Consider the following 57671-nt stretch of genomic DNA (forward strand, 5'->3'; position numbering starts at 1 on the left):
TTTCCTCATCATCGCGGGCGCCTTCCTGGCCCTGTTCATGCTGATGCTGGCCGTGCTGGTCACGCTGATGCTGCTGCATATGCACCGCAGTTCCTTACCCACAGAGCTGGCCTGTGTGCCGAAGTATTATGAAGACGGGCATATCTGGGAGGGCACCGCATAGTTCGCCGGCAGGTAAAACATACCGGGTTACATCAAAGCCGCCACAGCATTACTTTCACAGCTTCTTCTTAACAAACAGATTACACACCCTGTACTTCACTTACTGTTGTTTCTGCATTTCACACCAAACAGAACCAACCATTAATACTTATTATTTAGTAACCATGTTTGTTTTGCTGTCTTTGCACACAATATGCCATTCACAATCATTTAACAAAATCAGGTGCGGATTTAATTAACTTAGATTTCACAACGAACATATCCACTGTTTTCCGATTACACCCAAACAAACTCCGTGCATATGGAGCCCCTGCAACGCTTGAAAAACTGGTTTGCATTATTTGTGCAAGCCGTCAGATCTGTCATTCTCGCCGGCACTTTCAACCTGGAAGAAGAAGCCAGGAAAAAGGTACAACTGGTCAACACGCTCTGCTTCATCACCGCCGTACTGGCTATATCCATCGGGTATGTATTTTACCGGGCCACCGGGCTGCGGGAGATATTTATACCGGCCGTGACGGAAGGAGTATTGTTTGCAGGCATCATTGTACTGAACAGGCAAAGGCACTACGGCGCGGCCAGCGTAGGCGTACTGCTGGTGCATTGCGCGGGGGCATTATATTTTTCCATGCTGCTGGGGCAACTGATGAATTTCTCGCTCATCGTCGTGTTCCTTTTCGGGCTGTGTTTCCTGGTATACTCCAAAAAAAGACAACGGGTCCTTGGCCTTGCAGCCACCGCGCTGACGCTTCTTTTCCTGGAGATCAATTTTTATTACCGCTTCGTCCCTCCCATCGAAATATCCTTACAGAATCAATACCTTTTCCGCTGGATCGCCATGCCGTCTTTCCTGCTTTTTGACGCGATGGTGCTGTATTATTACATCCAGGAAAACAAACGTCTGTTTCAGCAGGTGAAAATGGTTGTATTCAAAACTACCCACGAGCTGCGCAACAACCTCACCTCCAATTCCATCCTGCTGGAGCTGCTGAAAAACGATGCAAAGGAAAACCCGGACCTGGAGCGGATCAGGCCGTATATAGATCAGCTGAGCATCATCAATGCCGGTATGAGCAACGTTGTAAGCAATGTGCTGAGCATGGGAGAAATTGAAAGCGGCAAAATGGATACGCTCGAAAACCATACGTTCCACATACGCCCCTTCCTGAACAATATCGTCGGCATACACCGCATTAAAGCACGGCTGAAAGGTGTTACCATCAAACTCTACATAGACAAGGGCATACCGCCCATCATCGTCAGCGACAGCAACCAGCTGAACATCGTGATCACCAACCTGCTGTCCAATGCGGTGAAATACGCCAATGAAAACAGCGAGATCACGCTAAAGATATTAGTGGCCGATGCATTTTTCCGCATCTCCGTGAGCAACCATTGCCCTGAGATTGCGGGGGATAAACTAAAATATCTTTTCGAAAAATTCTTCACCGCCAAAAAGAACAACCAGGTGGAAGGTTCGGGCCTGGGGCTTTACATCGTCAAAAACATCGTGGATAGTTTCAAAGGCACTTACGCTGTAAAAAGCAGCCAGCGCGAAACAACCTTCACCATCAAACTGCCGCTTAAGTCCGGCCACCCGGGCAACCTGCCCGAAGAGCACGACGACTACATCTACCGGATGGACAATGCGCTGGTGCTGTTCGCAGAGGACGATCTCATGAATCACCGCCTGCTGAGCAACCTGCTGCAATCCTTTGGCTGCACGGCTTCCGGCAGCATCAACGGCCGGCAGCTGATAGAAACGCTGGGACAGTGCAACATCCTGCCGGACTGCATCCTGCTGGACGGGCAGATGCCCGAAATGAGCGGGCTGCAAACCCTCCGTTACATCAGGAGCCACACGGTGTATCACGAAATACCCGTCATCATCATCACCGGCAGGACCGAAAACAAAGAAGAACTGCTGGAAGCAGGCGCCTCTGCGATCATTACCAAACCCTTCGACAAAAAGACGCTCTTCAGCGTTATCAGCCGTCATTTGCTGGCCATCAGCGCAGACCAGTATTAACGAATATACCTACGCCGTTTTAGCAGGCTGAAGGTCCAGGCTGGGATGCCCGCCTTTTTTGTAGCGGTCTGTGAGCTGCAGCGTCCAGTGCAGGTATCCGGCTATCATCAGTTCCAGGTTGTCCACATACTCCTCCACCGCTTTATTGTATTCCCCGAAGTTGGGCAGGGAAGCGCTGATACAGACAAACTCCGCCACATCCTTATCGTGCACTTTCAGCATTTCCACATACGCTTCGCTGAGCGAGCTCCCGTTGTGATGTTCCAGCATCAGCACAAGGTTCAGCACATCATGGCCTTTTTCCAGGTGCGCGGAAAAATAATCGTTGCTCCATGACAGGATCCGGCAGGTGAGATAAGCGAGCCTTTCCAGGTAAGGGTGCCTGATCACAGGCCCTGGCAGTACGGTGCCGGTAATGGCTTCCGCGAGGTTCACCATCGGCAGCACGTTCACCGCTTTGGTGCGCACGGCTATGAAAGTATCCATATCCGGGAAGATCATGGGCACGCGGTATTTCGTTTCTTCCTTCAGGCCCTGGAAGTACAATTCGATGCTTTCGCAGAACCGTTCCAGCCATTCCGGCGATGAGATGGCCAGCAGTTCTTCGCGCATGACGGGCAGGGTGGCATAGAGCGGATCATTGCTGGTGAAGCGGCCATGCCGCAGCGCCTGCAATGAAATGTCTTCGATGATCTGCACCTGTTCGGGTGAGGAAAATTCATAACTGTCATCTACCGTGAACGCCCAGATAAAAAAACGGCAGATGGCCTGCAGCTGCTGCATGGAGGCCTTCGGGAAGATACATCCGCCGCAATGGCCCATGCCGGTGTGGAGGTATTTCTTTTTTACTTTTTCCGGCAGGAAATCAAAGTGAACGGATACCCAGGAATGAATGATGTTCTCCATGTCTTCAGCGTGCGGATTGGTGCTGTGAGTAAAGGGGTAGTGTAATGTGTTTGCATTTAACATGTCTCCCATGATTCAAAGTTTAATGGTTAATAATCATAATATATCGAATGGTTATTTCCTTTCAACTTCGCGGTACGCGGGTTGATCATGTCTTAGCTGCATATACAATAGAGGAAGAGGTAAAAGATGGCAGTAGCGAACTGAACCTGTGTCTTTTATAAACCTGTGCTTTGGAATAATGCGGGTGAATAGAACACCGGTTATAAGTTACACCAATCAATTGGTGTAACGTAGGGTCGCTTCGTTAATGTGTACGAAGTACAGGGTGAGAATTGGTAATGGGAATGTCTTTTTTTGTTAATGCTGTTTTTTACCGATGTAGACTGCGATGGTATCCGTGTCTACCCCGGCATGTACGATGGTTTTCTTTTCGGCCAGCACTTTGCCGTCCTGCTCGATCCATATGATCTTACGGCCGGGCATCAGGCGTTTGAGGGGCGTTGCGCCTGTGCTCAGCTCTTCGGTATAACGTGGCGCCAGTACCATTTCCGGCTTGATGAACACCTTGATGCCGGGGATCTGCACGCCCGGGGCGCCTTCTTCTTCCACGCTTACCTTCACGTTCACCAGGGCCGGCGTTACAGGGCTTGCGGCTCCTGCTCCGGTCATTTTCCCGCTGATGTCATCTTCTATATAACCGAGCACGGCGATGATGGAATCGGGCTGTTTGAAGGCAAAAGATGCATTCATAAGGGCGGCGTAATTGTCCAGCTCCTGGTAGAGTTTTTGTTTGTACCGGAGGGAGTTCACGACATTAAATTTCGCATCGGAATAGTTCCAGTCGGAGATCTTTGTGATGAGCTGGTCTATCCGGTCCACCTGTTTGATAACAGGCGCGTAAGCAGCTTCTTTGTCCGCAAGGTCCGCCCAGGTGCGGTGGGCAGCCAGCAATGCGGTGTTCATTTCCTGTAAGGAGTTGCTGAGGGAATCATTGACCTTCCTGGGGTCCTGGGCACGGGGGGCGCTCACGATCAGCATAACGGGAAGGGCAGCCATTACTGCCCGGTGTAGAAAGGGCCTGTGGTTCATGGTATAGAAGGGGTTTTACCTGATAAGTTTACTATTGAATATATGGAATTTAATCCTAATAATCACATTAATAAATGCCCCATACATAAGTATTGATCTGACAAACAAAAAAGCGTGCAACCACAGATGTGGCTGCACGCTCAGTTATGAAAAAGTAATCAATCCGTATTAGTAACCCTGGTTTTGTACCAGGTAGCCGGGGATCACCGATGCGCCGTCAATAGTGGTTTGCGGTATCGGGAAGATCCTTTTGTTTTTGTCTGTGTTTGTTTTTTCCGTCCAGGTGCCTTCGTATTTACCGAAGCGGATCATATCCGTACGGCGCTGGCATTCCCAGTAGAACTCGAAGCCTCTTTCACGCAGCAGCAGGTCCAGGTCGATGGTGGTGAGCGCAGGAGCGGGTGTGGAAGCCGTCCTGGAAGCTCTTACGGTGTTCACATCCGTCAGTGCGGATGCCATCGCATCTCCCCTTCTGAGTTTGGCCTCAGCACGCATCAGGTATACATCCGCCAGGCGCAGGATCACGATGTCGTGTTCGCCGAAGTTACGGCCGCTTACAGAGGTTTTGCTGAATTCGTATTTCGATACCCTGAAGCCGGTGTTGTAATTGCTGCCGGCAACGGTGAAGTCGCACTGCTCGGTGAAATTCACCGCCATGGTGGGCCTGTTGCGGGTGTCGTAAAACAGCGGGCCTACTTTCATTTTACCGTCGTCGCATTTGAGGAATACGCCGCCTTTGCGGATGAGGCCGTATTGCTGGCCGCGAAGGATGCCGCGGTTGATGTTAAAGGCGGCGGCGGCAACGCAGGTATCGTTGGGATTGGTATAAACGCCCAGGTTCTGTTTGTAAAAGCGGGGATCCGCGGCGGCGGGGTCTACCGGTGCATAGGCATTCACCCAGCTGCGGTAAAAATCCGGTGTGATACCGGGACCGTCCGTACCGTTCGCGCCGGTATAAGCCGGGATGGGGAACTGGTCCCCGGAAAGGGAAAAGTAAGCCATACGGTTGTGACCGTTCAGGTCGGCACGCTGGTCCACGGCAAAGATCAGCTCTTTGTTCGTATGGTTCGCATCGTCGAACAGGGCGAAGTAGCTGGGTGACAAAGTATAGGCATTGCTGCCAATGATCTTGTCGCAGTACTCCACCACTTTGTCCATATCCGCTTTCTGGAAAGTGAATGCGGTGGCGTAGCGGTCGCGGTACACGGCTGCATTGAGGTGCAGGCGGGCGAGCAAACCCCATACGCCGGCTTTGGTAAGCCTGCCGGGGCCGGTAGTGTTATCCAGCACAGGCTCCGCCGCTTCCAGTTCCGTCCGGATATAAGTCATAGCCTCTTCGCCTCTCAGCACTTCGGAGGTAGCGGTGGGGTCTTCTTTTTTGAATACCACGCCGAACATGTCCAGCGTAAGCATACAATAATACGCCCTCGTGGCCCTTGCTTCCGCGAGGAACACCCTTGCGTTGGGATCTGTATTGGTAGGCAGCGCCACCACGGCAGACAGCGCGCGGGAGATCCCCTGGAAGATATGATTCCAGGTGCTGCGGATATTCGGGTCTGTACTGGTGGTTTCGTGCCTGTGCAGGGACATATAGATACCGTTATCCCCCCAGTCTGTACCGCCGCGGTATGGCAGAATGGCTTCGTCGGTAGATATTTCCTGTAAAGCGAAATAGTTGGTATGCAGGAAGATGTCCGGCAGTTTTGCATATACCGGTGCAATCAGGCCCTCTGCTATCTGTTTATCCGTGGAGCCGGTGGAAGACGTTTCATCCAGCACATTTTCTTCCAGTTTCGTGCAACCTGCAAATACTGAGAAACCCAGCAGCAGTGCTATTATTTTCTTATTCATGATCCGGGATATTAGAATGAAACATTTAAGTTAAAGATGATGGACTTTGCTTTCGGGTAACTCAGCCAGTCTACGCCGTAAGAGTTAACCCCTTCCACCGTACGGTCTGTATTCACTTCCGGATCGTAACCATTGTATTTGGTGATCACAAAAAGGTTTTGACCGGTAACGGAAAGGCGCAGCATGGAAGCGTATTTGCTGATGCCGAGCGCCCTGGTGTTGAAGTTATATCCGAGGGTCACGTTGTTCAGGCGGAGATATGCACCGTCTTTCAGGTAACGGGTACTTACCGGCGCGGCATTATTCACCGATTCTTCCGCGTACTTGATCGCTTCCGGCGTAGTATTCACGCTTTTGGAAAGTCTCAGCTTATAGAAGTTAGCGTTCGCCGTATTGTCATATATCTTGTTGCCGCCCACGCCATTAAAATTTGCCAGGAGGTCGAAGCCCTTATAAGCTACGCTTGCGTGGAAACTGTACATCACCGTAGGTAATGCGGTGCCAGCCGCAATGCGGTCTTTATCGCTAATGGTGCCATCGCCGTCTGTATCGCGGTAAGTGCTCAGGCCGTCTTTGTCGAAACCTGTCCATTCTCTCAGGTAAAAGGTCCCCAGCGATTCACCGTTCACGTAGCCGTTGATGGTTGCGGAGGTGAGGCCGGAGCCGGAAGCAGAGCCTGTCGTGATCACCGAATACGGGGAGTTCTTCAGCTCATTCTTTAATAAAGTGATATTGCCGCCTACATTAAAATTCAGGTTGCGGCCTGATTTGTAGTTATACTCCAGGTCCGCCTCAAGGCCGCGGTTGATCACCTTCGCATCCTTCACGTTTGTCCATACTTCATTTGAAGGCTGTATGGGATCCGCAACATTCACTTTCACGAGCATATTGCCGGTCGTTTTGCTGAATGCGTCGATAGAGCCGGTGAGCGCGCCGCCCATGAAACCGAAGTCTATACCAACGTTGGTCTGGTTCGACGTTTCCCACTGGATATCAGGATTGGCGAGGCGGACGAAAGCCGTACCGCCGGGATAAGGCCCGGTCGGGTATAACGGGTAGCTGGACCCTGCCGATAAAGTAGTATTATACAATGCCTGGGTGATCTTGGAAGGGATCTCCTGGTTGCCGGTAATACCCCAGCCTGCGCGAAGCTTCAGGTTACTGAACGGCGAGCCCTTCATCCATTTTTCTTCACTCACTCTCCAGCCCGCGGAGAATGAAGGGAAATAACCGTATTTGTTATTCTCACCAAATTTGGTAGAGCCGTCCGCGCGGAAATTCACCGTCAGCAGGTAGCGGTCGTCGTACGCATAGTTGAGCCTGCCAAAGAAACTCTGCAACTCGTTCTCCAGGGCAAAACCGCCGGGCCTGTTGGCCGCCAGCGTCAGTTCCTGTCCCAGGCCGGGGTTGTAGATAGGATCTATTGGCGTGATGGGAAATTTGTTGATGCTGGTATTGCGTCCCTGCTGGAAAAATTTCTGGTAAGAATAACCCGCCAGCGCTGAAAAAGTATGGGCGCCTTTGTCAAAGTTATAGGTCAGGTAGTTTTCAATAAGGGTGTTGCGGTTATAGGTGTTCCATGTTTCCAGGCGGCCGTCGCGGAGAGGCACGGCATTGGGCCTGCTCACGATGTCGCGGGTGGAGGTGGAATTGTCTATGCCAAAATTCAGTTTGTACACCAGCCCTTTGATGATGCGCAGGGAAGGACTGATATTGCCCGTTACACGGTTGATGGTAGTGATATCGTCTTCCAGCTCCAGCGTTACCAGCGGGTTGCTGAGGTTCTGGTATTTGGCGGGATTCCCGTTTGCGTCGTATGCCGGATAAGTCGGGTTGTTGGCAATTGCATCGCCGATCATGCCGCCGATGGGCGGGCGTTCATTTTTCGTGTTGGCCACACCCAGGTTGGCTTCGATGATCAATGCATCGTCCCAGAACTTTTGCGTGGCGTTAAAACGGCCGGAATAACGGTTCATATCATTATTCTTGAGGATGCCCTGCTGCTTTTGCATACCGAAGGATGCATAATAGGTCAGTTTATCGGCGCCGCCGCTCAGGTTCAGGTTGTAGTTCTGTGTAACGGCCGTCCTGGTGATCTCTTTCTGCCAGTCGGTATCGCCGCCCTGGTCATCCAGGATGCCGCCTACATTCACCACCTGTTTGCGGAACTCCGAAGCGGAGTACACCGGCAATGCGCGGGCAATGGTAGAGAAACCTATACCAGCGGAAAACCCAAGAGTGGAAGCCCCGGCCTTGCCCTTACGGGTGGTGATGAGGATTACGCCATTCGCACCGCGGGCTCCGTAGATGGCCGTGGCGGAGGCATCTTTTAATACGTCAATGGATTCAATGTCCTGCGGGTTCAGGAAGTTCAGCGGGTCACCGCCGCCGGTGCTGGAGTTGTCCAGGGGCAGACCATCCACCACAAACAGGGGAGTGTTACTGGTACGCACGCCGCCCGGACCGCGCACGGTAATGCCGAGCATACCGCCCGGCTCGCCGCTGGCCGAGGTTACGTTCACACCGGCCATCTTGCCCTGCAGCAATTCCTGGGGAGCGTTTATAATACCCTTATTAAATTCGGCGCTTTTGAGGGTTTTCGTGGCGCCTGTCACATCTTTGCGGCTTTGGGTGCCATAACCTACTACCACCACCTGGTTCAGGTCCGTGGAAAGGGTCTGCATCATTACATCTACTGTGGTTTTGCCTGCGATAGGCACTTCCTGGGTTACATAACCCACATAACTTACCATCAGTGCCGTTGCATTGTCCGGCACGTTGATCGTAAAGGCCCCATTGTCGTCGGAGCTGGTGGTCTGCGAGGCGCCTTTCACACCGATAGTTGCGCCGGACAGCGGTTTGCCGCTGGCAGCGTCTTTAATGGTTCCTTTTACGGTTTGCCTGAAGGAAACTTCATTTCCGGGAGGCGTTATCCTTGCATGCGCGCTGGCTGGCAGGATACTGCATTGACCACACACCAGCAATGCGAAAAACGATTGCATCATGCGGTAAGGAAAGTAGACTTTGTTCATGGAAAGCGATTGAGATTTGATTACTAATACGGGGACGAAAGAAACACTCTTATATTAACGGAATGTTACGTGGAAAATATCATGGCCATAACGTTGAATCTAGCGCCCAGACTGACTTTGAACGGTTGATGGCGTAATATAAATGATTCCTGACAAATGACTGTTGAAATCTACGAAAACGATGTAGTTACAGTCCCGCGCGGATATTAAAATTATCCAGCGTAATTGTTGACGATAAAAAATAATAAAACGATATTTTTGTATAGACGATGCGGGGCTGTTATTTGTTAAATTAAATAAATGTTATGCTTTGGCTGGACAAATGGCCCTCTATCATTTGGGTGCTTGGCTTACGGTATTTCCTGATCGCGGGGATTGCGTTTATTATATGGTACCTGTTATTCCGCAAGCGCATTTTTTATAAAAAGATACAGCCAAAAATGCCCCGGAATAAAGATTACCGGCGGGAGATACTGTATTCCTGCCTTACGATCCTGATGTTTTCACTGGTGTTCGTGCTGATCCTCTTCTCCCCTTTGCGGCCCTATACACAATATTACAGGGCCACGGACCCGCACAGCACCTTCTGGTATTTTGCCGCGTTCCCTTTAATGTTCCTGGTCCATGATGCCTATTTTTACTGGGTACACCGGCTGATGCATCATCCCCGGTTATTCCCCTATGTGCATAAGGTCCATCACCTCTCCACGAACCCTTCTCCCTGGGCCGCGTTTTCGTTCAACCCGCTGGAAGGAATGCTCGAAGTAGGGATCTTTCCTATACTGGTATTTATCATGCCGCTTACGCTCATCCACCTGGTCGTGTTCTTTTTTGTTATGATGCTGTATAATGTATATGGGCACCTGGGCTGGGAGCTATACCCGCGCTGGTTCGCCCGGCACTGGTTCGGGAAGTGGATCAATACTTCTTTTAATCATAACCAGCACCATCAGTACTTCAAGGGGAATTACGGCCTGTACTTCCTTTGGTGGGACCGCTGGATGGGGACTATCCGGAAGGATTATGAGGAGAAATTTGAGGCGCAGCCGCTGAAATAACGGGCATCCTTATACGGAGATACCGCCATCATACACCCGCGCCTCAAAGGGGTCAATGTTTTACTGCACGGAAAAACTGATATCATTTACTTTCGTCAACCCGCTCATGCCGCCGGCCTGGTATACAGCTTTGTACTGCCCGGGTTTGGTGAGGTCGTATCCCTTCAGCAGGTCCAAGGTTACAGATACACTGTCTCCCGCCGGTACTTTGATATATGCCTCCGCGGGCGGCGGCATTACTCTTTTGGCCATGGCGCCGCGATACTGCACCTCCGTGCCGGCGGCATCCTTAATGTCCAGGAAGGTGCTGATAAACCCTTCGAAAGGCGTATGCCATTTGCAGAACTGCGTGTCGCGGGAAGAGCGGTTGTACACGGTAAAGTTCAGCATGACGGGGCCGCCGGCGGGTATGGTGGCGGGCACGGACATAACAGTCTCCAGGCCTTCGCCGCCGGAAGCGGATTTCTGCGTTTGTTTGCAGGCTGAAAAATAAAATACGGTAAGGCAGGCAACAAGGCCTGTAAGCAGGTTTCTCATGCTGAAATTCGGTTTAGGGCCGAAATTTACGGCAATTACTTTAAATGACCGTTGCCTCAAACATGGAAGCTGTGGGTAAAAAACACCCCAATTCCGGATCAGGAAGGTTTATCTTTTGTATTCCTGATCAGCCCCATCCCGGCAAAAAAGAATATCGCCCCCAGGATGGCGTAGATGACGATCATTTTTATGTTCCGCGTGCCTCCCGCGCCATTTACGAAGGTTACAGCCGCCATGATCAGCCCGATGGCCCCCATCAGGGAAAACACAATCCCTAAGATTCTCTTTTCCATAATGACATTTTAGCCATTGCGGTACAAATAATGTGCCTCGGTTGCAAACGCCCCCTGCCAGGGAGTCGCATTCACTCGCACTTTTGTCCGCCAGGCTTTTTCCAATATTCTCCAAAACAAAAAATTTCGCGCGTAGTGACCCACGGCGAAATTTTCTGATCGGAAGAACAAGTGTCGCTTATGCTTCCACGAGTTTCTTGAAGTTTTCCAGGATAGCCTGCCATCCTGCCTGTTGCATTTCGATCGGATTGGTGTCTTCCGCGTCGAAAACGGTCACGATCTTTGTTTCTTCGCCCTGCGGGGTGAACACTGTCTTCACCTGGCGGCCATCGCTCATGATGTATTCGATCACTTCGTGCTTTACCACCTGGGTATATTCACCGCCAAAGTCGAAACCAAAGCTGCCGTCTTTCGCTTCCATCCTGGTTTCAAATTTGCCGCCTACACGCAGATCGTTCTCGGCGCGGGGTGCATGCCAGTCGGGTGATGCGAACGCCCATTCAACGATATGCTCGGGCTCATTCCAGTATTTCCATACTTTGTCAATATGAGCTTTGATAGTGGCTTCTACTGTTACCTGTGTTTTGTTTGAGGCTTCCATATAAATGTGTGTTTTGTTTTTAAAGAATAATGTTTGATTTGATAATGCAAACATACAACCGCCAAACGTAACGTATGATGTGCGGATACGACATAAAGCAGGCGTTATGCGACAAAGGGTAAATTCCCCCCTTTTTTACAACGCAATGCCCTTCACCAGCATCATTCTCCGGACGCTTTTGTCCTTCAGGTGCAGGAATTGCGCCCGTGAGGGATCCGCCTTGAACCGCTCAAAATCCTCTTCTCCCTCAAAGCTCACCAGGTGTATCTCGTACGGCAGGTCCAGCTCCCCGCCTACCATGCTGCCGCCTTCCGGCCGCACCCGCAGCAGCAGTTTCCCGTTATATTTATCTATCAGCGGAAGGGCCACGGATTCAAACTCTTCGAAGGTTTTTTCCATGCCCGGATGAATATAGATCAGTTGTGTGATATAGATCATAAGCCAATATTTCTTTTCCCTTAAATTATACAATCCCCGCAAAAACACCGCTTTTTTGATCCTGGCAAACAGCCTTACATTTACAACATGATAAACTCCACGCCGCATATCACCCTTCGCCCCGCCACCCCGGCGGATCTGGCCCTGCTGCAACATTGGGACGAACAGCCTCATACCGTCGCATCGGACCCGAATGACGACTGGGGCTGGGAAACAGCGCTACACCACCAGCCTGAATGGCGGGAACAACTGATCGCCGAACTGGACGGGCGCCCCCTCGGTTTTATCCAGATACTGGACCCCGCCCTGGAAGACAGCCATTACTGGGGCGACGTGCCCGCAAACCTCCGTGCCATCGACATCTGGATCGGCGAAGCGGAAGACCTGGGCAGGGGTTACGGCACCATCATGATGCAGATGGCCATCACGCGGTGTTTCCTCCCGGAAGAGGTAACGGCCATTATGATAGACCCGCTGGAGTCCAATACAGCGGCTCGCCGGTTTTATGAAAGACTGGGCTTCCGGTTTGTGGAAAACAGGGTGTTTGGTGACGATCATTGCGCCGTGTACCGGCTGGACAGGGCAGACTGGGAAAACAGGCATTAACACCGCCTGAAAAAAAATTCCTGTTCACTGTCCAATTTCTGCCCGGCTGCGCATTATTGAAATGTAAATCATACATTCATTCACCAAATTTAAACTGACATTCATGAAAGAGTTTGCATTATTGTTCCGCCAGCCCAGCTACGACTACAGCAGCACATCACCCAAAGAAATGGAAACACTCTCCAGTAAATGGAAGGCATGGGCCGGCGGCCTGGCTGCACAGGGCAAGCTGGCCAGCAACGGCCCGCGTCTTGCGATGGAAGGCAAAGTATTAAAAGCAGGCGGCGTGGTGACGGACGGGCCCTTTGTGGAGATACGCGAGCGCCTTGGCAGTTTTATCGTGGTAAAAGCCGAGAACCTGGACGAGGCCACCACCCTGGCACACGGCTGCCCCGCACTGGATCAGGGCGGCAGCGTGGAGATACGCGAGATCATCGGCTAATCTGATATTATCTAAAAACAGGACTGGTTAAAACGGCAAACGCCCGTTTTGACCAGTCCTTTCAGCAGCATATGGAAAAAGGACAAGAATCGTTAAAACACCTCTTCCAGGAGGAGTTTTCAAAAATGGTGGCGGTGATCAGCAAACTGTTCGGGCTGGAGCATATCGAGACCGCCGAGGATATTGTAAGCGAAACCTTCCTGATGGCCGCCGAAAACTGGGGCGTGAAAGGCCTTCCCGCCAATCCCACGGCCTGGCTGTATGTGGTGGCCAAACAAAAAACACTGTACTACTTCAGGAGGAACAGGATATTCGACGAAAAAGTGGCGCCAGCCCTCTCGTCCAGGCAGGAAAAAGAACAGCAGATCGAAGACCTCGACTTTTCTATGCAACATATCAAAGACAGCCAGCTGCAAATGCTGTTTGCCGTATGCAACCCCGCCATTGCCAGCGAGGCCCAGATAGGCCTGGCACTGCGCATCCTCTGCGGTTTCGGCATCGATGAGATTGCGGAGGCTTTCCTGTCGAACAAAGAGACTATCAACAAGCGCCTGTTCAGGGCAAAGGAAAAACTACGCACGGAGAACATCAAAATGGAACTGCCGCCGGAGCATGAAATAGTCAGCCGGCTTGACAATGTATTGCATATCATTTATCTCCTTTTCAGCGAGGGTTATTATTCACAGACGCAGGACGAAATATTGCGGAAAGACCTTTGTTTTGAAGCCCTCCGCCTCGGCCTTACCCTTACGGAATACCCGCCCGCCAACCGCCCGAAAACCAATGCCCTCATTGCCCTGATGTGTTTCCACGCCTCCCGCTTCGACGCCCGCTCCGGCGAAGGGTTCCCGGTGCTTTACGAGCAGCAGGACGAGAAACGCTGGGACAAAACCCTGATCGCGCAGGGGCGGCATTTCCTGCAATTGTCCGCCGAAGGCGACGAAATCAGCTCCTATCACCTGGAAGCCCGCATCGCCTACTGGCACTGTATAAAAGAAGACAGCCGGGAAAAATGGGAAGACATTCTTTTCCTCTACGACCAGCTGCTGCTGGTGAACTACTCCCCCTCCGTGGCATTGAACCGGGTGTTCGCTTTTTATAAAGTACATGGCAACAAAAAAGCATTGGCTGAAGCTGAAGCCCTTCACATGGAAAATGATCATTTTTACTGGCTGCTGCTGGGCGAATTGTATACCGGGGCAGACAATACAACAGCCAGGCAGCATTTCCGCAAAGCGTACGACCTGGCCAAAACCCACACTGAAAAAGCGGTGATCCGGGAAAAAATAGAAAAGATTTCCTGAAAATAATTTCTCCTACCTGTCCAATTCCGGTTTTCCCGGTTCTTATTGTTTCAGATACACTGTTCATCAAAACAAAAAAGAACCACATGAAAACGCTCACTGAAAAAAGGACAAACCTCCTGCGAATCATCCGCCTGACCGCATTCTGGCTCGCGACCGGCATTATAGGCCTCGAAACAGCCGTTGGCGCCGGCTGGGACCTGCTACAGATCCCCTTTGTGATCCATGTGATGGATGTTATCCACCTCCCTTATTATGTGCTCACGATCATCGGCGCCTGGAAAGCAGTGGGCGTGATCGTACTGCTGGCGCCGGGCATGCCCAGGCTGAAAGAATGGGTGTACGCCGGCCTGATCTTTATCTATGTTACCGCTGGCGCATTGCACCTTGCGGCAGGTGACATCTCCGGAGCCCCCGGCCCGTTTGTCTTTGCAGATTTAACGCTTGTATCATACTATCTCCGCCCGGCAGGCCGTCGCAATTACGGGCCGCTGTTCAGCGCAAATGTTTTTTCCTTCCTTTCCATGCGCGGGCAGAAGGCCGCCTATTGGATATTTACCGCGCTGGTGATCTTCCAGCTGGGCTCCGGCGGCAGCGGCGACCTGATACAGGCTGCCCCGGTGGTGGACGGCATGGCTCTTCTTGGTTACCCGGCTTATTTCTGCGTGATACTCGGTATCTGGAAAATACTGGGCGCTATCGCCGTTGCCGTGCCCGGCCTCCCCCGCCTGAAAGAATGGGCTTACGCTGGCGCCATCTTTGACCTCACCGGCGCGGTGGCTTCCCATCTTTTTGTGGGTGATGGCGTGGAAAAAGTGATCTTCCCCCTCCTGTTCACCGGTTTTACTTTCGCTTCCTGGGCCCTGCGTCCCGAAGCCAGGCGGGAGCTGCATATCTCTCCCCTGCGTTTTGCGCATTAACCGGCGGCAAGCACCGCGGTAGCCTGGCGGCAGCTGTCCGCCAGGCTATTTTTTTTATACAGCCGTGCCCAAAATCAGTATCATTGCAGGTATGTTCAAGTCAACCATTTTTGTACTGCTTTTCCTGCCCGCCCCCCTCTGTGCGCAGGAAAAGAAAAGACCCAGGGAATACGGCATCATCACCGGCGTAATGCAGCCCGGCCGCCAGAACAGCATCACCGACGTGGCCGGTGTGAAAGTGGGCCACACCACTATTATCAAAGGGGATTCGGTACGAACGGGCGTTACTGCCATTGTACCGCATAGCGGCAGCATCTTTCAGCAGAAAGTGCCCGCGGCGGTGTATGTAGGCAATGGTTTTGGCAAACTGGCCGGCATCACGCAGGTGAACGAGCTGGGCAATATCGAAACGCCGGTCGTGCTCACCAATACCCTCAGCGTGCCCACCGCCATGAATGCCGTGATCGGTTATACACTCCGCGAAAAAGGCAATGAAAATGTGGGTTCCGTCAATGCGCTGGTGGGCGAGACGAACGATGGTTATCTCAATGATATCAGGGGCCGCCATGTGACGGAAGAAGACGTATTAAAAGCCATCCGCAACGCGGATACCAGCCGGCCAGCGGAAGGCAATGCCGGCGCGGGCACCGGCACAGTCTGTTTTGGTTTCAAAGGCGGTATCGGCACCGCTTCCCGCAAACTGCCGGCCAGCCTGGGCGGCTATACCGTAGGCGTGCTGGTGCAAAGTAACTTTGGCGGCGCATTACAGATAGACGGCGTCCCCGTTGGACAATCGCTTGGCAAATTCGATTTCAGCAATCACCTGCTGAATAACGTGGATGGCTCCTGTATGATGATAATAGCCACAGATGCACCGCTGGACCACCGCAACCTGCTCCGGCTCGCCAAACGCGCCATGCTGGGCCTGGGCAAAACAGGCGGCATCGCCTCCAATGGCAGTGGGGATTACGTGGTCGCATTTTCCACCGCGGAAACGCTGCGTATCCCCCACAACAGCAACAGCCCGGTGATGACCATCACCCTGCTGCAAAACGACGCCCTTTCGCCCCTTTTTATGGCTACCATCGAAGCCACGGAAGAAGCGATCATCAACTCGCTTTTTGCGGCGGAACCTATGAAAGGCAGGAACGGCCGCGAAGTGGAAGCCTTACCTTTGGACAAAGTATTACCCATCCTGAAAAAACACAACAGTATCCCATGAGCCAGCAATACGTCGTTATCAACGGAAATTATGTACCGGTACAGGATGCCAAGATCCACATCAACGATCTTTCCATCCAGCGCGGCTACGGCATATTCGATTACTTCAGGACAAAAGACGGACAGCCCGTTTTTCTCGAAGACCACCTGGACCGCTTCTATCAGTCCGCCTCCGTGATGAACCTGCCCGTTACACAATCCCGCGAAGCGCTCAAACAGCTGATCACAGGTCTGATAGAAAAAAACAACCTCCCCCATTCCGGCATCCGCATTACGCTTACCGGCGGGTATTCGGACAATGGTTATAATCTTTCCAGTCCAAACCTGCTGATCACACAATCCGCCTACAACTTCAGCACCGAAGCCTTTGAAAAAGGTATCAGCCTCGTCACCTACGATCACCAGCGGCAGCTGCCACAGGTCAAAACCATCGATTACCTGCAATCCATTTACCTGCAGCCATTCATCAACGAACATGCTGCGGACGACGTGCTGTACCACGATCGCGGCGAACTGCGCGAATGCCCGCGTTCCAATTTTTTTATCGTCACCAGGGACCGGGAGATCATTACCCCCGCTGAAAAAATACTGAAAGGCATCACCCGGAAAAAAATACTCGGGCTGGAAGGGCTGGGAGCAAAAGAAGGGAACATATCGCTGGACGATCTCCGGGATATCCGCGAAGCATTTATCGCCAGCACAACGAAGGTGGTGCTGCCGGTGCTGAAGATAGACGGAAAGGCCGTCGGGGATGGAAAGCCTGGGGAAATAACGAGAGATATCTATGAAAGATTAATCGGGCTCAGAGGTGGCGTTGAATAAAAAAACCTCTTCCGGTCTGCCTCCGGGGAGAAGACAGGAAGAGGATGTACAAACGGACGGCAAAGTAACAACGTCCATGTAATAAAGAGTTTACTGCACAAAACCAGCCTATACGTCCTGCCTGAGCACTGAGGTTTTCTGGTCAATCACATAAGTGTTGGTCCATTTGTCCTGCCAGGGATAACAGGGCGAGCCCAAAGCACTGAATGCACAGAAAGGGATCATGCGGATAAAGCCTCTTTTAAAGGCCGTGCTCATAGAAATAGTGCTACCATCTTCATTCACCGCGATAGTGCCTGTGATGTATTTGCCAGGTGTCTTCCCTTTCAGGACTCCTTCCAACAGGCCCATTAATGCCCCATAGATCAGTATCCATACAATCCTGTCCAGCAGTTCGCCTCCCGAGGAGGTTTCCACAAAATCAAAGTACTGAGGGAATACCAATCCGAGGATCATGCCCAAAATGAAAACCAGCACATAATAACAGATCGTGTCGATGATGTAGTTGGCAAAGCGTTTCCCGGTGGAAGCCTGCACTAAGTTAATTTCACTTCCAAGAAAGTGTTCCTGGTTGTAGTCCATAGGTAAAGGATTTAATGGATGAAAATAACAATTCCGGCGAAAATATGCAAATCAGTACTAATATTTAAAATAGCCAACCGGTTAAGGGTGTTATTATTCCGCCAGAATGCAATGGCTAAAAGGGGACAGTTGACAAAGTGATAAGCGTTTCCCCACAGGAAAGCTGCCTGAAACTCCCGGGGTTGCTGATGATTTTTCCGTAAAGACTGTACAAGTAAAATAAATTGAAGCGGTTATCAATAAGCATTTCAATATCCTGCCTGTTGATCGGGGGAATTATTCTTTTGGGGCTCGTTTATCAAATGCGAAGATAGGAAATATCCAATTCAGTGGCCAGTTTTGATAATTTCCCGGGATTTTTTACTTTGCATCCCAATTATTTATTTTGTCCCATGTACCGAGTTTCCCTTTGCCTTCTTCTACCGTTCCTGCTGATCTTTGCCACAGCCACGCATGCCCAGAAAACAACCGCACATGCCGATAACGATGTGGTCACCTACGAATCCACCGACGCGGGGAAACCGTATAAAAAATTGCTGATAGCCGGTTTTGGCACCATCCCCGTAAGACATTTCCTGGACAACCTTTCCGGGCTGCTGATCAATCACTACACCGGGAAGGCGGTGCCCGGTACCTATGAATATGTAGGCAACAAACTGGCCGTCTTTAATAACAACCTTCAGGCCGCCATCCATAAACACCAGCCGGATATTGCGCTGGTGATCTTCGAACTGCCGGAGGACCCGGATACGCTTACCATGAAAAAAAACCGCGACTACATGCGCTGGCTGCTGTATCCTGGTGTTAAATACCAAAGGGCCGTCAACTCAAGAAGGCAGGTCTTCTCGGAGAACCTGCAGGCTGTATTGTGGGAACCTGGCGGGGACAAAGTGATCTGGAGAGGGGAAATATTTGTTTCCGGGGACGCCGCCAAAAGCAAAACTTTCGAGACCATTTCTGCAAAACTGATAGACGAATGGCTAAGGCTCGGCATCCTCGCCGGACCGCCTGCAGTCAACTGATAAACTAAAAGGCCGTATCGCTGATACGGCCTTCTTTTATTTTCCACTACTCTCCGGGAGCAGTAATATTAAATCATCTAACTCAGCAGGTTTATTCCAATATCAGCAGCCAACCTTTCCCTTTGTTTATCGGTATCTCCCCGTTCACGTCAAACTGTGCCGCCGGCTGGAAGCCCCTGATCTCGTCTGCTGTTAGTTTTGCCTGTGAAGGATCGATGCCGAGGGCTTTCCAATCGATCTTCAATTTCACTTTTGTGTCTTCAGCCGCCCAACTGGCGATGGAGATCATGGCCTTGCCTGTTTTTTTGTAAATGGTGGCCAGTACTTTGCCATTGTCCGTTTTCACGGGATTGTTTTCCACCCAGTAACCGATCATTTCCGTGCCCTGCATCCCAAATGCATCCCAGGCTTTCCAGATATAACGGGGATCGGCGTCTTCTTTCCAGGGCATACGGCAGGTCATGCCGTATACGAGCCCACGCCAGGGGTTTCCGCCGCCTTCCAGCATTTCGCCCATCAGGCCGAAGGGTATGCCGGATACTTCCGTCAGGAAAAAGTCCGGTTCATTTTTTTCATAGTCAAAATATTCGCCGAACCAAAGCCTGTCCAGGTAAGGAAAATGTTCCATGTACAGGTTTGCACTGTTCATAAAACCATCGCTTTTGTTGTACTGGTTGGCGGAGTGCAGGTCGATAATCCCGGGATGGCCGTCTTTGGTGAGCACCCGTTTGATACGTTTCATCGTCACACGGTCAAAGGCCACATCATCCAGGTAAATACCGTCTATGCCTACATTTTGTACCAGCCAGTTCATGCCTTCCACGTAATAGTTGTGCCAGCGGCTCATGCCGCTGTTCACCACCGCTGCGTCTTTGATGCCGGGCACATACCAGGCCGCGATGTAATCGTCTCCCAGTTGCTCCTGCAGCCAGGAATAACCGCCGCCTTTGCCCGCTGAATATATTTCATGCCCGAGGCTGCGCAGCGGGAAGGTTTCGTACGCACTGTTCGAGAGTTCGCGGACGGTATTGTAGATCTTAACCTTTAAGCCGAGTCCGTGCGCGGAGTCGATATATTTTTTCATCTTTTCATGCTCGATGAAAGGATAGTTGATATAAGGGTTGATGGGCGTGGCATGGTGAATGTTCACCACCGTTGCGCCGAGTTTTTTGATAGTGTCCAGGGCGTTATATTTGTGATAAAAACGGGTAGCCCATTGAAAATCCGTGTTGATGGGATGGAACGGCGTAACCAGCAAGGTGAAGTTGTAATACAGCACCTCTCCTTTTTTCATGCTCCGGGGGCCGCTGTAATTGTCCGAAAGCACGGTATTGCCGTCCTCTTTCACCCTGATGCCGCCATTGCCCGCGTTGCCCCAGGAAGAAGGCAATACGAGCGGTTTCTGGAGATAAAAATTGGTATTGAGCGGGCGGGAATAATGTTCGTCGCGCAGGGTGTACTGCAAGCCAGCGTTCACATCGCCGATCCAGGCGCCATCCTGGTTTTTGGTGGCCACTTCCCATTTCCAATCCACGGCCACGGGGCGTTTGCCGCCTTTGAAGCCAAGGCCCATCAGGTAATTCGCCACGTTTTTTTCGAAGGGGAATTGCAGCCGTGTGTCTTCCAGCGATACGTCACGCAGGGCGGTGAGTTTTACAGTGTAGAAAAGATACCCGTCAAACTCGGCGGAAGCGCTCACGTCCATTGTCAGGGTTTCGGACCGGCTGCTGGTTTCCCATTTTACAATACCGGGTTGTTTTTGGGTAAAACGAAGCGCTGTGTTTTTGAAAGGGATTTCCTCGTGTGTGGCGGTGCTGATAACGCTGAAGCGCACCTTGTCTGTGAACAGGTTGCGCGGTGTGCTGGTCATGCCGGTCATTTCCGGTGTAAAAAACGTCTGGATCTGCTCCGGGAAGCCGCTGCCGGAGAGGATGATCTTCCGGCCGAGCAAACCGATGGTTTTATCATTCACCGTGATAGGCGTATAGGGTTTGATCACATCGTCGTGCTGCGCCAGGGTGGAGTTCAGCCAGGCAAGGCGGGTCTGAAGCTCCGGCTGATCAGTGCCCCCGTTTACCGCCACATCGTCCGTCACGCGGAGGGAGACTTTAACAGGCGTCGCGGGCAGCCCCGCGGCCTTTACGGTGACGGTGCCGGTGTAAATACCGGCAGCGGTGCTCACGGGGATATTCACGAGGCACCACAGGGCCTGCACATCACCCTTTTTCACGTCCACCACCTGTGTGAAAGGGCTGCCGTTGTATTTCGTGCCGTTTGTATTCAGGCAGCTCATAGCCGCGGCGGGTATCGCGTGCCCGGCGGCATCTTTGAGGCCCGCAAATGAAATAGTCACGTTCTTTAGGTCTGCCGCCACGGGGTAAACGCCCAATTGAAAACTATAATTCTCCCCTTTTGACGCAGTGCCGGAAAAACTGCCCGTAACACCCTGCTGAATCCAGCGCCGGGGAAGATCGTGGCGGAGTTTTACGGGGAATTTCCGGTCTTCGGTGAATACGAGGTACGCCTTGCCCGGATTTGTTTTTACCAGTTGCCCCACCTCGGCGGCGGTGGCGGTCACCTTCATAGGAAAGGGGCTGTTCATTTCATTGACGCTTTCCAGGTACAGGAGGTCCGCCCGGGTGTAATTACCCGTTTTCTGCAACCAGTCGGCGGAAGCTGTGTTTTCAGGCTTGTAATACACCGCGTTGGGATAATTGCTGCGGGCAGTTACTTTGTAGGGCATGTAATAAATAAAGTATTTCCCTTTCCCGGAAACAGGCTCAAAATAAATATCCGCCCGCTCGCGGGAAACGTTCTCCGTCTTTACGTTCATGATCCGTTTTGAGGTCTGCGCATCCACCACGTATATGGCTTTGGCGGCGGCGTCATCGCTCCGGCGCCATTCGATGGCCGCGCGGCTTACCGGGCCGTCCGCGGTGACCTGCACCACGGCGCGGTGATTTCCGAGGGAATCCGGGTTCCAGGAATTCTGGCCGGAAACGTACTTAATTTCCTGGGCTACAATAAAGTGACTGCAAAGGATGAGCAGCGCAAAAAGACAGCAAAGCCGCTTCGACAAATAATTCATACAAACATTTTTAATAAAGGTAGCAACGTATCAAAGGCATACAGAAAGGCTGGTCTGGCCGGTTCCACTTGGGAACATTCGTAACAGGCAAACTTATCAAACAATTTATTGAATACATAACCCCGCCCCGAAAACTTTCTCCAGTGGTTGCTGGAAGGTTTAAATGGCAAAACGGCCCGTTTCTCCCGAAAGGGTACTTTTCGTATATTCATTCCTATGATCTCCTCCATGAAACCTATGCTTGTGCTGGTTATCCTGCTGACGGCGGCCTGCCGCAACATCACCACCGGCATTTCATATCCCTCTCCGGCACCGGATACGGCGGCGCTCCGGTTCCTTCCGGGCATCGTGTGCTCCGATTCGCTGGATTTTAATTCGGCTTTTTCGCCGGACGGGCAAACGTATTATTTCTGCCGCTCGGGCAAAGGCAAGTGGAGTATCTGGCAAACGGAATATAAAGACGGGCAATGGACCGCCCCGGGACATGCGCCGTTTTCGGAAGAGGCGTATTCGCAGGCGGACCCGTTCTTCGGGCCGGACGGGGCTTTGTATTTTATTTCAAACCGGCCGCGGAACGCCGGGGACACAGCGGGAGACTTTAATATCTGGTACGTACGCCCGGAAAAGGACGGCTGGTCCTCCCCGCAAAATGTGGCAGGCATCAATTCAGACAGCACGGAATATTATGTTTCCCTTTCAGCCAATGGCAATATCTATTTTGCGTCTAACCGAAACGGGGACCTGGATATCTATTACAGCCGGCTGGAAAACGGCTCCTATACGGTTCCTGAAAACCTTGGCCCGGCCATCAATACGCCAGGCATCGAGCATGATCCCTGTATTTCGCCAGATGAAAAACTGCTGGTCTTTACAGCAGCGGACCGCCCGGACGGCCACGGTTCCGCAGACCTCTACATCTCCCGCAAAACCGCCGACGGGAAGTGGGGCAAAGCCGTCAATGCGGGCCTGAAAGTGAATACGCCCACTTACGAATACTGCTCCTATCTCACACCGGATGGGAAGTATCTCTTTTTCAGCAGCGAGTTGGATGTGAAGTGGATCAGCACGGAGCAGTTGGGGATTCAAAAAAAATAAGAGTATTAGCTGGGGGATTATTTATTTTGCACAGCTGAATAGTCCCGGACGAAACCTATGAAATACCCATACCATGAAAACGTCAAATTTTTCTTCCAGAACCGAAAACGTCATTTATCTAATATGCACCATAGTTGGTTTTCTCTTTATAGTCAACCTGCTGGCGCCACTGGCGCCGGTTGTCTTCAGTTTTGATCATTCGGGTACGTTCCAATGGATGTTCACCGGGGCATTGTATGTTTTCTTCTTTTACCTGCTATACTATTTCGGGAAAAGGATCATTCACCCGGTCGCTTATCGTGAAACAACTGCTGAAGCCCGGCCTATAAATACGGCACCGGCCGGACCACAGATCACCACGGCCTTTGAAGGCATCCAGAACTTTGAGGGTAAAAAAGCTCCGGTTGGGAACAGGTTTCGTAATACGATCATCGTGATCATCCTCATCCTGCTGGGAGGATTGTTATTTCTCAGCCGGGAAGAAGATGGTGCCATGCGATACAAACTGTTGCACGTCGGCATTTTTGTTTTTGTTTCCACGATCTTATTTCTGGCTTCTGTCCGGAGGAGACGATTTTACAAAACCGATCCATGGGGCAACCTCTATTATAAATCCTTCGGAGACATGGCGGGAGAAAGCGCTTTTTTCTTTTTTATGTTTGCCATCAGCGCAGTGCTGCTCTTCGCTTCGTTGATTGCCATGTATGTCGGGATCATCTGGACCGGCACCTATTTTGACGCGTCGGGATTTCACTGGGCCGATCTGCCACGTACCAGCTAAAACGAAGCCCCGCGATGCACCAGCTCGCGCCATTTGTCCCAGGATCTTTGCTCAGTGACGCGGTTCAGGGTGTAGCTGTATTTTTCATTCCCTACCAGGAAATTCTTTTTGTTATCCAGCACAAACAATACCTGTTCAAATCCTTTCATCAGGTACAGCTCCGCTTCCCCAAAGTCGAGCCGGTACACAATGGCTAACGAATCCGAAGGCATTCCTTTTTCTATCGACCATTTACCCGTTCCTGAGCGCACACCTACGCCCCCCATCCGGAAGAATGTTGGTTTACGGCTAGTGGAATCCACGTAAAAAATGAGAGAGAGTTTACGTTTGGCGCATTCTTCCCGGAAGCCCAGCTTTAGTTCGGCAGCCAGTTCCCTGCAGGGCGTTCTGCCTTCGTACCATGCCAGCATAACAGAACCTGGAGGAGGTGTATCTTTCGGTACCAGGGACTGCGCATTAGCCGCAGACATACCTGTTACAAAAATTATCAGCAAAAGAATATTTTTCATCAGCGTCACTATTTGATTCGGTTGAGGGTATAACTCTGGAAGGGATCGCCCGTCATGAACCTGCCTTTTTCATCCAGCAGGTGCAGGAGATTGTCGCTGAGTTTAATAAAACGAAGCCTGTACCCGGGCCTGCCGGTATCCAGCACATAGATCATCGAGCGGTTGTGTGCACCGGTGCCTTGTACGATGCTCCATTTGCCGGAGGCTTCATGTTTAATACCGGGCTGGGAGTAGTTGTTGTCTGGCAGTATGTGGCGGCTGTATGCAGTCAGCTGCCAGGTAGCGGGTTGCTGTGCTTCGTCGCGTTGAAGACTGAGTGTCCATTCCACCAGTGCGCAGTCTTTGTTCGCGGCAATATTTTGCAACGGCCTGATCAGCTGGCCACAAGGTGTGGTACCGGCGAATACTTCCGGGGAAGGCAGTGTGGCAGCCGGTTTGAAGACGTACAGGGAGAGGATAATAAAAACAGGTCTGAGCATTTCCATAACGATAGGATTGTACTCAAATCTACAGTTTCATATACCGTAATGCAGTTGAGATTACATGAAATGTCGCCTTTTCTTGACGTTATGCGGCAGTATGGCTTAAGGATGTATTATATTCATTTCTTTTTAACGACCGGTAGACGGCAATGGTGGCGGAGGCGGAGGAACCCCAACTTGTTTTGCTTTCTCCTTTTTTATCATCGCGGCCAGCTCTTCCTTCGGGATAGGTTTAATATCATTGCCACAAAGCACCACCACCTCTTCGATCTTCCTTTTACCGGAGGCGGGTGTAGTCCCGAAGCGGACTTTGATCTGCATATGATACACAGCATTCCCCCGTTCATCCGCGCTCAAAAACAACTCTTCGTTCCACAACCCCGGTTCTTCAAAGTGCGTGCCTTCGGCATACATGCCTGTCACGCCCTTATTCCGGTCTTTGGGCCAGAACGATTTAGGCAAACAGGTTTTGGCCTTTCCTGCCACCTGTTTCAGCCTGTTCAAGGACACCTTGCTGATCGATTTATAATACTCCGCGCTGGCTCTCAGTTCACCCGCGCGCATCTCGGAAAGGAAAAGCGACGAGGTTTCACTTACATAAGGATCGTCATCGTACGTGAAATTGGAACGATTGAGAATGATTTCCTCCTTTTTTTGCGCAAAACAAACGGCGGAACTTAAGAGGCATAATGAGAACAGAATGGATTTCATGACACAGGTTGAATAAACCAAATATAATAACTATACCGGCAAATCCATAACAAAAAAAGGGTGCCCCTTCCGGAACACCCTCCTTCTCAAGCTCTAAGCGTTACGAGCTATTTTAAGGAACTTTCATACCGTTGCAGTGCCTCGATAAAATAATAATCGGCGTACACCAGCGGCACATCTATCTCGGTATTGTGCGGAATGCTACCCACACTGTGCATCAGCACAAAGTTGCCGTTCCCGCCTTCAGGAGCGCGGTAAGCACTGCCGCCGAGCGTGTGCAGCATTTTAATCGCCGCATCGCGGTATTTGCCTGCTTTGTCTCCCGCATAATTGCTCAGCTCAAACAAAGCTGAAGCAGTGATTGAAGCAGCGGAAGCGTCCCGGTATCTGGTGTTTACTTTATTGGCGTTGGACAGCTTGCCGGGCGTATATCCCGCTTCCTGCAGGTTAAAATCCCAGTAAGGTACTTTATCCTCCGGCAGGTTTTTGTGGTCCAGGTAAAAGTCCGCCATGCCCATTGCCGTTTTCAGGAAACGGGGGTCTTTGGTTTCGCGGTACACCATGGTAAAACCATAGATGCCCCAGGCCTGGCCGCGCGCCCAGGTGGAATTGTCCGCATATCCCTGGGCCGTTTCCCGGCCTTCCACCTTGCCGGTGAGGGTATCGTAACATACGACGTGGTAAGAGCTGAAATCCGGGCGGATCTGGTTTTTCATCGCGGTTTCCGCATGTGTTACGGCTACGTGACGGAAAGATGTATCGCCGGTTTCGCGGGAAGCGAAGAAAAGCAGTTCCAGGTTCATCATGTTGTCGATGATCACGGGGTAATAATAATTCTTATTGCCATGCCATGATTTAAACACGTTCCACGACTTGATGCTGCCGGTGGTTTTGCTGAAGCGCGTGCTAAGGGAGCGCGCCGCCTGCACCAGGATGTCGCGGTAGGTTTTGTTGCCCGTGAGGCGGTAAGCGTTTCCGTAGCTGCAGTATACCATAAAACCAAGATCATGGTGTTTGGTAAAGTCTTTCAGCGGCTCCAGCTTTTCCGTCCATGTGGCGGCCTGCAGGCGGAGCTGCGGGTCTTTGGTCTGTTCCCAGGCATACCAGAGGCTGCCGGGGAAAAAACCGGGCGTCCAGTCGTACATATTGGTGGTGACCAGCTGCCCCGTTTTGCTGGTGGTGCGCGGGAAAGCCAGCGGATCGCGGGAATCCGTTTCTTTGAGCATGTATTTCAGCTGTGTTTTGGCAAAAGACAGGTTGTCTTTGATAAAGTCTTCCTCTCCCCTGTTGACAGTAAATGCAAGAAGGCTAACGGTTGCAATGAGATAAATAAATGGTTTCATGAGTTTGTTTATGGTATCACTTTAATGATTAATTCCCTTATTACGCTTTTTTCTTCATCCAAAGTGTGGTTAAACGCCACGAAAGTGGCTTTGTACACGCCTGGTGAATTGTACCTGTAATCATAACCGGTTTTGTCCGGCTCGTTGATGCTTTTGATACCTGTGCTCACATCCGGCGATACCCTGCCCACGTACAACGGCCGGCTGATGATCCAGCTGGTATTGGTAGGCGCGGTGCCGGTACCGCCTGTGATCTTCAGATCGCCCGCGGTGGCCGTCCATCTTGCAGTGGCGGGGCTCCACACGTTGCCGTAACGCGTCCAGAAGCTGGCATCTGTGGTGAGGCTGCTCACGTTGTAGGTCTGGTCGGGGAAAACGTTGTTCACCAAATAGTTCGTTATGGTCCAGGTGCGCTGGGTACTGCCGGTTACGCCGCTGTACCTGAAGGCGATGAACAGTGAATCTTCGGCGTTCGCCACCTGGTCTGTAAGGTCGATGGTGCCGGAATTCACCACCGTGGCGCTGGTGGCCAGGGCGGCCCTGGAAGTGATCTCCGTCCATGGGGCGTTTACCACGGTGGCGGAGTCGAGGCCGGTGAGTTTGTTCGTGACGAATACCTTCAGGGTATTGGTCTGTGTACCCCACTCCGCTTTGGAGGCGAAAGATAATGTGAGCTGGCCCAACCTGTGGGATACCACCCTGTTGTCATATCTTTTCCCGATCTCGCCAGAATAAAACGCGATGTTGCCCGCGCTGCCGGTGAATTGAAAACGTGTGGTATCGCCCATGCGGTAAGTGAATGTATCTGCCACGAGATTGGCGGCATTCAGGCTCACCTGAAAATCCGGCCTGTCCACTTCCATGTTTTTGGTGCAGGAAACCGCCGTAACAACCAGGCCTGCGAGTATGATAAAAAATGAACGTTTCATCTGTTAATAGTTGAATGTTTTAAGATCATGAATTACCAGCCCTGGTTCTGCACAAGCGCGCGGTTCAGGTTCAGTTCATAGGTAGGTTTGGGCAGCAGTACGTGCCGGGGTAAAATGTTCTGCACACCCTGCAGGCCGTTCGGGTTGCCGGTGGCGGTCACGCCAGCGCCATTGGAGGCGGCCCAGGCGGCGAATGTCTGCATGTCCTGGTAAAAATTCCCCCAGCGGATAAGGTCCGCTTTGCGCAACGCTTCAAAACACAATTCACGCATCCTTTCATCACGGATCACCAGCTGGAAATCTTCCCTGCTCAGGCCGGTGGGCAATTCTGCTTCCGTACCGTTTGTGATGGTGGCGGTGGCGGTAGCAGGGGTACCCGCAAAGGTGAACACTGCACCGGTCACTTCAGGGCTGGATGCGCCGGAAGTGTGCGTGGGTGCCGTATTCGTGGCGGTGCCCGCAGTGGTTACCGTGTAGAGGTTCCCGGCATTGGTAACCTGTGCGTTGGCCGCGTAGGTGGCGCCGGGCGTCCAGGCGGTGCCTATTACCACCACCGGGGCGGAAGTAAAATAAGAACCGGGCGCCAGCGTGCCGGGATTGCTCAGGTATATGCCCGTTACTTTACCGCCGGTGATCACCGCCGTGGCTGTAGCGCCGCTGCCGCCGCCACCCGAAATGGTAACCGCGGGCGCAACAGTGTAACCGGCGCCCTGGCTGGTCACAGTCAGGGATTTAACCACATTCCCGTTCATGATCCCGTAACCTCTCCTGCGCACCCTGTTCACGTCTTCGTATGCATTACCGGGGCCGTGCAGGTGATTTTCCGCTTCCGCGCGCATCAGCAGCACGTCCGCATAACGGATCACGGGCCAGTTGATATTGTAGGTGCCGCCAACGCCGTTTGTATTGCGGATCTCGGCGGGGCAGTATTCTCTCCTGATCTTACCGCAACTCATCTGCCAGACGTTGTTGCGGGCTGTTCTCCCACGCGGCGTGCCGCCGTAGATGAAGTTCGCGCAGTTCCAGTCGCGGCGGATGTCCAGCGAGGATTTTAACGGCGTAGCGGTGCTGTTCGGATCCACTTCATAAGCGTTGTACAGTTTCTGGGTCACGGACACCCAGCTGGCTGAGCCGTAAGAGGTAGGATCGGCGGCAGTTACGCCGGAGGTGATACCTACAAAATTGCCGATATCATTTCCGCCTTTGTTCACAACACCCGCGGCTGCGCCCAGTGAGCCCAGTTCCCAGATGTTCTCTTTTACATCGTATTTATCCTGGCAAAGGTTGATGAAGATCTGTTTGTAATCAGGGTTCAGCGCGTGCAGGCCCGATTGCTCCACTTTATTTGCATAAGCGATCACCTGCTCGTATTTGCTTTCGTCTTTCTGCGGGTAACCGGCCCAGTAGAGATACACTCTCGCCAGCATGGCCTGCACGGCGGTGAGCGTCACCACATCATTGTAACCGGTCTTTGTTAAGGTGAAATCTTTCAGCAGCACTTCCGCTTCTTTCATGTCTTTTTCAATCTGCTCGTACACCTGCTTCTGCGGAGTAGCGGCCAGGGTCACTTCGCTGATGCTCAGCGGCGTCAGCACCAGCGGTACATCGCCGTAATTGCTGGTGAGTATAAAATAAAGGAACCCACGCAGGAAAAGCGCCTGGCCTTTGATGATATCTCTTTTGGCTTCATCCATTTCGGGTTTACCGATATTCTCCAGCAGCGAATTGATGTTGTTGATGCCGAGATAAGAAAAACGCCAGATACCGCCCACGTACACCAGCGATGCATCATAGTTGTAGCGCAACCCTCTCGCATCGCCGTCCGCCGCGCGGTTGCTCATGGACTCATCTGTGGTGGACACAAAGTTGAAGTGCATCACCTGCCCGTACAGTTCGGACCGCATCAGGTCCCCGTAAATGCCGGTAAGCGCCTGGTTCAGCTGGGCTTCGGTGGTATAATAGTTGTCCGGTGAATAAAAATCACTCGGTTTTGTATCGAGGAAATTTTTGCAGGAAGTCAGCCCCGCTATCGCCATGCCTGCAATGATACACATGCGTTTTATCCGTCCAAAATATCGGATGGAACCTCGCTGTATATTTTCCTGTATGTTAAGTTTTATGATGCTCGGTTTCATGTGTCGGAATTTAGAAGGTTACGTTTAAGCCCAGTACATAAGAGAGGGAATGCGGATACACGGCGTAGTCAAAACCGGGTGTCAGGTTACCGTTCCTGCCGCTCACCTCCGGGTCTTTGCCGGAGTAGTTCGTCCAGGTGTAGAGGTTCTGCGCGGATGCGTACACCCTGAAGTTCCTGATCTTAGCACGGCGAAGCAGCTCTCCCGGAATGTTATATCCCAGGGATACGGTTCTCAGTTTCAGGTAAGAACCGTCTTCCACCACGCGGGAAGAATATGCCGCATTGCCCATACCGCCTGCGCGGAAGAGGGTGTTGCTGGGGTTCTCCGGCGTCCAGCGGTCTGCGTAGGTTGCAAACTGGTTCAGGTTCGGGTTGTTTACGATACCGCCTTCAAAAACGTAACGGTTGGCATTGATGATGTCGTTTCCGTAAGACCATTGCAGCAGCACGTTCAGCTCAAAGTTCCCATATTGGAAGTTGTTGCTGAAGCCGCCGGTATGTTTGGGCAGGCCGCTGCCGATGATGGTATAATCCTGGTTGTTCACCTGCAGGTCGCCGTTCAGGTCTTTGTATTTAATATCTCCCGGGCGGATGGCATTCCTGGCGGAACCATTCGTGGTGATCTCCGGCTTCAGCAGGTAAGTGCCGTTCGGCATCTGGTCGAAGTCGGAATACTGGTATATCCCGTCGAACACCAGGCCGTACATTTCACCCAGCGGGCGGCCAATTGCGGAAATGTAGGGGAACAGGCCGGAATACGTGGTGTTAAAGAAAGTGCCGGAGCCGGAAAGGATAGATGCCTGCCCTTCGGCCAGTGCGAGTATCTTGTTTTTATTAAAACTGATGTTGAAGTTGCTGCTCCAGTTGAATTTTTTGTTGGCAACGATAACGCCGTTCAAGGAAAACTCCAGCCCTTTGTTCTCCAGCTTGCCCACGTTCTTAAAACCGGTGGAGGTTTCGATACCGTGCATGTATGGCAGCGCGGCTTCCAATAGCAGATCCGTGGTAGTGCGTTTGTAAGCGTCTACTGTCAGCGAGAGGCGGTCTTTAAAAAAGGAAAGGTCCAGCCCGATATTGGTTTGTTCGTTTGTTTCCCAGCGAAGGTTTTCATTACCGGATGACGTGATCACCGAACCGATAGCCAGCGGCTTGCCGCCCTGTGAATACCAATACTGGTTGCTCGTAAGCTGCAATTGCGGGAGGTAGGCGAAATCGCGCACCCGGTTGTTTCCCGAAGCGCCGTAACCCAGGCGGATCTTGGCATCGGATACAAAGGCGAGCCCTTCCATGAAATTCTCACCGCTAAAGCGCCAGGCTACGGAAGCAGAAGGGAAATATCCCCATTTATTGCCGGCGGCGAATTTGGAAGAACCGTCCGCGCGGATTGACGCCGTCAGGTAGTATTTGGATTTATAGTCGTAATTCACACGCCCAAGGAATGAGGCCATCGTCCATTCGGAGGCGTAAGAGCTCAGGGAGACATTGGCTGGTGACGCAAGATCTATCGCATCCAGCCCCAGTTCTTCGTTCGGGATCTGCGTGGCGCTCTGGCGGCGGAAGGAAGTTTTGGCGCCCTGCGCTTCGAATACGCCCAGCAGGTTTAAATTATGATCTTTGTTAAATGTCTTGCGGTAATTCAGCGAATTAGAACTGCTCCAGATAGCGCTGGGCGCAAAGGAAATAAGCCCGTTCACCCCGCTGGCGCTCCATTTACTGCCGCTCTGCGTCCGCGAGTTGTTGAAAACATTCGTTTCGACATTATTATAATTGATACCGCCCGTCACCCGCAGGGTCAGCTCTTTGGAGAAAGCATACTCTGCATATGCGTTTGCGATGAGTGTATTGGTTTTGTTTTTGGTAACCTGGTTCTGGATATTCTGTAAAGGATTCACCCGGTAGTCCTGGTTGTTCGCCAGTTCATTCGTGGGATCATAAAATTCATCCAGCAGGTTCACGCCGCTGTCCCGGCCGGAAATACTGGTGGTGGGGCGCGCTCCCCATACGGAATACAAAGTGGTGGCGGACGCGTAGAAGTTCGTGGCGCTCACCGGGATGCCGAATGCTTCGTTGTAGGCATAGTTTGCATTGATGCCCACTTTCAGTTTGTCGTTCACCGTCTGGTCAAGGGTGAGCCGGGACTGGTAACGTTTAAAACCGCCGTTGATGATAATGCCTTTCTGGTCGATGTAGTTGCCGGAAAGGGAATAGCGGGTTTTATCATTACCACCTCTTACCGCCAGGTCGTGGTTCATCGTCTGGCCGGTCTGGTAAATATAATCCTGCATGTCCAGCCCTTCCACGTTGCGGTAATCGTTCAGGGTAACACCTTTGGCGAGGTACACGGAATCGCGGATGCCGGGGTTGATGTCGCCCACGTAACGTACAAATTCATAGGGGCTCATCAGTTCCACCTTTTCCGGTATTTTCTGCCAGCCGTAATAGGAATTGAGCGTTACCTGCGGCGGGCCGGTCTTGCCCTTTTTGGTGGTGATGAGGATAACGCCGTTGGAGCCCCTGGCGCCATAGATGGCGGTGGCGGAAGCGTCTTTCAGCACGTCGATGGACTCGATGTCCGCCGGGCTGATGGCATTCGCGTTGGAGCTTTCCGTGGGAAACCCGTCGATTACGAACAGCGGTGAGTTGTCCTGCGTGATGGAGCCCGCGCCCCGTATTACGATATTCGCCACAGAGCCTGGCTGCCCGTCGTTGCTGGCTACGGCCACACCGGCCACACGGCCGGCCAGGGCTTCGTCGAACGACTTTACAGGCGCCTTTTCAAAGTCCTTCATGTTCACGCTGCCCACAGCGCCGGTAATATCCTTTCTTTTCTGGGTAGCATACCCTACCACTACCACATCGTTCAGCGTACCGGCCTTTTCAGCCAGTTTGATGTTGTAGTCCGTGGCGGTGCCCACTACCTGCTCCACCCGCTCGAAGCCGATGTATGTAAATATAAGGACGCCCCCCTGCGGAACAGAGATGGTAAATTTGCCGGTTGGATCTGTGGCGGCGCCTGTTTTGTCCCCTTTGACGGTAACGGAAACCCCTGGCAACGGCTCGCCGTTGTTATCCCGAACGGTGCCGGTGATGGTCTTTTTCTGGGCAAAAAGAAGAACAGGAAAGAGTAGCATCAAGATAGTCCCCGGGAATATCTTTAAGGCATAACGGGAAAGTTCTACGTGTTTCAAAAAGCGCATAGCACGAATTTTGGTGGAATTTGGTTGAATTAAAACATCACATGATCGCAAATATGTGGTTCCGGGGTAAGAACGAGGGGGGAGAATCGTAAAGGAATGGGGTGAATATCCTAAACCCGTTTTAATTATTTGATTATCAAGTCAATGAAAAAAAGATAATCTGAAAATTCCTCCCCTGGTTGCGGGTTTAATTTATCCAAGTGCTTATATTTAGGTATGATTTTCAGGCGGGGGGTGTACTTATACCTGTTAATTTTACTGGCATTTACTTCAACCAAAGGACAGAACATCGCATTTAACCACCTGACGGTGGAAAACGGCCTGTCCCATAATTCCGTGCTCGCTATTGCGCAGGACGCGAGGGGTTTTATGTGGTATGGCACCCGTTACGGGCTCAACCGGTACGACGGGCAGCGGTTCAGGATCTACCAGTACCGTGCGGGAGACAGCACCAGTCTTTCGGAAAATCTTATCCTCGATATTTATTCAGATTCCAGGAAAACGCTTTGGGTAGGCACGGCCGTGGGTCTCTGCCGGTACGATCCCGAAAAGGACATCTTTCAAAGGATCGTGCTCACGCCCGGCCGCCAGGAAAACATCAATTCCATATTCGAAGACCGTAAAGGCCGGCTGTGGGTAGGCGCCAGCAGCGGGCTCTACCTGCAAACGGACTCCCTGTACCATTTCCGCAAATTCACAGCAGGCAAAGGGCAGCTGGCGGGATATAACGTGCGCAGCATCCGCCAGGATAAAAGAGGCGACATCTGGGCAGGTACGAACAACGGCCTGAATCGCCTCCGCGAAACCGGCGGGCAGTTCCGTATCGAAACCTTCCGGCACGAAGAAGGGAACGCGGGCAGCCTGGGCATGAACTACATCACCTCCCTGGCGGAGGACCAGGACGGCCATATCTGGATGGGCACGCAATACGCCGGGATAGACATCTACGACCCGGTAAAAAATACCTTCACCCATATCACGCAGCCCGTCGCGGCGCACAACTTCGTGCGCAGCATCATACGCGACAAAGCAGGCAAAATGTGGGCGGGCACGCAGGAGGGCCTCAATGTGATAGATCCCGTGACTATGAAAGTTGCCACCTACCGCTACGATCCCGGCAATAAAAACAGTCTCTCGCAAAATTCCATTCACTCGCTTTTCGAGGACAACAACGGCTCCGTATGGATGGGCACTTATTTTGGCGGCGTGAACATGGTCCATTCCTACAGCACCGCATTCAGCACCTGGCAAAACAGTACCCTGCAGCCCGGCATCAGCAACGATGTGGTAAGCTGCATCCTGGAAGACGCCCGGCAGAACCTCTGGATCAGCACGGAAGGCGGCGGCCTTAATTATTATAACCGGCAGACCGGCGCCTATACCTATTATAAACATTCCCCCGGCAACGCGGGCACTATCGGCTCCAATCTCGTCAAGATCGTGTACGAGGACAAAGACCTTAACATCTGGGCGGGCACGCACGGCGGCGGGCTGAACGTGATGGAAAAAGGAAAGGGGCCGTTTAAAAGATACTTTTACAACCAGCAGGACCCCAACCCTTTCCCCAGGGAGATCACGTTCCTGATGGAAGATAACGAAGACCGTTTCTGGATAGGTTCAAACACCGGGCTGCACATTATGCGCCGCAGGGGCACCGGGCTGATACCGTACGATGATTCTTCGCTTACCGGCACTACCGCGGGCGTTTCTGTCCGGTATCTATTCCAGGATTCGCGCGGCAGGTACTGGGTGGGCGCTACCAAAGGGCTTTTTATGAGCACGGGCGGGCCAATGAAAGAGATACGCTCCGATTATATCAATGCCATACAGGAAGACTCACGCGGCAATATCTGGGTGAGCCTTTATTACGGAGGGCTGGTTCAATACAGCCCCGACCTGCAGAAACAAACGCTTTATAGCGAAAAGGACGGGCTGCCGCACAACAACGTCATGGGCCTGCTGGAAGACGAACATCACCAGCTCTGGATCAGCACCGGCAACGGGCTCGTAAAGTTCGACCCGGAGAAAAAGACCTTCCAGACCTATACCACCAGCGATGGTATTGCGGGCAACAGTTTTAACTACAACGCTTTCCTGAAAGACAGCCGGGGCGAATTATACTTTGGCGGTTTCAACGGCATCACCAGTTTTTTCCCGGACAAGATCGCCGCCAATACCTACTCCGCTCCCATCCTTTTCACCGGCCTGCGGTTGTTCAACAACCCGGTGGGCATTCATGAAAAAAACGGTTTGCTGAAAGAAGAGATCGGGTATACGCGCAAACTTAGTTTCCGGCACGACCAGGAAGTATTCACCCTGGAATTCGCCCTGCTTAATTACATCAAAAGCAGCAAAAACCGCTACGCATACAAGCTGGAAGGCGCCGACCGCGACTGGGTGGAAACCGGCAACCCTTCCGTGACATATACCAACCTCTCTTCCGGCAGCTACACCCTTTGGGTGAAAGGCGCGAACAACGACGGCGTATGGAGCACTCCCGTGTGGATAGACATTACCATCCTGCCGCCTTTCTGGCGCACCTGGTGGGCTTATTGCCTGTATGCGGCGCTGTTGGCCTTCCTGTTTTTCCTCGTCACCCGTTATTTCTTTATGCGGGCTTTGCTCACCAAAGAAGAAGACCTGCACCAGGTGAAACTCAACTTTTTCACCCACGTATCCCACGAAATACGCACCCACCTTACCCTGCTGATGGCGCCGGTGGAAAAGATGATCCATACCCTGAAGCGGGACGATCCCATGCAGCAGCAACTTTATACCGTGCGCAACAATGCGGACAGGCTGCTGAAGCTCGTCAGCGAACTGATGGACTTCCGCAAGGCGGAGACCAATCACCTGAAGCTGCATGTGTCTGAACAAGACCTGATCCCTTTCCTGGAGAACATTTACGCGAGTTTCGGGGAACTTTCGCAGAGCAGGCATATCAAAACTTCGTTCAGTCACGACATGCAGCAGGCGCCCGTTTATTTTGACAGGGAACAACTGGATAAAGTATTTTTCAACCTGCTGAGCAACGCATTTAAATTCACGCCCGAAGGCGGCCGGATCAGCCTGCACGTGGCGCAGCATAAAAATACTTTCGTGATCACCGTCACGGACAATGGCCGCGGCATTGCACCGGAGTACCTGGATAAACTGTTTACCAATTTCTTCCAGGTGGCGGACCATGGATTTCAAAACACGGGGTATGGCATCGGGCTGGCCCTGTCCAGGAATATCGTGGAGCTGCACAAAGGCACGCTGACGGTGGAAAGCGAGCCGCCCGCGGCGGGGAAAGAAGGACGGACATGTTTTACCGTCACCTTGCAGCAGGGCAGCAAACACTTTGCGGGCACGCAGCATGTGATCGGGAAATATGATATACCGGATGCGGCGGCGGTTCCTGTTGTCGGGGAAGAAGAACTGCCAGCACTTTCACTGCCGGAAGAGAGCCGGCCGGTGACGATCCAGATAGTGGAAGATAACCCCGAGCTGCGCGAGCTGGTACGCCAGACCTTCAGCGGCCAATACCAGGTGCTGGAAAGCGAAAATGGCGCCGAAGGCCTGGAGCTGGCCACCGCACAGATCCCTGACCTCGTGATCAGCGACGTGATGATGCCGGAAATGGACGGCCTGCGTTTCTGTTATCTGCTCAAAACGGATGAGCGCACCAGCCATATCCCCGTCATACTGCTCACCGCCAAAAGTTCGCAGGAAGACCATGTGAGCGGGCTGGAAACCGGTGCGGACCTTTATCTCACCAAACCATTCAGCACCCGCGTGCTGGAGCTGAATGTACGCAACCTGCTGGCTTCCAGGGAAAAAATGCGGCAGAAATACAGCACGCAGCTGCAGGCAGAAGAAACAACGGACGTTACCGCCCATCTGCCTAATCCGCTGGACAATACCTTCCTGGAAAAACTGTCCCAGCTGGTGGACGAACATATGGACGACCCGGAATTCGGGGTGGACATGCTGGCGCGGAAAGTGGCCATGAGCCAGCCGGTGTTGTACAAAAAACTGAAGGCGGTGACCAATATGTCCGTGAATGACTTTGTGAAATCCCTCCGTCTTAAAAAAGCGGCCGAGCTGATCCGGAAAAAACAGCATACGGTATACGAAGTGGCGTATATGGTCGGGTACAACGACCGGAAATACTTTAGCCGGGAATTCAAAAAACAGTTCGGCAAGACCCCTACAGAGTACGCGGGAGAGCCTGAATTATAAATTTCCCCCCTTTTAGTTATAAAATTCACCCCCTTCCCTCAGGGCGTTCGTTAGATTTGTTTTGTGCGGGAGACAATTATCATTTTCCACGTAATTCCACCAAAATCAAACGTCTATGAAACGCTCACTGCTGCTCATTACATTTTTCTGTACCTGTTATCTTGCCTCCGTGGCCCAAACGGATTACACCCTGGTGATGGACCGCATCCGCGCGGAACAACTGGCCGCGGCCGGGAACATCACCACCCTTGACAACAATGTGACCAGTACGCTGGCCACCCTTCAAACAAACGGCTCCTGGCCGGACATCAGTTATGCCTACAGCTCCACCACCTACACGGCGGATACCCACATCAACCGGGTGAAGAGTTTTGTGCTGGCATATTCCTACACCAGCAGCACCCACTATCACAGCGCCACCCTTTTTGACGCCATCACGCGCGCGCTGCAATACTGGGACACGGCCGATCCCCAAAGCTGGAACTGGTATCACAACCAGATATCCAACCCGCAGCGGCTGGGCGAGATACTGATCGTACTGTACACCGCACCGCTCTCCCTGCCCACCACCCTACGGGACAACCTGCTGGCGCAGATGAACCGGGGCAACCCCGCCGCGCAGACCGGCGCGAACAAACTGGATATCGCGCTTCATTTTATTTACCGGGCCTGTCTTACCGCAAACGCCACCCTCATGAACACCGGCGTCACCGAGGCATTTCAGCCCATCGTGCTCACCACCGGGGAAGGCATACAGCCGGACCTGAGTTACCAGCAGCATGGCCCGCAATTGTACCTCTATGGCTACGGCTCCGTGTTCGTAGACGGTGAAGTGAAGGCCGCCACTTACCTGAACGGCACCGCCTGGGCTTTGTCCGGCACCAAACTGGCGCTTTTCAGCGATTTCGTACGCAACGCCTATCTGAAGGTCATGCGCGCCCGGTACATCGACTTCAGCGTAAACGGCCGCAGCATCAGCCGGAACAATAACTTGGCGCAGGGAAGCACCGCGACCCTCACCAAATTAAAAGCGCTGGACCCCGCGAACCTGGCGGAATACGATGCGCAGATCGCCCGGAACAACGGCAGCCAGCCGCCCTCTTACATGGTAACGCCGCTGCATACACATTTCTGGCATTCGGACTATACCGTACATCACCGCCCGGGGTATTTCTTCGGCCTGCGAAATGTATCGCCCCGCACTACGAAATCCGAGAATGGCAACGGCGAGAACCTGAAGGGTTATTATCTCTCCGAAGGCGCAACCAACATCACGGTGAGCGGCATGGAATATCACAATATCTTCCCTGTATGGGACTGGAGCCGGATACCCGGCACCACCGTGCCTTTTATCACCAGCTTCCCGCTTCGTACAGCCTGGGGCGTTAATTTCGGCACGGCCGCCTTTTCCGGCGGCGTGTCCGACTCGCTGTACGGTGCAACGGCGCTCGCGTTTAACGACTACAATACACAGGCCCGCAAATCCTGGTTCTTTTTCGATAATGAAATCGTTTGTTTAGGCGCGGACGTGAAGTCCACCGCCGCACAGGCCATCAATACCACGGTGAACCAATGCCTGCAAAACGGCACGGTGACGGTATTTGCCAACGGTGCGCAAAGCACTGCCGGCACGGGCTCCTTCAATTATAACAATACGCTGAAATGGGTATCGCACAACGGCATCGGTTATTATTTCCCGTCCGGCGGGAACATACAGCTGAGCAACCAGGCGCAGTCCGGTACCTGGCAGAGCATAAACACAGGCGGCACCACGGCCACACAGACGATGAACGTATTTAAACTCTGGATCGACCACGGTACGGCGCCAACCAACGGCAGCTATGCCTATTACATATTGCCGGGGCAGAATATGGCCACCTACGACACCACGCAGGTGCGTATTCAATCCAATACAGCGGACGTGCAGGCGGTGCGTCATATGGGGCTGAACATCCGGCAGATCGTATTTTACAAAGCCGGCACGTTCACCAAAGATTCCGTTACCATAACCGTGGACAGGGCCTGCGCCGTTATGCTGAAAAATGTGGGAAGCACGAATGTAACCGTGTCTGTCGCGGACCCCGCGCAATCTTCCAGCCCGGTGAATGTATACCTTGACCTGCCGAACATCCCGCAGACCAGGCATCTCACCGCCAACCTGCCTTCGGGCAACCTGGCGGGCTCATCGGTGGCGTATACGGTCAACCTTTCCACACCGGTGTATGAGCCGCCCACAGCCATCCCCGCCATTGCGGACGCATTTGTCCGGAACGGTACTTATGCCACGACCAATTACGGCACCGCCACTTCACTTGTAATCAAAAAAGATGCGGCGGGATATGCGCGCGAGACCTTTTTTAAGTTCGATGTATCGGGGCTGCCTTCCGGCGCGGACCAGGTGAAAATGCGCCTGTATGTGAACTATGCGAACACCGGTATCGCTGCCGTGCCCTGGATTGCCCAGTACGTAAGCAACGACAGCTGGACGGAAACCGGCATCAACTGGAATAACATGCCCATCGTGACGTCCAATATTGATACCGCAACGGGCATGGCCGCGGGGAATTATGTAGAATGGGATGTGACCGGTGTTGCGCTGGCGCAGCAATCGGCAGACGGGATACTGTCTGTGAAAGTAGTGTCCAATGCCACCGGCAGCACCACGGACGCGTCTTTCAGCTCAAAAGAGACCGGCACAGCCAGCCTGCGGCCTTCGCTGGTATATACCGCCGGTTCTTTGTTATTCTCCAAATTGCAGCCTGTAATGCAGGAATCACCGGCATCCGGCACGAAGATATTCCCGGTGCCCGCCGGTACATTTGTAAGGGTACAAACGGACCAGGTATACGATAAAGCAGAACTGCACGATGTTTCCGGGCGTGTACTGAAAGTGGAAAAACTGGAAGGGAAGCAGCAATTTGAGATCAATTTGCAACAGGTGCCGCCGGGGGTGTATATGTTGCAACTGAGCGGGCCGAAAGGAAAAGAATTGAGGAAAGTGGTGAAGATGTAACGATATCAGAAAATGCCCGCCAGCAGGTGGGCATTTTTGTTTAGAAACATGCACATTTTGAACACATTTACACTTTTACTATATCTCCACAGTCACTACCACAGGCCGCCTTACATAGACGCTGATATTAAGTTAACCTAAAGTATCCATGTAGGGTAGCTTTAGGAAAGATATAGGATAGATAAAGGATTGACGGAGTTGAGGCGGAGATGAGGCGGACTTGATCCGGGTTTAAAAAACATTAGTCACTCCGAAACCCTTTACTGTATTGGTTTCCCGGGAGGGCGTTTTTAAAATGCAGGTTTAACTGGATTTCCTGATGATCAGTTCCGTTTTCAGTACCCTGATGATCGCTTTCCAATCCCCCACTTCCCGGTTGATCTGGTCTATCAGCAACTGCGCGGCAGCCTGGCCGATCTCTTTCACGGGTTGCGCCACGGTGGTAAGCGCGGGATCTATCAGGCCGGACACAAAATCGTTGCTGAAACCCACCACCGCAATATCCTCCGGCACCCTCAGCCCCCGTTTTTTGATCACCTGTATCGTTTCAATAGCAGTCGGATCGTTGACCGCGAAAATGGCATCCGGGGGATTCTCCATGTTCAGCAGGTGGTTCACATATATCTTCACCTTATCGATATTCAGGTCGTAGGAGATCACCAGGTCTTCGTCAAACGCTACGTTATGTTTCCGGAGCGCGGCTTTATAACCGTTCAGTCTTTTTTCGCTGATCTTGAGCGAATACGGCCCCGCCAGGTGCGCGATCCTTTTCCGGCCTCGTTCTATCAGGTGGCTGACCGCCCGGAAAGATCCGTCGTAATCGTCCACGATCACTTTCGGCACGTCCATCTCATCGCATACACGGTTAAAAAAAACGATGGGAATACCCTTCCGCTGGAATATCTTCAGGTGGTCGAAATTCTTTGTTTCTTTGGTGATAGACACGAGAATGCCATCCACCTGGTTTGCCAACATTACACGGGTGTTCGCCACTTCGGTTTCGTAGGTTTCGTCCGACTGGCAGATCACCGTGGAATACCCTGCTTTGCTGGCCACTTCCTGCGCGCCGATGATCGCTTTGGGAAAATATGAGCTGTGAAACTCCGGCACGATAATGCCGATGGTATTCGTTTTTTTGGTGATAAGGCTAATGGCCAGCATGTTCCGCTGGTAATCCAGCTTTTCCGCCAGTTCCAGCACTGCCTGCCGGGTGTCCGGCTTCACGCTTTTGTGGCCTGTGAGCGCCCTGGATACCGTGGATTTGGATAGGTTCAGCTCTTTTGCAATATCAATGATGGTTACCTGGTGCCGTTTCATCCGTTAATAATTGATGTTAAAGGTCAGATGCAACCTCGCAAACATTTCCTGTTCAAGAAAACGCTTATGCCCGGTTTCATACCGCTAAGGAACGAATTATTTCCAAATATGGGAACATTCCCGCAAATTGGGAATGTTCCCAATTTAACTTGCATCATTTTTTTGTACGGGGAATTGTTGTTAGTTACAATCTTTGGTTGTCACTTAAATCCACACGTATGAAAAAACTGTTGCTTACCACGGGCATACCGGCGCCTGTTTATACCACGTTGCATCCATTCCCCCTCCTCTTCACAAGATGTTTAGTTCATTCTAAAAACAAGCTGGTTATATGAATGTCAGGATCTTTATTACATTATTGCTGTGGATAGCCGCCTGCGGGACGGGCTTTGCACAGACGCCGGCCACTACAGCCGGCCCCACCAGGACAATTACGGGAAAGATCACAGACATGACGGGCGAGCCTCTCCCCGGCGTTACCGTGCTGCTCAAAGGCGGCAAGACGCAGGCCATGACCAATGAATCCGGCCTGTATTCCATCCGCATCCCGGCCACGGCGGATGCCGTGCTTTTATTTTCCTTTGTGGGCTTCCATACCAAAGAAGTGAAACCAGGCGCCACGGCCACCGTGTACAATACCAGCCTCGAACCTTCGGTGAAGGGGCTGAATGATGTAGTGGTGATCGGGTACGGTACGGTGAAACGGAAAGATGTTACCGGATCGGTGGGAGAAGTGAAAGTGGGAGACATGCAAAAAGCGCCGGTACCGAGCTTTGACCAGGCGCTGGCGGGCAGGGTGGCCGGCGTGCAGGTGAGCGCGGTGGACGGTCAGCCCGGCGCGGCTATGCAGATCGTGATCAGGGGCAACAACTCCGTTACCCAGGACAACTCCCCGCTGTACGTGATAGACGGATTCCCGGTGGAATCCCCGGACAATAACGTGATCAATCCCGTGGAGATCGAATCCTTTGAAGTGCTGAAAGACGCTTCCGCCACAGCCATTTACGGCGCCCGCGGTGCAAACGGCGTGATCATCATCACTACCAAAAAAGGAAAGCTGGGATTGCCTGTTGTATCTTACCAGACGTGGATGGGCACGCAGAAGATTCCCAGGCAGCAGGAAATGATGGAGCCTTACGAGTTCGTGAAGTACCAGCTGGAGGTAAATCCTGCACTGTACACGCCTGTATACCTGAAAGACGGCAAAACGCTGGAAGACTACCGGAATGTGAAAGGCATCAACTGGCAGGACCTGACGATCCGCAAAGCCTTTATGCAAAGCCATAACCTGGCGCTGCGCGGCGGCACGGACAAAACAAAATATTCCTTGTCCGGTTCAATGCTTTCGCAGGACGGGATCATTATCAACAGCGGGTTCAACCGTTACCAGGGCAGGCTGGCGCTGGACCAGACCGTTACGGATAAGTTAAAAGCGGGCGTCAACCTCAACTATACATTCACCAAAACGTACGGCACTTACGCCAATGCCACGACGGCCGGCAATACTTCCAGCCTGATGTACAGCATATGGGGCTACCGCCCGGTTACAGGAGATCCCGCCCTGGACGAGGTGATCATCGACGAGCCTTTCGATCCCGCGGTAGACCCGGGGAACGAAAACCGCATCAACCCTGTGATCTCCAACAAAAACGAATACAACCCGCGTTTTGGCAATACGCTTATCGCCAATGCATACGTGGAATACAAACCAATAAAATATCTTACCCTGCGCGTGACCGGCGGCCTTACCAAAATAGCCATACGGCAGGAGATCTTCAACAATTCCAATACCCGCCTCGGCAATTCAAGGAGCAGCGTGCTGGGCGTGAACGGTTCGGTGGATAATATAGAAACGACCAACCTGCTGAATGAAAACACGCTTACCTACGCCCGCACATTCAATAAAAAACACAGCCTCAATGTAGTGGGAGGCGCTACTTTGCAGGAATTATCCCTATACCGCTACGGCTTTACCGCCAGCCAGGTGCCGAACGAATCGCTGGGCATGAGCGGGCTGGACGAGGGTATCATCAACACCGCCCCTACCGTGAAATCCACGAACAAACTGATGTCATTCCTGGGACGTGTGAACTATAGTTATGATTCCAGGTACCTTTTCACCGTTTCATTCCGTACGGACGGATCATCCAAATTCGCGGACGCCCACAGATGGGCTTATTTCCCATCCGGTGCAGTGGCATGGCGGCTGGTGGAAGAATCTTTCATGAAAGATATCTCCTGGCTGTCCGACGCGAAAATACGCGCGGGATACGGGCTCACGGGAAACAACCGGGTGGGTGACTTTGCTTACCTATCCTCCCTTCAGCAATTCCCGCATTCCGGTTATGTGTTTGGCAACAATGTGACACCGGGCATCATTTCCAGCAACCTGGGCAACGATGAGCTGAAATGGGAAACCACCGCGCAGACGGACATAGGGATCGATCTCGGCTTCTTCAAAAACCGGATCATGCTTACCGCCGACTATTACAAAAAAAATACGAAAGACCTGCTGCTGTTTGCCACACTGGCGCCTTCCACCGGTTACCTCAGCGGGTACCGCAATGTAGGCCGTGTGTCCAACGAAGGTTTCGAGCTTACGCTTAATACGGTCAACGTACAAACAAAAAAATTCAACTGGAGCAGCAATTTTAATATCTCCTTTAACCGCAACAAAGTATTGCAGTTGAACGAAGGAGAGCCCAGTTACGCCTCCCGCATTACCTGGGGTAATTTCAACAACGCATATCCGTATATTGCCATTCCCGGCAACCCGATCGCTATGCTCTACGGCCACCTGTTCGACGGTATTTACCAGTTCAGCGATTTCAACAAGATGCCCACCGGCGCCTATGTACTGAAGGATCATATACCGAACAACGGCTCGCCGCGCGCGAACATCAAACCCGGAGACGTTAAATACAAGGATATCAACCAGGACGGGCTGGTGGACAATACGGATCTTACCATCATCGGTAATCCCAATCCCATTCACACCGGCGGTTTCTCCAATAATTTCACCTATGCCAATTTTGACCTGAACGTATTTTTCCAGTGGAGCTATGGCAATGACCTGCTGAATGTGAACCGTATCGTGTTCGAAAACGGCGAGGCGAGGAGTTACCTGAACATGTTCAAATCCTACGAAAAACGCTGGACGCCGGACAATCCGAGTAATGAACTGTACCGCGTAGGCGGTCAGGGCCCGCTGGTATACTCTTCCCGTGTGATAGAAGACGGCAGTTACCTGCGCCTGAAAACCGTTGCGCTCGGCTACACCGTACCGGCGCCAATCTTAAAAAGAGCGCATATCCAAACGCTCCGTGTGTATGCATCGGCGCAGAACCTGCTGACCTGGACGAATTACAAAGGGCTTGATCCAGAAGTGTCTACAAGGCCTTCGGCGCTTACGCCCGGCTTCGACTGGTCCGCCTATCCGAAAGCCAGAACGATCACTCTCGGACTGGACCTTACTTTTTAATTTTAAATACGTGCAAAATGAAACCGAGTATTTCAGCATCTAATACACTGGAAAATAAACAGCGAGGTTCCATCCGGCCTTTAAAAAGACATTTTGAGCGGATAAAACCGAGTATTAAAAAAGGGATCAAACGCATTCTAATAGTTCTTTTACTTACCTCCGGCACTTTCAGCGCCTGCAATTACCTGGAGACAGATCCGGAGGATTTTGTAACACCTGACAATTTCTATAATACCGGCGCCGATATGGAACGCGCGGTGGCCGGGGTGTATAACCGGCTGATAGACCAGTACGGCCGCATGTATTCACGCGGGCTGTACAGCTACCTGGTGATCAGCGATGAATTTTATTACAAGGGCATCAGCATCAATGACCAGCGGGTGATGGATTTTGACGCAGGCCACCTCGATATCAACAAGTTCTGGGAAGTGCTCTATTCCGGTATAGACAGGGCGAACCAGCTGCTGGAGAATATTGACAAACCGGATATGGATGAAACGAGAAAGAACGAGATCCATGGCGAAACCCTCTTCCTACGGGCTTATTATTATTTCCTGCTGGTGGACAATTTCGGCGGAGTACCCCTGAAACTTTCTTCCACCAAATCGCCTACGGAGCCTTACCTCCCCCGTTCATCCGTGGCAGAGGTATATGCGCAGATATTAAAAGATATGCTGCAGGCGGAAACACTGGTGGGGGACATCAGCAAATACAATTACAACGAAAAGATCACCAAAACGGTAGTGCAGGCAATATTAGCAAAGGTGTACCTCACCATGGCGGGCGAGCCGCTGAAAGACGTTGCCCGTTACCAGGATGCGCTTACTTATGCAGACAAGGTGATCACTTCCGGCCGTCATTCGCTGAACCCTGATTATGCGAGGATATTCATCAATCATTGCGAGGAAAAATACGATATCCAGGAATGTCTGTGGGAAATAGGCATGACCGGCAACCAGTTGGGCAGCGTACAGCTGGCAGGCCGTGTAGGCCTCGAAAACGGCATAGAATGCCCTGATGATGCGATCGGTTACAGCAACGGGCCGCTGAAACCCACCGGCCGTCTTTTTAAGCTTTACGGAGCCGGTGATCTGCGGAGGGACTGGGCTATTGCACCATACAAATATGTGACCACCAACGGCGTGACCAGCAAAAGTTTTTATACCGCTACGCAGATCTATGAACGCACCTGCGGCAAATGGCGCAGGGAATATGAGCAGCTCACGCCTAAAAGCAGGGGTTACAGTCCTACCAACTTCCCCGTGATGCGTTATGCCGATGTGCTGCTGATGAAAGCCGAAGCGGAAAATGAAGTGAACGGCCCCAATGCCGCCGCATACGAAGCCATCAATATGGTGAGAAGAAGAGGGTACGGCAAACCGGTGAATACACCCGATGCTGTGGCAGATCTGGCCGAAGGACTTGATCAGGCTTCCTTCAGGGATTCATTACAGGATGAACGCGGCAGGGAGTTTGCATTTGAAGGCATGCGCAAACATGACCTGATACGCTGGGGACTGTTCATTTCCAAAATGCAGTCGCTGGCCATAGAGGCCACCGCCGAAGCGCCCACAAATTTCAAATATTCCGCCAACGCCGCTAAAAACACGACACCCCGGAATGTGCTTTTCCCTATCCCTTCCACGGAGCTGACCGTCAACCATCTTGTAACACAAAATCCGAACTGGTAATTTATGCGCAAAGTAATATATACCATGGCGTCAGCCGTTTTGCTGCTGGCCTGTGCCAAAGAAAAAGTACCTGTGCCGGATTTCCAGGTACAGGCTGAATCCCTGAGTTATAAGGTCGGGGATTCCGTACGGTTCACCTTCACCGGCAGCCCGGACAATCTTGTATTTTATTCCGGCGAGCCAGGTCATAATTATGAATTCCGCAACAGGTCATCTGCCGCGAACGACCTGCAAATAGATTTCAAAACGTGGGTACGTTACGGGGTGATCCGTAAAAATCTCCAGGTGCTGGTGTCCAACGACTTCAGCGGCATTGCGGACACCAATTCCGTAAAATCCGCCACCTGGACGGACCTGAGCGACCGCGCCACTTTTTCTACCGGCGTGGATCAGACGCCTTCCGGCGTGCTCAGCCTGAAAGAATTTACGCGTCCCGAAGCAGATTCGGCGCTTATTTATGTAGCATTCCGTTATACCGATTATAAAAAACCACAAGGCCAGAACCAATGGGTGGTGCGCACCTTCACCGCCAATAATGTATCCGGCGATGGCGTTGTCAGCCCACTGGCGGTCATGGCCACAGGCGGATGGATGAAGGTGGATTTCAAAAACCCGGGATTTGGATGGAGCATCACCACCGCACAATTACTGGTAACCCAGGCGGGCAGCACCGAAGCTGACAACGAAGACTGGGTGATCACCAAAGGTTTTAACCCCTGGTACATCAAGCGCGATGTGGGTGTGGTGCTGAAAAACGTGAGCACCTCGATACGCGAATATGCTTACGTGTATACAAAACCCGGAAACTATAAAGTCACCTTTGAAGGTTCAGCCGTGCGTTACAATGGCGAAAAGTACCTGACCCGCGAGATCAATTTAACCGTTACACCATAGCACAGATATGAACACAGCGATAGACACCTCCGTGATAGTGATATTTTCCATCTTTATAATGCTGGTAGGGTTTTCCTTTTCCAGAACGGGAAGGAACCTCAAATCCTTCTTTGCCGCCGGGGAAGCGGTACCCTGGTTCATCGGAGGGCTTTCACTTTTTATGAGTTTCTTTTCCGCGGGCACCTTCGTGGCCTGGGGATCTATTGCTTACAAATATGGATGGGTGGCCGTCACCATACAATGGACAATGTGCATCGGCGGGCTGGTAACGGGATTGTATCTGGCCCCCAAATGGAAGGCCACGGGTAATCTTACCGCCGCGGAGTTCATCCGCGAGCGGCTGGGCCTCACGGTACAGCGGTCGTACATCTATATTTTTATGATCGTATCCCTGCTCATAAAAGGCTCTGTGTTATATTCCGTGGCGCGGCTGGTCAGTTCTTCGCTGGGTTTTCCCCTGATGCCGAGCACGGTGGTGCTGGGTTTGTTCATGATCGCTTATACGGCCGTAGGCGGCCTGTGGGCGGTAATGGTCACGGACATCCTGCAATTTGTGATACTCACCGCGGCGGTGCTCCTGATCATTCCCCTCGCCTTTGACGCGGCGGGTGGCGTGGACCGGTTCCTGCATTTTTCACCCGAAGGTTTTTTCAGCGTGGTGAATGGCGAGTACACCTGGGGGTTCATTTTTGCTTTTGCGTTGTATCATATTTTTTACATCGGTGGCAACTGGACCTTTGTACAGCGGTACACCAGCGTGGACACGCCCAAATCCGCTTCCAAAGTAGCGTTCCTGTTCGCGGGGCTTTATATTATCAGCCCCGTGCTGTGGATGCTGCCGCCTATGTTGTATAAACTGATCAATCCTTCGCTGATAGGGCTGGACACAGAAAATGCTTACCTGATGGTGTGCAGGCATGTATTGCCCGCAGGGCTGATGGGCCTTATTCTCACCGGTATGTATTTCTCCACCTCCGCTTCCGCGAACACGGCGCTGAACGTCGTGTCCGCCGTATTCACCAATGACATTTACAAAGGAAATATCAATCCCGGCGCTTCCGATAAAAAGCTCATGCTGGTGGCCAGGCTTTCCTCCTGGTTCTTCGGGCTGGGAATGATCGGTATCGCGCTGATCGTTCCGTATATAGGCGGCATCGTGGAATTTACACTGAGCATCGGCGCTATTACCGGCGGGCCTTTGCTGGCTCCGCCTATCTGGGCGCTGTTCTCCAAAAGGCTGAACGGGAAAGCGACGTTGTTCATTACCGTCGTGAGCCTCTCCGTGAATCTCCTCTTCAAAGTGATCCTTCCCTTTACCTCCGATACCCGCCTGAGCAGGGCGGACGAAATGCTCATCGGTGTAGGGCTGCCGTTCCTGATGTTGCTTGCATATGAAATATATGCGCGCATGGCGGGAAAAACAAGTGAAGAATATGCGCACCTGCAGGTGGTAAAAGCAGCACGGAAAATTTCCATGCAGGCGCCCGACCCGGAGGAAGCGGCAGCGATAGCGCAGCAAAATATCTTCGGGCTGAAAGTGATCTCCTTTTCCCTGGCGTTCATTGCCCTGCTGCTGTATATCCTGTGTTTTTTCGCGGCGGGCAGCGCGGCGCTGGTCGGTACTATTGCCACGGTCGTGATGCTGCTGGCCCTTATCCCGTTACGGGCCTCTTTAAAAAAACCGCACCACACAGTGCACCCTGTTAAAAATTAACTGATGATCCGTAGATACACGATGATATTGTTATGCTGCCTGCCCGGCCTTACCGCCGCCGGTCAGCAGCCTGTGGCCCTGCAAAACGGGCATCTGCGCCTGCAATGGGCGCAAACTACAGGTGGTTATGCGCTTAAGTCGCTGGCGGTAAAAAAAGGCGGAACATGGCATACGCTGCCGCGGCCCGGCGGGGAATATACCTTACTGTATTCGGCCGTGAAGCCGGATAAAACACCGGTGCCTGTATATGACGGGAACGGGAAAGAGATAAAAGATTTCCCGGAGGAAAAATACCGTTATATACAATCCGCATGGAAAGAAGTGGTGAACGGCGTATCGCTGAATACGGCCGGCGAAGCATTTTATTTCCGCCCCTCTTCCGCGACCGCAAACGGCGATTCAATTGTGTTCAAAGCGGAAACGGCACAGGCTGATATCATATCCACCTGGCGCATTGATCCTGCTTATCCGGCGGATGTACAGGTGCGGATGACATTGAGGGCAAAAACGGAAGGGTATTTTTCCCTGGCCTCTCCCACCCTCGTTACCTTCCGTGAAAATGAACTTGCCTGGGGCGGCATACCCGGTTATTACCAGGGCCGTTACCTCGAAAAAGATTTTATAAAAGCAGGCATGTATATGCAGGGCATCCCGGCCAAACCGCTGGTGGTAAGAGAAAGAACGGCTACCACTTTATCCCCGTTCATCAGCAACCGGGCTCAGGTTACACTCGCGGTGATCCCGGACCCGGGAACGGCGCGCGATCCCTGGGAAACAGACAAAAAAACACATTCCACCTGGAAGCTCGGCCTTTCGCTGATGAACAGGAAAGCGGAGCTTTCGCCTACCATTTACCATCCCGTTTTGGGAGAAGACCGGTCCTTCATGAAAAAAGGAGAGACTGTGGAACTTTCCTTCCGGTACAGCATACAGCCGGCGGACTGGTACACCGTGTACCAGCACGCTGCAAACGATATTTACCGTTTCCCTGATTTCCTGGCGCTGAAAGAAACAAAACGGTCGCTCACCAACCGCATACTGGACATGCACCGCTACTTAACGGACGATTCCACTTCCATGTGGCGCATTGAAGACATGAACGGCATGAAGATAGGCGCACAGGCTTACCTGGGCGGGGTATACCTCTCCGAAAAAGACGCCATGAAAAACTCCGATTACGGCGCGATGTGGATGCTGGCCAATATCATGAACGATTCCGTGTTGCAGAACAGCAGGCTGCCATACGCCCGCAATTTTAAACTGCAACAGCAAAATACCAGCCCCGGATTTTTCAACGGCTCCGCCGCAGGGCAATACTTTCTTTATAAAAGTAAACGGTTCACGGAAGAATGGGGACCATACGTGGAGCCCGTCGGCCTCACCTATTACATGATGATGGACGCGGGGAATATCCTGCTTTTCAACCCCGAGGACGCCGTGATGAAAAAAACACTCACATCCGCGGCAGATCGCCTGCTGGCCTGGATGGGAAAAGACGGCAGCTGGAAAGTAGCGTATGATCACATTTCAAAACAGCCGCTTTTTACCGAAGTAGAAGACTTCCGCCCGACGTTCTACGGCCTGGTGATCGCCTACCGGATACTGAAACAACAAAAGTACCTGGATGCCGCCAAAAAAGGAGCCGACTGGTACATTAAAAATGCGGTGGACGAAGCCCGTTTCCTGGGCGTATGTGGAGACGCGCGTTTTGTGCCGGACTTTGCCACCGGTCAAAGTGCGGAAGCCCTGATGGACCTTTACGACATCACCGGCGATAAAAAATATAAAGACGCAGCCATCAAAACGGCCCGTATCTATACTACCTCCGTTTACACCCACCCTGTTCCTTCAACGGTTGTCAAAACCGTGAACGGCGTGCAACGGAAAGACTGGGAGATCAGCCAGGTGGGGCTCGGATTCGAACATGGCGGCACCATCGGCAGCGCGAACCCTTCAGGGCCGATCGTGCTGGCCAGCCATGCGGGTATGTTCGTAAGGATGTTCGCCCTCACAAAAGATTCTCTTTTCCTGAATATGGCGAGGGCGGCCGCACTCGGGCGAGATGCATTCGTGGATTCCGCTACAGGAGTAGCCTCCTACTACTGGACGAATATGAACAAAGGCGCGGGCCCCTATCCTCATCATGCCTGGTGGCAGATCGGGTGGATCACGGATTACCTGCTCGCGGAAGCGGAACTTCGCTCTGAAGGGAAAGTTAAATTCCCGAGAGGATTTATCACGCCGAAAGTCGGCCCGCACCAGGCCTACGGCTTTGCTCCCGGTGAGGTAAATGGTACACAGGCCTCGCTGCTGCTGCGGGAAGGGCTGCTTCAATGCGATAATCCTTATCTTGATTATTACTGCGCCATCAATAAGAAGGAAAAGAAATTATTCTTTATCCTGCTGAACAACGACGATGCTCCCATGCGCACTACCCTGCATGCAGATTATACAAAAGTACCCGTAACGCCCGAAAAGGCGGATGCGGATATACCGGTAACCATACCGCCCTACGGCATCCGTGTGATCACTATAAACTTCCGCTGAGCATGATAAAAAAGATGTTACTGGCATGGATGCTGACTGTAGGTTTCACCACGACAAAGGCGCAGCGTTCTTATTTTATGGAAGCGGAAGACTTCAGCATCCGTGGAGGATGGATCATTGAAAAACCTGTTGGAGGCGGTGTTTCAGGCAGGCATATCCTGCGTGTGATCTCCGGCGGCGTAAAAGCGGCGGATGCGCTGACGGTGATCCGGGTGAAAGAGGCGGGTGAATACACCATCTGGGCCAAAACGCTGGATTACCCAGACAACAGGCCGGGTACGAGGCTTTTCAGGGTACTGGTGAACAACGAGCCCATGGCGCAGGAATCCGGCAGGCATGGCCAGGCGTCCTGGCAATGGGAAAAAGCAGGCACGGTGCGGATGGATACCGGCGAAAATGTAATACAGTTGCGGGATACCCGCGGCAATTACCCGAGAGTGGATGCATTGTTCCTCAGCGCTGAAAATATTACACCTGATAAAGCCAATCTCCAACCGTACAAAACCACGCAGGTTCCAATACAATTAACCCCTACGCCATTACCCGGCGCCGGCGCCCGGAAAATGAAGGCAAACGCCGATGTTGTGGCGGTACTGGAAAATGAAAACATTAAACTGGAAATATTGCAGGCAGGCGGTCTGATGACCCGTACCGCTATCCGGCAAAAAGGACAATGGCAATACCTGGATGCCGCTACTGAAGAGAACCGCATCCTGTTGCTGAGCGCGGACGACCCGCAGATCACCTTCGGCGGCTTTATTCCCGGTTGGAACGGCTCGCTTGGTTACAGCAGCTTCAACTGTAAAGGCAAAACATATACTGTCATGCTGCCCGAGAACCTGGGTAACCCTTTTCTTTCCGGTAGACTCACAGCATTTACGCCGGTTAAAGCCGAAAAAGCTGGTTCGGGCCAAATGCTGGTAACCTACCAGTCGGCGGATGGGCAAACGATCAACGGCAGCTGGTCCCTGCAGCCCGGGCAGCGTCATTTACAGCTTACGCTGGAATACAAAGCACCACAGGCAGCCTTTTACAGTATGGCTGTGGGAGCCTTGCAGGGAGTTATGGAAAAAGAAGTAACCAGCATCCAGCTGCCTCCCATGTACCAATACCAGCGGCTTCCACAGCAACCGGTATTACTTCCTTCCGCCCTTATGCCGCAGCCGCTGGCGATGATAGAGCTGAAAGAAAAAGGGCTCACGGTTTTTATCAGCGGTACAAAAGAAAGTTTCCCGGTTGACTGGGGTATATCCAATACCTCCCCTATGGGATTTGGCATCCGGAATGAAAAAAATGAAATACAGCCGGTGGCATTTTCGCCCGTTCCCGGGCTGGACAATTCAAAACTTAAAGCGGGTGAGGTGATACGGCGCTCCTTCGCGATCGGCGCGTTGCCATCTGGCTGGAACGATGCGCTGGAGTATATTTCAGACAGCGTTTATACCGTAAAGGATTACCGCCGCCAGCAAACCTCCCTTACCGAGACGGTTTTTAACATCACAGACCTCATCCGTAACGATACCGCATCAGGCTGGGCTACCTCCCTGAAAGGTTTTTATGATATCGAAGTAGATCCGAAAGTCGCACCCACAGTAGTGCAGGCTGCGCCGCTGGCCGTTGTTTCAGCGGCTATCCTGGCCCGTGACGAAGACTTCTACATACGCCGCGCCCTGCCCACTATCGAATACACGCTTTCGCGCAGCGGTTTCCGATGGGCGCAGAAAGGAATGAGTAAAACAGCGGCTGCGTTCAGCCCGTACAATTCACAATTCTCCACTGCTTATTATGAAGGGCTGAACAAACTGCTGGGAGAAAAAAATCCCTGGCTGAAAAAGATCGCGCTGCCCGATGACCGCATCCGCAGGGCGGATGGTTATGCCGTGTCCGTTCCCGCCTGGACGCAGGAGCTGGCCGCTTACCGGCTTACCGGGCAAAAACGCCGGCTCGATTCGGCGGTAGCACATGCCCGGGAATTTATCGGTAAAGAAATATATGGACATAAAGATGTACCGCTGGGTAAAGTGCCTTTCTACAACGCTTCCTTTTATGCGTACTGGTGGGATCTCCCGGACCTCTACGACGCCACCGGCGATCAAACGTTCCTGGATGCCGCTTATGCCGCCGCTTTTCATACGCTGGCGGGCGTGAGAAGTTATCCTCTGGTAGAAGACACCCTGCAAACCATCCATCCCGGAAACACTTTTGAAGGCAATACCACCCTGTGGTGGAAAGGCGGGGAAAAATACCGGCTGGGCTTCCCCCGTAAACCGGGAGATGCGCCGGAAAAGAAAGTACCGGCATGGCTCGTATCCCCCGTTGGCCTTGGCTTTGAACAACCTGTTACTTTTTTCCCCCATGGCAAGGAAGTACGGCATGTGTTCATGAACAGCTGGGCGCCACACCTGTTACGGCTGTATGAAAAAGGAAACAGGAAAATATTTGAAATATACGCCCGTAATGCGGTGATCGGCAGGTTCTCCAACTATCCCGGTTATTACGCCACGGGTTATACGGACATTCCCATGCAGCCGGGCTTCCCTTACAAAGGACCGGATGTAAGTTCCATCTACTATCATCATATCCCGCCGCATCTTGCTTTTACGATGGATTACCTCGTAACGGAAGCCATGCAGCGTTCCGGCGGGAAGGTGCGCTTCCCCTACGTAAAACAGGACGGGTTTGTATGGTTCACCAACCGGATGTTTGGCGCGGGCGCAGGCAAAGTGTTTGACGATGAGGCGGTGAACCTCTGGCTTAAAAAAGGACTGGTACACCTCAGCAACCCCGAAGTGAACTACATCACCGGCATTTCCGGTAACAGGTTCTGGGTCATATTGACCAGCGAAGCGGCCGACGCAGTTAATTGCCGGGTGGAGCTTGGAGAAGAAACGCCGGTAACCGGACGGACTGCCTCGTTGTATACCGCAGATGCAAAACAGGTTGCCTTGCCGGTGGAAGACCGGGCGGTGAACGTGCAACTGGCCGGTAAAGGATTTGCGGCTTTGTCTTTCCCCCTGTCCCGCCAGTCCGCTAAAACAAAATCCCCTGCTTTAAAAGAAGGCATGCAGGTCACCGATATGGGGCCTGGCATCGGCAGGTGTTATACATTCCGCATCCGCTCTCCTTTTGGCTGGGATTCGATTTACGGCTACCTGGAATCGGCGGAAGGCGGCAGTGTGACTATCACCCTGAACCATAAGGAAGAAACCATATCCGCTTATCCTTTTGAATGGTCCTTCCACCCGCTGCAAACCGGGGAAGAGGCGCACCTGAAAGTACGGGTAAAAACAAAAGATGGGCGTACAGTTGAAAAGACCGTTGTATTATGAAACAAAAAAGGATCATAGCAGGATTGTTGCTGCTGCTGGTATCCGGCCATGTGGCCGCGCAAAGCAGCCAGGACCTTATTGCCGCCTCCCAGGCCGGGGCTTCTCCCCTCTTCTTTCAGGCAGGCGCAGGTGTACCGCCGGTGAGTACCGGCAATTTTTCTGACAGCAGGGAATGCATAGCCCGGAACGGCCTGCCGCATTTCTTTAAAAAAGCGGCAGCAGGCAAACCATTGGTGATCGGCTTTATTGGCGGCAGTATTACACAGGGCAATGCGGGCTACCGTCCACAGGCACTGCGTTACCTCCAGGCCATGTATCCCGGCGCGGACATCAAAGGGCTGAATGCCGGGGTTTCCGGCACCGGCACGGATCTGGGCGCCTGCCGTATACAGGAACAATTGCTCCGGCACCATCCTGATCTCGTGTTCGTGGAATTTGCCGTAAACGGGGCATATGCCAAAGGCATGGAAGGCATTGTGCGGCAGATCAGGCAACAAGGCCCCGAAGCCGACATTTGTCTTATTTACACCATTACAGGCAATCAAACCCAGCTATACGCCTCGGGAAATATACCGGAGAATATCAAAGGCCTGGAAAAGATCGCGGATCACTACGGGCTTCCTTCCGTACACATGGGCCTGGAAGCCTCCTTACTGGAAAAAGAAGGGAAACTGATATGGAAAGGCAACGGTGCAGACAGCACCCGCATACTTTTTTCAAATGACGGCATCCACCCGCTCCGGGAGGGAGGAAATCTTTACGCAGCGGCCATTGCGCGGGGATTGGAAAAGATGAAGCCGATGCAAAAAACGACATCATCAAATACATTGCCCGCCCCGCTCTTCCCGGATAACTGGCAGGACGCCGGCATGTACGCCCCCGGGCAGATTGCCACCTTCAGCGGCGGCTGGCAATCTGCCAGTATACCGCAATTCTCCGCATGGTTCCCCGCCATCCAAAAAGCAGATACACCCGGCGCCTCATTCACCTTCCGTTTCAAAGGCAGTGCATTCGGCATATTCGACGTAGGCGGCCCGGAAGCGGGGCAGATCATCATACAGGTGAACGGGAAAGATATGCAAACCGTTTCCCCGCCTGAACCCGGCACACAGGTATATCAACTAGAACCAGGGGACAGCATCCCGGTGAACCGCTTCAATAGCTATTGCAACAACCGCTATCGCGGGCAGCACCAGTTATTCACCCTGGAGCCTGGAGAATACACCGTTACTGTCCGGCTGTCTTCCCAAAAAGCGGATAAAGCCGCGATATTGGGCCCCGGGCAGGCGGATGACATCGGCAGGCACCCGGAGAAATACGCCAGGACTGTATTGTACCTGGGAAAGATATTGATAAAAGGCACGCCTGTTTTAAACGGAAACCCATGATATCAATGGGAATGTTCCCGTAAAATGGGAATGTTCCCAGTTTATTTAGCGTGTAGAAGACTAACAGATCAGTGTACCCGATAATAAATTTGCCTTCCGGCATCAAAGAACAGTTATGAAAAACAGATACAGATGGATGACCATATGCCTCCTGCTGATGGCTTTGGGCCTGCAGGCACAGGTACGTGTATCGTCCGGAAAAGAAGGGATCACACTCACATCAGCAGGCAGCCGGTATACATTCGCGCCTGTATTCACGATATTGTACAATGCCACCGATCCTGCTATGGCGCTGAAGCCGGCGGGCATCAAAAAAGTAAGTTATAATGTGCTCAGCTGGAAGGTGGCGGACAGCAGCAAGGCAGACCTCGTTCAGCAAAAAATAAGCGCCGCCGTAGCCGGGGACGGTTTTGACGACAGCATCCTCCGCGGCAAAAGAGAACAACGCACCGTAAGCATCTTTCATGCAGGAGAAAAAACAGTACTGCGGGCAACCGGCATCCGCAAAAAAGGGGACACTACATTTTTTTTATTTCCTCCCGCGGACGATTATAATTTCAGCGCATATGCCATAGCGGGCCATTCCGGATACCCTGTGCTGCATTTCACTTTCAGGCCGGTTAAACCCGGCTATTACAGTATTGGATATACCGGCGCTCCCGCCCTTTCCCCGGACAAGGCAGCCGCCTTATGGCAGCCTATGATCTGGCAGGAAAAACGTGTGCCTGACGCGGCATTTCTCACGCCCGCATTTATGGCTCCGCTACCCACAACGATGGTATACGACGGCCGAAATACACTAGGTGTGCTTGCGTCTCCTGAACATCTTCCCTTTCAACCGCTGCCAACCCTGCCCAACAGCCGGTTTGGCATTGCATTGCTG

At 52.3% G+C, this 57671-nt stretch carries 40 protein-coding genes (2 of these 40 cut by a window edge); 22 read left to right on the forward strand and 18 right to left on the reverse strand.

Annotation, left to right across the window (positions count from 1 at the left end):
* Positions 1-163, forward strand: partial view of a hypothetical protein gene (locus EG028_RS27595; protein ID WP_162946183.1) — the 3' portion only. The gene continues 8 nt to the left of window position 1, outside the view; the window shows 163 of its 171 coding nt (coding positions 9-171); its start codon lies off the left edge, out of view; the stop codon is at positions 161-163.
* A gap of 300 nt (positions 164-463) precedes the next feature.
* Positions 464-2191, forward strand: coding sequence for a hybrid sensor histidine kinase/response regulator (locus EG028_RS01050; protein WP_120514192.1), 1728 nt, complete (start codon positions 464-466; stop codon positions 2189-2191).
* Between the two features lie 9 nt (positions 2192-2200).
* Here the strand turns inward: EG028_RS01050 and EG028_RS01055 are convergent, their stop codons facing one another.
* From EG028_RS01055 to EG028_RS01070, 4 genes are all read right to left on the reverse strand, one after another.
* Positions 2201-3169 carry a terpene synthase family protein gene (locus EG028_RS01055; RefSeq protein WP_120514193.1) on the reverse strand — a complete coding sequence of 323 codons (969 nt, stop codon included), beginning with the start codon at positions 3167-3169 and terminating at the stop codon, positions 2201-2203.
* Positions 3170-3457: 288 nt separating this feature from the next.
* Positions 3458-4189 (reverse strand): hypothetical protein, encoded by a 732-nt coding sequence (locus EG028_RS01060; protein WP_123864496.1) that lies wholly within the window; start codon positions 4187-4189, stop codon positions 3458-3460.
* A 168-nt stretch (positions 4190-4357) separates the two neighbouring features.
* On the reverse strand, positions 4358-6040 hold the full coding sequence (locus tag EG028_RS01065; protein WP_120514195.1) for a RagB/SusD family nutrient uptake outer membrane protein: 1683 nt from the start codon (positions 6038-6040) through the stop codon (positions 4358-4360).
* Between the two features lie 11 nt (positions 6041-6051).
* Positions 6052-9072, reverse strand: coding sequence for a SusC/RagA family TonB-linked outer membrane protein (locus tag EG028_RS01070; RefSeq protein ID WP_206614326.1), 3021 nt, complete (start codon positions 9070-9072; stop codon positions 6052-6054).
* Positions 9073-9377: 305 nt separating this feature from the next.
* On the opposite strand from EG028_RS01070, the gene EG028_RS01075 reads away from it, so the two are divergent.
* Positions 9378-10130 carry a sterol desaturase family protein gene (locus EG028_RS01075; RefSeq protein ID WP_120514196.1) on the forward strand — a complete coding sequence of 251 codons (753 nt, stop codon included), beginning with the start codon at positions 9378-9380 and terminating at the stop codon, positions 10128-10130.
* 60 nt (positions 10131-10190) lie between these two features.
* Here EG028_RS01075 and EG028_RS01080 read toward each other — a convergent pair whose 3' ends face one another.
* The 4 genes from EG028_RS01080 to EG028_RS01095 all read right to left on the reverse strand — a co-directional run bounded on the left by EG028_RS01080 (position 10191) and on the right by EG028_RS01095 (position 11999).
* Positions 10191-10667, reverse strand: coding sequence for a protease (locus tag EG028_RS01080; protein ID WP_120514596.1), 477 nt, complete (start codon positions 10665-10667; stop codon positions 10191-10193).
* 98 nt (positions 10668-10765) lie between these two features.
* Complete coding sequence (locus EG028_RS01085; RefSeq protein ID WP_120514197.1) at positions 10766-10960, reverse strand: hypothetical protein; 195 nt, start codon at positions 10958-10960, stop codon at positions 10766-10768.
* A gap of 178 nt (positions 10961-11138) precedes the next feature.
* Positions 11139-11561 carry an SRPBCC family protein gene (locus EG028_RS01090; RefSeq protein WP_120514198.1) on the reverse strand — a complete coding sequence of 141 codons (423 nt, stop codon included), beginning with the start codon at positions 11559-11561 and terminating at the stop codon, positions 11139-11141.
* A 135-nt stretch (positions 11562-11696) separates the two neighbouring features.
* Complete coding sequence (locus EG028_RS01095; protein ID WP_120514199.1) at positions 11697-11999, reverse strand: DUF1330 domain-containing protein; 303 nt, start codon at positions 11997-11999, stop codon at positions 11697-11699.
* 87 nt (positions 12000-12086) lie between these two features.
* On the opposite strand from EG028_RS01095, the gene EG028_RS01100 reads away from it, so the two are divergent.
* The 6 genes from EG028_RS01100 (at position 12087) to EG028_RS01130 (ending at position 17314) form a co-directional block, all read left to right on the forward strand.
* Complete coding sequence (locus tag EG028_RS01100; protein ID WP_120514200.1) at positions 12087-12605, forward strand: GNAT family N-acetyltransferase; 519 nt, start codon at positions 12087-12089, stop codon at positions 12603-12605.
* 103 nt (positions 12606-12708) lie between these two features.
* Positions 12709-13047 (forward strand): YciI family protein, encoded by a 339-nt coding sequence (locus EG028_RS01105; protein WP_120514201.1) that lies wholly within the window; start codon positions 12709-12711, stop codon positions 13045-13047.
* Between the two features lie 71 nt (positions 13048-13118).
* Positions 13119-14351, forward strand: coding sequence for an RNA polymerase sigma factor (locus EG028_RS01110; RefSeq protein WP_120514202.1), 1233 nt, complete (start codon positions 13119-13121; stop codon positions 14349-14351).
* 86 nt (positions 14352-14437) lie between these two features.
* Positions 14438-15271, forward strand: coding sequence for a DoxX family protein (locus EG028_RS27805; RefSeq protein WP_206614327.1), 834 nt, complete (start codon positions 14438-14440; stop codon positions 15269-15271).
* 91 nt (positions 15272-15362) lie between these two features.
* Positions 15363-16493 (forward strand): DmpA family aminopeptidase, encoded by a 1131-nt coding sequence (locus tag EG028_RS01125; protein ID WP_120514598.1) that lies wholly within the window; start codon positions 15363-15365, stop codon positions 16491-16493.
* The gene (locus tag EG028_RS01130) at positions 16490-17314 is read left to right on the forward strand and encodes an aminotransferase class IV (RefSeq protein WP_120514203.1); all 825 of its coding nucleotides are present in this window, start codon (positions 16490-16492) and stop codon (positions 17312-17314) included. The genes EG028_RS01125 and EG028_RS01130 overlap by 4 nt, the downstream gene beginning before the upstream one ends.
* A 108-nt stretch (positions 17315-17422) precedes the next feature.
* Here EG028_RS01130 and EG028_RS01135 read toward each other — a convergent pair whose 3' ends face one another.
* Entirely contained in the window at positions 17423-17896 is a 474-nt protein-coding gene (locus EG028_RS01135) for an RDD family protein (protein ID WP_120514204.1), read from the reverse strand.
* Positions 17897-18288: 392 nt separating this feature from the next.
* Here EG028_RS01135 and EG028_RS01140 point away from each other — a divergent pair, with 392 nt between their 5' ends.
* Positions 18289-18918, forward strand: coding sequence for a hypothetical protein (locus EG028_RS01140; RefSeq protein WP_120514205.1), 630 nt, complete (start codon positions 18289-18291; stop codon positions 18916-18918).
* A 91-nt stretch (positions 18919-19009) separates the two neighbouring features.
* Here EG028_RS01140 and EG028_RS01145 read toward each other — a convergent pair whose 3' ends face one another.
* On the reverse strand, positions 19010-22006 hold the full coding sequence (locus tag EG028_RS01145; RefSeq protein ID WP_241559034.1) for a glycoside hydrolase domain-containing protein: 2997 nt from the start codon (positions 22004-22006) through the stop codon (positions 19010-19012).
* A 228-nt stretch (positions 22007-22234) separates the two neighbouring features.
* Between EG028_RS01145 and EG028_RS01150 the strand changes: the two genes are divergently transcribed.
* A complete protein-coding gene (locus tag EG028_RS01150; protein ID WP_162946184.1) occupies positions 22235-23101 on the forward strand; it encodes a TolB-like translocation protein in 867 nt (288 codons plus the stop codon).
* Positions 23102-23174: 73 nt separating this feature from the next.
* Positions 23175-23882: a hypothetical protein gene (locus tag EG028_RS01155; protein WP_123864497.1), complete on the forward strand. Its 708-nt coding sequence runs from the start codon at positions 23175-23177 to the stop codon at positions 23880-23882.
* On the opposite strand, the gene EG028_RS01160 is transcribed toward EG028_RS01155, so the two are convergent.
* The 7 genes from EG028_RS01160 to EG028_RS01190 all read right to left on the reverse strand — a co-directional run bounded on the left by EG028_RS01160 (position 23879) and on the right by EG028_RS01190 (position 33124).
* Entirely contained in the window at positions 23879-24352 is a 474-nt protein-coding gene (locus tag EG028_RS01160) for a hypothetical protein (RefSeq protein WP_185096807.1), read from the reverse strand. The genes EG028_RS01155 and EG028_RS01160 overlap by 4 nt on opposite strands.
* Positions 24353-24399: 47 nt before the next feature.
* The gene (locus EG028_RS01165; RefSeq protein ID WP_120514209.1) at positions 24400-24876 is read right to left on the reverse strand and encodes a hypothetical protein; all 477 of its coding nucleotides are present in this window, start codon (positions 24874-24876) and stop codon (positions 24400-24402) included.
* 126 nt (positions 24877-25002) lie between these two features.
* Positions 25003-25584 carry a hypothetical protein gene (locus EG028_RS01170; RefSeq protein ID WP_120514210.1) on the reverse strand — a complete coding sequence of 194 codons (582 nt, stop codon included), beginning with the start codon at positions 25582-25584 and terminating at the stop codon, positions 25003-25005.
* A 107-nt stretch (positions 25585-25691) separates the two neighbouring features.
* Positions 25692-26927 (reverse strand): glycoside hydrolase family protein, encoded by a 1236-nt coding sequence (locus tag EG028_RS01175; RefSeq protein WP_120514211.1) that lies wholly within the window; start codon positions 26925-26927, stop codon positions 25692-25694.
* An 8-nt stretch (positions 26928-26935) separates the two neighbouring features.
* Entirely contained in the window at positions 26936-27856 is a 921-nt protein-coding gene (locus EG028_RS01180) for a DUF5017 domain-containing protein (protein ID WP_120514212.1), read from the reverse strand.
* 32 nt (positions 27857-27888) lie between these two features.
* Entirely contained in the window at positions 27889-29991 is a 2103-nt protein-coding gene (locus EG028_RS01185; RefSeq protein ID WP_120514213.1) for a RagB/SusD family nutrient uptake outer membrane protein, read from the reverse strand.
* Between the two features lie 10 nt (positions 29992-30001).
* Positions 30002-33124: a SusC/RagA family TonB-linked outer membrane protein gene (locus EG028_RS01190; protein WP_120514600.1), complete on the reverse strand. Its 3123-nt coding sequence runs from the start codon at positions 33122-33124 to the stop codon at positions 30002-30004.
* A gap of 282 nt (positions 33125-33406) precedes the next feature.
* Between EG028_RS01190 and EG028_RS01195 the strand changes: the two genes are divergently transcribed.
* Positions 33407-37414 carry a hybrid sensor histidine kinase/response regulator transcription factor gene (locus tag EG028_RS01195; protein WP_120514214.1) on the forward strand — a complete coding sequence of 1336 codons (4008 nt, stop codon included), beginning with the start codon at positions 33407-33409 and terminating at the stop codon, positions 37412-37414.
* Between the two features lie 115 nt (positions 37415-37529).
* Positions 37530-40427, forward strand: a complete 2898-nt coding sequence (locus EG028_RS01200) for a polysaccharide lyase family 8 super-sandwich domain-containing protein (RefSeq protein ID WP_120514215.1) — start codon at positions 37530-37532, stop codon at positions 40425-40427.
* A 303-nt stretch (positions 40428-40730) separates the two neighbouring features.
* Here the strand turns inward: EG028_RS01200 and EG028_RS01205 are convergent, their stop codons facing one another.
* Positions 40731-41744 (reverse strand): LacI family DNA-binding transcriptional regulator, encoded by a 1014-nt coding sequence (locus EG028_RS01205; protein ID WP_120514216.1) that lies wholly within the window; start codon positions 41742-41744, stop codon positions 40731-40733.
* Positions 41745-42075: 331 nt separating this feature from the next.
* On the opposite strand from EG028_RS01205, the gene EG028_RS01210 reads away from it, so the two are divergent.
* The 8 genes from EG028_RS01210 to EG028_RS01245 form a co-directional block, all read left to right on the forward strand.
* A complete protein-coding gene (locus EG028_RS01210) occupies positions 42076-45225 on the forward strand; it encodes a SusC/RagA family TonB-linked outer membrane protein (RefSeq protein ID WP_120514217.1) in 3150 nt (1049 codons plus the stop codon).
* 17 nt (positions 45226-45242) lie between these two features.
* Positions 45243-46916: a RagB/SusD family nutrient uptake outer membrane protein gene (locus EG028_RS01215; protein ID WP_120514218.1), complete on the forward strand. Its 1674-nt coding sequence runs from the start codon at positions 45243-45245 to the stop codon at positions 46914-46916.
* Between the two features lie 3 nt (positions 46917-46919).
* Positions 46920-47810 carry a DUF5017 domain-containing protein gene (locus tag EG028_RS01220; protein ID WP_120514219.1) on the forward strand — a complete coding sequence of 297 codons (891 nt, stop codon included), beginning with the start codon at positions 46920-46922 and terminating at the stop codon, positions 47808-47810.
* A gap of 7 nt (positions 47811-47817) precedes the next feature.
* The gene (locus EG028_RS01225; RefSeq protein ID WP_120514220.1) at positions 47818-49524 is read left to right on the forward strand and encodes a sodium:solute symporter family protein; all 1707 of its coding nucleotides are present in this window, start codon (positions 47818-47820) and stop codon (positions 49522-49524) included.
* Positions 49525-49527: 3 nt separating this feature from the next.
* Entirely contained in the window at positions 49528-52071 is a 2544-nt protein-coding gene (locus EG028_RS01230) for a glycoside hydrolase family protein (protein ID WP_120514221.1), read from the forward strand.
* A gap of 2 nt (positions 52072-52073) precedes the next feature.
* The gene (locus EG028_RS01235) at positions 52074-55400 is read left to right on the forward strand and encodes a hypothetical protein (protein ID WP_120514222.1); all 3327 of its coding nucleotides are present in this window, start codon (positions 52074-52076) and stop codon (positions 55398-55400) included.
* A complete protein-coding gene (locus EG028_RS01240; RefSeq protein WP_120514223.1) occupies positions 55397-56788 on the forward strand; it encodes an SGNH/GDSL hydrolase family protein in 1392 nt (463 codons plus the stop codon). The genes EG028_RS01235 and EG028_RS01240 overlap by 4 nt, the downstream gene beginning before the upstream one ends.
* Positions 56789-56903: 115 nt before the next feature.
* Positions 56904-57671, forward strand: the 5' end (the start) of a protein-coding gene (locus EG028_RS01245; protein ID WP_206614329.1) for a hypothetical protein. The gene runs 2058 nt beyond the window's last position; the window shows 768 of its 2826 coding nt (coding positions 1-768); it begins with the start codon at positions 56904-56906; the stop codon falls past the right edge of the window.

This window comes from Chitinophaga barathri (assembly GCF_003807585.1).
Taxonomy (GTDB): Bacteria; Bacteroidota; Bacteroidia; order Chitinophagales; family Chitinophagaceae; genus Chitinophaga; species Chitinophaga barathri.

Coding starts and splice junctions, on each gene's coding strand:
- EG028_RS01050 (WP_120514192.1), top strand. CDS start 464: ATGGAGCCCCTGCAACGCTTGAAAAACTGGTTTGCATTATTTGTGCAA.
- EG028_RS01055 (WP_120514193.1), bottom strand. CDS start 3,169: ATGGGAGACATGTTAAATGCAAACACATTACACTACCCCTTTACTCAC.
- EG028_RS01060 (WP_123864496.1), bottom strand. CDS start 4,189: ATGAACCACAGGCCCTTTCTACACCGGGCAGTAATGGCTGCCCTTCCC.
- EG028_RS01065 (WP_120514195.1), bottom strand. CDS start 6,040: ATGAATAAGAAAATAATAGCACTGCTGCTGGGTTTCTCAGTATTTGCA.
- EG028_RS01070 (WP_206614326.1), bottom strand. CDS start 9,072: ATGAACAAAGTCTACTTTCCTTACCGCATGATGCAATCGTTTTTCGCA.
- EG028_RS01075 (WP_120514196.1), top strand. CDS start 9,378: ATGCTTTGGCTGGACAAATGGCCCTCTATCATTTGGGTGCTTGGCTTA.
- EG028_RS01080 (WP_120514596.1), bottom strand. CDS start 10,667: ATGAGAAACCTGCTTACAGGCCTTGTTGCCTGCCTTACCGTATTTTAT.
- EG028_RS01085 (WP_120514197.1), bottom strand. CDS start 10,960: ATGGAAAAGAGAATCTTAGGGATTGTGTTTTCCCTGATGGGGGCCATC.
- EG028_RS01090 (WP_120514198.1), bottom strand. CDS start 11,561: ATGGAAGCCTCAAACAAAACACAGGTAACAGTAGAAGCCACTATCAAA.
- EG028_RS01095 (WP_120514199.1), bottom strand. CDS start 11,999: ATGATCTATATCACACAACTGATCTATATTCATCCGGGCATGGAAAAA.
- EG028_RS01100 (WP_120514200.1), top strand. CDS start 12,087: ATGATAAACTCCACGCCGCATATCACCCTTCGCCCCGCCACCCCGGCG.
- EG028_RS01105 (WP_120514201.1), top strand. CDS start 12,709: ATGAAAGAGTTTGCATTATTGTTCCGCCAGCCCAGCTACGACTACAGC.
- EG028_RS01110 (WP_120514202.1), top strand. CDS start 13,119: ATGGAAAAAGGACAAGAATCGTTAAAACACCTCTTCCAGGAGGAGTTT.
- EG028_RS27805 (WP_206614327.1), top strand. CDS start 14,438: ATGAAAACGCTCACTGAAAAAAGGACAAACCTCCTGCGAATCATCCGC.
- EG028_RS01125 (WP_120514598.1), top strand. CDS start 15,363: ATGTTCAAGTCAACCATTTTTGTACTGCTTTTCCTGCCCGCCCCCCTC.
- EG028_RS01130 (WP_120514203.1), top strand. CDS start 16,490: ATGAGCCAGCAATACGTCGTTATCAACGGAAATTATGTACCGGTACAG.
- EG028_RS01135 (WP_120514204.1), bottom strand. CDS start 17,896: ATGGACTACAACCAGGAACACTTTCTTGGAAGTGAAATTAACTTAGTG.
- EG028_RS01140 (WP_120514205.1), top strand. CDS start 18,289: ATGTACCGAGTTTCCCTTTGCCTTCTTCTACCGTTCCTGCTGATCTTT.
- EG028_RS01145 (WP_241559034.1), bottom strand. CDS start 22,006: ATGAATTATTTGTCGAAGCGGCTTTGCTGTCTTTTTGCGCTGCTCATC.
- EG028_RS01150 (WP_162946184.1), top strand. CDS start 22,235: ATGAAACCTATGCTTGTGCTGGTTATCCTGCTGACGGCGGCCTGCCGC.
- EG028_RS01155 (WP_123864497.1), top strand. CDS start 23,175: ATGAAAACGTCAAATTTTTCTTCCAGAACCGAAAACGTCATTTATCTA.
- EG028_RS01160 (WP_185096807.1), bottom strand. CDS start 24,352: ATGTCTGCGGCTAATGCGCAGTCCCTGGTACCGAAAGATACACCTCCT.
- EG028_RS01165 (WP_120514209.1), bottom strand. CDS start 24,876: ATGGAAATGCTCAGACCTGTTTTTATTATCCTCTCCCTGTACGTCTTC.
- EG028_RS01170 (WP_120514210.1), bottom strand. CDS start 25,584: ATGAAATCCATTCTGTTCTCATTATGCCTCTTAAGTTCCGCCGTTTGT.
- EG028_RS01175 (WP_120514211.1), bottom strand. CDS start 26,927: ATGAAACCATTTATTTATCTCATTGCAACCGTTAGCCTTCTTGCATTT.
- EG028_RS01180 (WP_120514212.1), bottom strand. CDS start 27,856: ATGAAACGTTCATTTTTTATCATACTCGCAGGCCTGGTTGTTACGGCG.
- EG028_RS01185 (WP_120514213.1), bottom strand. CDS start 29,991: ATGAAACCGAGCATCATAAAACTTAACATACAGGAAAATATACAGCGA.
- EG028_RS01190 (WP_120514600.1), bottom strand. CDS start 33,124: ATGCTACTCTTTCCTGTTCTTCTTTTTGCCCAGAAAAAGACCATCACC.
- EG028_RS01195 (WP_120514214.1), top strand. CDS start 33,407: ATGATTTTCAGGCGGGGGGTGTACTTATACCTGTTAATTTTACTGGCA.
- EG028_RS01200 (WP_120514215.1), top strand. CDS start 37,530: ATGAAACGCTCACTGCTGCTCATTACATTTTTCTGTACCTGTTATCTT.
- EG028_RS01205 (WP_120514216.1), bottom strand. CDS start 41,744: ATGAAACGGCACCAGGTAACCATCATTGATATTGCAAAAGAGCTGAAC.
- EG028_RS01210 (WP_120514217.1), top strand. CDS start 42,076: ATGAATGTCAGGATCTTTATTACATTATTGCTGTGGATAGCCGCCTGC.
- EG028_RS01215 (WP_120514218.1), top strand. CDS start 45,243: ATGAAACCGAGTATTTCAGCATCTAATACACTGGAAAATAAACAGCGA.
- EG028_RS01220 (WP_120514219.1), top strand. CDS start 46,920: ATGCGCAAAGTAATATATACCATGGCGTCAGCCGTTTTGCTGCTGGCC.
- EG028_RS01225 (WP_120514220.1), top strand. CDS start 47,818: ATGAACACAGCGATAGACACCTCCGTGATAGTGATATTTTCCATCTTT.
- EG028_RS01230 (WP_120514221.1), top strand. CDS start 49,528: ATGATCCGTAGATACACGATGATATTGTTATGCTGCCTGCCCGGCCTT.
- EG028_RS01235 (WP_120514222.1), top strand. CDS start 52,074: ATGATAAAAAAGATGTTACTGGCATGGATGCTGACTGTAGGTTTCACC.
- EG028_RS01240 (WP_120514223.1), top strand. CDS start 55,397: ATGAAACAAAAAAGGATCATAGCAGGATTGTTGCTGCTGCTGGTATCC.